Below are 57671 nucleotides of genomic sequence, written 5' to 3'. Positions count from 1 at the left end.
ATATCGTCGCGACCAACCAGAACGGCTATAAGCCGGGCGATCTGGTGAGCTATCAGATCAATGATGACGGCACCGTAGTGGGTAACTATTCCAACGAACAAACGCAGGTTCTGGGGCAGATCGTGCTGGCTAACTTCGCCAACAATGAAGGTCTGGCTTCTCAGGGCGATAACGTCTGGGCGGCGACGCAGGCTTCAGGCGTTGCGCTGCTTGGTACGGCGGGTACGGGTAACTTCGGTAAGTTGACCAACGGCGCGCTGGAATCCTCAAACGTGGATTTGAGTAAAGAGCTGGTGAATATGATCGTCGCGCAGCGTAACTATCAGTCAAACGCGCAGACCATCAAAACCCAGGATCAGATCCTCAACACCCTGGTTAACCTGCGCTAAGCGCCTGACGGGATGGCTTAATGGATCACGCAATATATACCGCCATGGGCGCGGCCAGTCAGACGCTTAATCAACAAGCGGTGACGGCCAGCAACCTGGCGAACGCCTCCACGCCGGGTTTTCGTGCGCAACTTAATGCGTTGCGCGCGGTGCCGGTGGAAGGTCTCTCTTTACCGACGCGTACGCTGGTGGCTGCGTCCACGCCGGGAGCCGATATGACGCCCGGGCAGATGGATTACACCTCGCGCCCGCTGGATGTGGCACTGCAACAGGATGGCTGGCTGGTTGTTCAGACCGCTGATGGTAACGAGGGATACACCCGTAACGGCAGCATTCAGGTGGACCCGACCGGGCAACTGACAATTCAGGGGCATCCAGTTATCGGTGAAGCCGGGCCGATTGCCGTTCCTGAAGGTTCAGAAATCACCATCGCGGCAGACGGGACTATCTCTGCGCTTAACCCTGGCGATCCGGCCAATACCGTCGCACCGGTAGGACGTCTGAAGCTGGTGAAAGCGCTTGGCAGCGAAGTGCAACGCGGCGATGACGGTATGTTCCGTTTAAGCGCGGTGACACAGGCTGCGCGTGGCCCGGTGTTGCAGGCTGACCCGTCCATTCGCGTGATGTCTGGCGTACTGGAGGGCAGTAACGTGAATGCGGTGTCCGCCATGAGCGATATGATCGCTAACGCCCGCCGTTTTGAAATGCAGATGAAGGTTATCAGCAGCGTGGATGACAATGCCGGGCGCGCTAACCAACTGCTGTCGATGAGTTAATACAGGACATTTTATGATCAGTTCATTATGGATCGCCAAAACCGGCCTGGACGCGCAGCAAACCAACATGGATGTGATTGCCAACAACCTGGCAAACGTCAGCACCAATGGTTTTAAGCGTCAACGTGCGGTGTTTGAAGACCTGCTGTACCAGACGATTCGTCAGCCTGGCGCGCAGTCGTCAGAACAGACGACTTTACCTTCTGGTCTGCAAATCGGTACGGGCGTTCGCCCGGTCGCCACCGAGCGTCTGCATAGTCAGGGCAACCTGTCTCAGACCAACAACAGTAAAGATGTCGCCATCAAAGGGCAGGGCTTCTTCCAGGTGATGCTGCCGGATGGCACTTCTGCTTATACCCGTGACGGTTCTTTCCAGGTGGATCAGAACGGTCAACTGGTCACGGCGGGCGGCTTCCAGGTACAGCCAGCGATCACCATTCCGGCGAACTCGCTGAGCATCACCGTGGGTCGCGATGGCGTGGTAAGCGTAACTCAGCAGGGGCAGGCCGCGCCGGTACAGGTGGGGCAGCTTAACCTGACTACGTTCATGAACGATACGGGTCTGGAAAGCATTGGTGAAAACCTGTACACCGAAACGCAATCCTCGGGTGCGCCAAATGAGAGTACGCCAGGGCTTAACGGTGCGGGTCTGCTGTATCAGGGCTATGTCGAAACCTCTAACGTAAACGTGGCGGAAGAACTGGTGAATATGATCCAGGTTCAGCGCGCTTACGAAATTAACAGCAAAGCGGTATCGACTACCGATCAGATGCTGCAAAAACTGACGCAACTCTAAGTGTCGTCCGGTGAGGGAAACCTCACCGGCACACTGATTTTGAAGATGAAGGCAATGCAAAAATACGCTGCGCACCATTACCCGATTATGGCCCTGCTGGTGGTTTCACTGACAGGATGTGCCTGGATACCTTCCACACCGCTCGTGCAGGGCGCGACCACTGCACAGCCCATACCGGGCCCGACTCCGGTGGCGAATGGTTCCATTTTTCAGTCTGCGCAGCCGATCAACTATGGCTATCAGCCGCTGTTTGAAGACCGACGTCCACGCAATATCGGCGATACGCTGACGATTGTATTGCAGGAAAACGTCAGCGCCAGTAAGAGCTCCTCCGCCAATGCCAGCCGTGACGGTAAAACCAACTTCGGCTTTGATACGGTTCCTCGTTATTTGCAGGGATTGTTCGGCAACGCGCGTGCAGATATGGAAGCCTCTGGCGGGAACTCCTTCAATGGTAAAGGTGGCGCGAACGCCAGCAATACCTTTAGCGGCACGCTGACCGTGACCGTCGATCAGGTACTGGCAAATGGCAATTTACACGTCGTGGGTGAAAAACAGATCGCCATTAATCAGGGCACTGAGTTCATCCGCTTCTCCGGGGTCGTGAACCCACGCACCATCAGCGGCAGCAACTCCGTTCCGTCAACACAGGTTGCGGATGCGCGCATTGAATATGTCGGCAACGGCTATATCAACGAGGCGCAAAATATGGGTTGGCTGCAACGTTTCTTCCTTAACTTGTCGCCGATGTAAGCGAGGTCTCCAGTGTTTAAATCTCTTGTTGGAATTGTACTGATACTGGCAACCACCCTGGCGCATGCCGATCGTATTCGGGATCTGACCAGCGTGCAGGGGGTGCGGGAAAACTCGCTGATTGGTTATGGGCTGGTGGTCGGCCTGGACGGGACGGGCGACCAGACGACCCAGACGCCCTTTACCACCCAGACGCTGAATAACATGCTGTCTCAGTTGGGGATCACCGTCCCGACGGGCACCAATATGCAGTTGAAAAACGTTGCGGCGGTAATGGTCACGGCGCAATTTCCGGCATTCGGTCGCCAGGGGCAAACGATCGACGTGGTGGTGTCCTCAATGGGGAACGCGAAAAGTCTGCGCGGCGGTACATTGCTGATGACGCCGCTGAAAGGGGTCGATAGCCAGGTGTATGCCCTGGCGCAGGGAAATATTTTAGTCGGCGGCGCAGGGGCGTCTGCGGGCGGCAGCAGCGTGCAGGTTAACCAACTCAATGGCGGGCGTATCACCAATGGCGCAATTATTGAACGCGAGCTGCCCAGCCAGTTTGGCGGCGGAAATACCCTCAATCTGCAACTGAACAACGAAGACTTCGCAATGGCGCAGCAGATTACTGACACCATCAACCGTGCCCGTGGATATGGCAGTGCGACCGCGCTGGATGCGCGCACGATTCAGGTTCGCGTACCCAGCGGCAACAGCTCGCAGGTCCGTTTCCTGGCGGATATCCAGAATCTGGAGGTGAACGTCACACCACAGGACGCGAAGGTGGTGATTAACTCCCGTACCGGTTCCGTGGTGATGAACCGTGAAGTGACGCTGGACAGCTGCGCCGTCGCGCAAGGCAATTTGTCCGTAACGGTGAATCGCCAGGCGAACGTCAGCCAGCCGGACACGCCGTTTGGCGGGGGGCAGACGGTCGTCACACCACAAACGCAGATTGATTTACGTCAGAGCGGCGGTTCGCTGCAAAGCGTCCGTTCCAGCGCTAACCTGAACAACGTCGTCCGCGCGCTGAATGCGCTGGGCGCCACGCCGATGGATCTGATGTCCATCCTGCAATCCATGCAGAGCGCGGGTTGTCTGCGCGCCAAACTGGAAATTATCTGATGATTGGTGACAGCAAACTGTTGGCCAGCGCAGCCTGGGATGCGCAATCGCTCAATGAGCTGAAAGCCAAAGCGGGGCAAGATCCGGCGGCGAATATCCGCCCGGTCGCTCGTCAGGTTGAAGGGATGTTTGTGCAGATGATGCTGAAAAGCATGCGGGAAGCGCTGCCGAAAGACGGCATATTCAGCAGCGATCAAACGCGACTGTACACCAGCATGTATGACCAGCAGATTGCGCAGCAGATGACCGCCGGTAAAGGGTTGGGACTGGCGGAGATGATGGTCAGGCAGATGACCGAGGGGCAGACGCAGCCTGCGGAAGAAGCGCCGCAGGTACCAATGAAGTTCCCTCTGGAAACGGTGACCAGCTATCAAAATCAGGCGCTGACGCAGCTGGTGCGTAAGGCGATGCCAAAAGCGCCGGAAAATAATGATGAGCCGCTGTCCGGCGACAGCAAAGACTTCCTGGCCCAGCTTTCGCTTCCGGCACGCCTGGCGAGTGAACAAAGCGGCGTGCCGCATCATCTGATTCTGGCGCAGGCGGCGCTGGAGTCGGGATGGGGTCAGCGACAGATCCGCCGTGAAAATGGTGAGCCGAGCTTTAACCTGTTTGGCATTAAGGCCTCGTCCAACTGGAAGGGGCCGGTAACAGAGATCACCACCACCGAATATGAGAACGGCGAAGCGAAGAAGGTAAAAGCGAAATTCCGTGTTTACAGCTCCTATCTGGAGGCGCTATCGGATTATGTGGGGCTGCTGACCCGTAACCCGCGCTATGCCGCGGTGACCGCCGCGTCTACCGCTGAACAGGGCGCACAGGCGTTACAAAATGCCGGTTATGCGACCGATCCTGACTATGCGCGTAAATTAACCAGCATGATTCAACAGCTGAAATCCATGAGCGACAAGGTGAGCAAAACGTACAGCGCGAATCTCGACAATCTCTTTTAAATAGCTCAAGTCCAGGAACCCGCTGCCGATAATAACCAGTATTGAAGGATTACAAGGAACCTCCATGTCCAGCTTAATTAACAACGCCATGAGCGGACTTAGCGCAGCCCAGGCTGCGTTAAATACTGCCAGTAATAACATCTCCAGCTATAACGTTGCCGGGTATACCCGACAGACGACGATTATGGCGCAGGCCAACAGTACGCTGGGAGCGGGCGGTTGGGTCGGTAATGGCGTCTACGTTTCTGGCGTACAGCGTGAGTATGATTCTTTTATTACCAATCAGTTACGCGCGGCGCAGAATCAGAGCAGTGGTTTGACCGTGCGGTATGAGCAAATGTCGAAAATTGATAACCTGCTCTCCAGTACCACCAGCTCGATTTCGACCTCTCTGCAAGGTTTCTTCACCAGCCTGCAAACGCTGGTCAGCAACGCGGAAGACCCGGCAGCGCGTCAGGCGCTTATCGGTAAAGCCGACGGCCTGGTAAACCAGTTTAAAACGACCGATCAGTACCTGCGCGATCAGGATAAGCAGGTCAATATCGCCATTGGCTCCAGCGTTGAACAGATCAACAATTACGCGAAGCAAATCGCCAGCCTGAACGATCAGATTTCCCGTCTGACCGGGGTGGGCGCGGGCGCTTCACCGAACGATCTTCTCGACCAACGCGACCAACTGGTGAGTGAGCTGAACCAGATTGTTGGTGTGGAAGTTAGCGTCCAGGACGGCGGCACCTATAACCTGACGATGGCGAATGGCTATACCCTCGTACAGGGCAGCAGCGCCCGTCAACTGGTCGCGGTGCCGTCCAGCGCCGATCCGTCACGCACCACGGTCGCCTATGTTGATGCGACTGCCGGAAACATTGAAATCCCGGAAAAATTGCTCAATAGCGGCTCGCTTGGCGGGTTGCTGACGTTCCGCTCTCAGGATCTGGATCAGACTCGCAATACCCTCAACCAGCTGGCGCTGGCCTTTGCCGAAGCGTTTAATGCCCAGCATAAACAGGGATATGATGCCAATGGCGATCAGGGCGAGGACTTCTTTTCCATCGGTAAACCGTCCGTATTGAGTAATGCGAAAAATACGGGTAGCGGGACATTGTCTGCGGAAGTCACCGACAGTTCCGCGGTACAGGCTACCAATTATAAGCTGGTATTTGATGGTCAGGACTGGCAGGTCACCCGCTTGTCAGACAACACCAGCTTTAAGGCGGTTGAAACCAACGGGAAACTGACGTTTGACGGGCTGGAAGTGACGGTCGGGGCAGGGGCAAATGCGAATGACAGCTTTACCCTGAAACCGGTCAGCGATGCCATTGTGAACATGAACGTGCTGGTGACCGATGAATCCAAAATTGCGATGGCTTCCGATCCCGATGCGGGTGGGAGCGATAACCGTAACGGTCAGGCGCTGCTGGATTTGCAAACCCAGAAAACGGTAGGGAATAAGTCCTTTAATGATGCTTATGCGACGCTGGTCAGCGATGTGGGGAACAAAACCGCCACGTTGAAAACCAGCAGCACGGCGCAGGGCAATGTCGTGACGCAGTTGTACAACCAGCAGCAATCGATTTCCGGCGTTAACCTTGATGAAGAATACGGCAACCTGCAACGCTATCAGCAGTACTACCTGGCGAACGCCCAGGTGCTGCAAACCGCGAATACGCTGTTTGATGCGCTGTTGGGCATTCGCTAAGGGAGAGGAGGATAAATGCGTATCAGTACCCAGATGATGTACCAGCAGAATATGCGTGGTATCACCAATTCCCAGGCTGAATGGATGAAGTACGGTGAGCAGATGTCCACCGGTAAGCGCGTGATTAATCCGTCTGACGATCCTATTGCCGCTTCTCAGGCTATCGTACTCGCTCAGGCCCAGGCTCAGAACAGTCAGTATGCGCTGGCACGTACCTTTGCCACTCAGAAAGTGTCGCTGGAAGAAAACGTGCTAAGTCAGGTGACAGCTGCAATTCAAACTGCGCAGGAAAAAATCGTTTACGCCGCTAACGGCACCTTAAGCGATGATGACCGCGCCTCGCTGGCGAGCGATCTACAGGGGATTCGCGATCAGTTAATGAACCTGGCCAACAGTACCGACGGCAACGGTCGTTACATTTTCGCAGGCTATAAAACTGAAAAAGCGCCGTTTGATCAGGCAAATGGCGACTATAGCGGCGGCACTGAAAACATCACCCAGCAGGTTGATGCTTCGCGTACGATGGTGATTGGTCATACGGGCGATCAGATTTTTAATCGTATTACCAGTAATGCCGTACCGGAGCCTGATAACAGCGCTTCAGAAACCAGCCTGTTTGCGATGCTGGATACAGCCATTGCAGCGCTGAAAACGCCGGTTGCTGACGATGATGTGAAGAAGGCGGAAGCTGCTGCGGCGATTGATAAAACAAACCGTGGCCTGAAAAACTCCCTTAATAACGTCCTGACCGTTCGTGCGGAACTGGGAACGCAATTGAGTGAGCTGGATTCCCTGGATTCATTGGGAAGTGAGCGCGCGCTGGGTCAGGCACAGCAGATGAGCGATCTGGTCGATGTGGACTGGAACGCGGCCATCTCGTCGTATGTAATGCAACAGGCTGCGTTACAGGCGTCCTATAAAGCGTTTAGCGATATGCAAGGAATGTCTCTGTTTCAGTTGAACAGATAGCACATGTTTTGAAACATATCATGAAACTGGGTATGTTTTGTCTGCCCGCTCCCTTCACCCCGGAGCGGGCATTTTTTTGCCCGGAAAACAGATAACGGGCACCGATTGCAGGTACAAAAAAGCCGACCCGCAGGTCGGCTTTATCTTTAACATCGCGTTCAGCTTATTCTACAGGCTGCGGGCGCGTGGCTGGTGCGGCGGCCTGATGCGTTGCGCTATGACCACCTGCCGCACCTTTACCTTCAAAGATGAAGGCAGGGCGCTGCCAGTCGCTTTGATGTGGCGCTTCCGGGACATATTCCGGCGCAGGCGCGCGGGTCATCGGCGCACTGGCGTGGCTGACGGATTTCTCCCCGGTTGTTACCGCGCTTTCTGACACGGTTTCAGCAACGGCGACGGCGACAGGCGCAGCGACAATCTCTTCCGGTTCAGCGGCAACAACGACAGGTTCAACCGTTTCTGTAACGATCTCTTCCGGTTCGGCGATGACAACGTCAGCGGATTCTTCAGCCGTCGTGGTTTCCTGAACGTCAGCGACAGGTTCCGCTTGCGCAGCGACTTCCTGCGCAACAGGGACGTCAGCCTCTGCAATCACCTGAGGTTGTTCTTCAACCGGGGTGGCAATCACTTCAGGATGCGTTGTTTCCACAGTAGCGGGCTGAGGTTCAGCGACAACGGTTTCAGTTTGAGCCGGTGCGTCTACAACCTGTTCGGCTGCGGCAGCGACGACCTGCGGCTCTACTGCAACCGGCTGAGCTTGTACGGTCTCTTCTTCGCGCTGTGCTTCAACCTGCGTATCCTGAGGACGGGCGACAGGGTAGCGAATCCACACTTTGCCAGACGCCATTTCCGGTGAAGCGCAAGCGACGGTTAACGGCATTGGCGATTGAAGCGGGTAACGCTCATCGCGGTAGCGACGACGACGCTGGCCGCTGACGCGCAGGTGGCGAGGAGAACGACGGGAGCGACGCGGCATTCCTGCGTTATCACGCGCTTCGCCGTTTTCTTCCTGCTCTGCTGGCGCAACATCTGCGATCGCTGGCAGGTCGACTTTCGCCAGTTCAGTACGCTGAGCAGGCGCGCTTTGCGTAGCAGGCTGGGCGGCGACAGCGTCTTCGACGACTGGCGTTGCGACAGCTTCTGCTTCAGAGGTTGCAGAGTCTGTGTAACGAACTTTCTGGCTCAGCTGACGCTGTTTGCGGCGAGGCTGCGCCTGACGAACGCGTTCTTCCTGTTCCGTCTCCTGAGCCGGTTGCTCATCCAGATTCAGCGCCTTGACTTCTTGCTGTGCCTGACGTTTTTCATCGTTGCGACGACGGTTGCGTTCACGACGCGGCGTCTGCTGCTCGTCACCGGACTTCGCCTTATCGGCAACGTCGTTAGACTGCTGGCGGTTGTCACGCGCTTCTGCGTTCTGCTGCTGCGCCTGACGACGGTTACGACGGTTGTCATCACGGTTTTCACCGCCTTCAGCGCGGTTGTCGCGATTATCACGGTTGTCACGGCGATCGTTACGGTCGCGGCGATTATTCTGGCGAGACTTACGACGATCCTGCTGACGCTCCGGTTTTTCCTCTGCTTTCGGTGCAGGTTGTTCAACCGGCTTAGCGACTTCGCTGCCGCTGAACATGTTTTTCAGCGCGCCGAAGAAGCGAGTAAGCAGACCTGGTTGTGCAGGCGCAGTGGCAACGGCTTTCGGTGCTGCCGTCGCTGCTTTCACCGCAGGTTCTGCTGGCGTCGGCGCAGGCGGCACTTCCGGCATCGCGAAGGTCGCCAGTGCTGGCTGTTCAGGGCGTTTACGCTCGGCGTACTCTTCTTCAGAAGGCAACGCCATCGCTTCTTCATGCAGTTTCGGCAGCATGTAGCTCAGGGTTGGCGTTTCTTCCCCTTTACGTACGCGCAAAACGGAGTAGTGCGGCGTTTCCATCTGATCGTTTGGTACGATCACGCAGCGCACGCCATCCTGGCGAGTCTCAATAGCATTAACCGCGGTGCGCTTTTCGTTAAGCAGGTAAGAGGCGATCGGAACCGGAACAATGGCGTGAACTTCCTGGGTATTCTCTTTCAGCGCTTCTTCTTCAATCAGACGCAGAATAGACAGGGAGAGCGATTCGTTGTCGCGGACGGTGCCGGTGCCGCTACAGCGTGGGCAGACGTGATGGCTGGACTCGCCCAGAGACGGGCTGAGACGCTGGCGGGACATCTCCAGCAGGCCAAAACGAGAAATATGGCTAATCTGGATACGCGCACGATCCTGACGTACCGCTTCGCGCAGACGGTTTTCCACCGCGCGCTGGTGGCGTACTGGCGTCATGTCGATGAAGTCGATAACGATCAGGCCGCCGAGGTCGCGCAAGCGCAACTGGCGAGCAATTTCATCGGCCGCTTCCAGGTTTGTGTTAAACGCGGTTTCTTCGATATCGCCGCCGCGTGTGGCACGCGCGGAGTTAATATCAATCGCGGTTAACGCTTCGGTTGTGTCAATAACGATAGAGCCGCCGGAAGGCAGACGCACTTCACGCTGGAAGGCGGATTCAATTTGCGACTCGATCTGGTAGTGGCTGAACAGCGGAATTTCGCCGGTGTAAAGCTTAATCTTGCTGCTGAAATCCGGGCGACCCAACGCCGCGATGTGCTGGCGCGCCAGCTCAAGCACTTTCGGATTATCGATAAGAATTTCGCCGATATCCTGACGTAAGTAGTCACGGAATGCGCGGACGATAACGTTGCTTTCCTGATGGATCAGGAATGGAGCAGGGCGGCTTTCAGCGGCTTTCTGAATCGCTTCCCAGTGTTTCAGGCGGAAGCTCAGGTCCCACTGCAACGCTTCGGCGGATTTGCCGACGCCTGCGGTACGCACGATAAGCCCCATGCCGTCAGGCAGTTCGAGGCTTGCCAGCGCTTCTTTTAATTCGGTGCGATCGTCGCCTTCAATGCGACGGGAGATGCCGCCCGCGCGCGGGTTGTTCGGCATTAAAACCAGATAGCTCCCTGCCAGACTGATAAACGTCGTCAGCGCAGCGCCTTTGTTGCCGCGTTCTTCTTTATCAATCTGAACAATCACTTCCTGACCTTCGCGCAACACATCTTTAATGTTTGGACGGCCGTGGGCGTTGTAGTTGGCGGGGAAATATTCGCGGGCAATTTCTTTTAACGGGAGGAAACCGTGACGTTCAGCGCCGTAATCAACAAAAGCCGCTTCCAGACTCGGTTCGATACGGGTAATTTTGCCTTTATAGATGTTCGCTTTTTTCTGCTCGTGTCCTGGACTCTCAATGTCCAGGTCGTACAGGCGCTGCCCATCTACAAGGGCAACACGCAACTCTTCCTGCTGAGTTGCGTTGATTAACATTCTTTTCATCGTAACTTACTCATTATTCTTACATTGACGACTAAGCTGCGGGCATAGTAATGCCTTTCCGGGTGTGAACCGATGGCCTCGTGTCTATTCGCGTCGCCAACCTCACGGTTATCGTCTGCTCAAAGAGGCGCAGAGTGTCGGTTGCCTGTATTTCATACGGAAATACAGCGCAATTATCAGGGGAACAGCCTGGGAGTTACTCTCCAGAGAAGATTCCATTATGTTCATCGTCTTTCACGCCGCAGATGCGTTGGCTTCATCTGCTCACCCGGGCATAAGCTCCTGGGGATTCCCAGATTTGCCGCCTTTCTGCAACGCGTAGTACATAGAACATATACCGGTAAGGACTGCAACCCGCAGCCCGCTAACTGCCTGAAAAATCAATACGTCTTACGCCATTGCTGCGTTGATGATCTGTCTGGCAAAATGGGTCATTCCGTAAAATTTCTTGTTTTAACAAGGTTCGACACGGAAACGGTTACATTATTCCACTGCTAACCTTGTTATAGCAAGATGACTTTTACCATTTATCACCCGGTTACTCACAGTTTTTTCACTTCCTCATGGCGATTGGTTTAATAACCAGCAAATTGGTCATGTTGAACGTGAGTAACAGGATATAGAAGTAAATATAAGCATAGAAAAATGAGTGGCGCTAATCCTTATGGCTATTTAGAATCGGCCCCCATGAAAACTGAGACTCCATCCGTAAAAATAGTTGCCATTACTGCCGACGAAGCGGGGCAACGCATCGATAACTTTTTGCGCACGCAACTCAAAGGCGTACCGAAAAGCATGATTTACCGCATTTTGCGTAAAGGCGAAGTGCGGGTGAACAAAAAACGCATCAAACCGGAATATAAGCTCGAAGCCGGGGATGAAGTGCGTATTCCGCCGGTGCGCGTCGCCGAACGCGAAGAAGAGGTCGTTTCGCCGCATTTGCAAAAAGTGGCGGCGCTGGCCGATGTCATTTTGTATGAAGATGACCATATCCTGGTGCTGAACAAACCTTCCGGCACGGCGGTGCATGGCGGAAGCGGGTTGAGCTTCGGCGTTATCGAGGGGCTGCGCGCGTTGCGGCCAGAAGCGCGTTTCCTGGAACTGGTGCATCGTCTTGACCGCGATACCTCTGGCGTACTGCTGGTTGCGAAAAAACGCTCAGCGCTGCGTTCTTTGCATGAGCAACTGCGTGAGAAGGGGATGCAGAAAGATTATCTGGCGCTGGTTCGCGGCCAGTGGCAGTCGCATGTTAAATCGGTACAGGCACCTTTATTAAAGAATATTCTGCAAAGCGGCGAACGTATTGTGCGTGTGAGTCAGGAAGGAAAACCCTCCGAAACGCGCTTTAAGGTTGAAGAGCGCTATGCGTTTGCGACGCTGGTGCGCTGTAGCCCGGTGACGGGACGTACGCATCAGATTCGTGTGCATACGCTGCATGCGGGCCATCCGATCGCGTTTGACGATCGTTACGGCGATCGCGAATTTGATAAGCAGCTTGCGGGAACGGGGCTGTCACGGCTTTTTCTGCACGCGGCAGCGCTGAAGTTTACCCATCCGGGGACTGGCGAGGTGATGCGTATCGAAGCGCCGATGGATAACCAACTCAAGCATTGCCTTCAGGTGTTACGTAACAAAGCCTGATGCGCGTTGCGATATTATCGCGCTAAACCTGTAGGTCGGATAAGACGTTTACGTCGCCATCCGGCATCTTTACTGATGGCGCTGTGCTTATCAGGCCTACGGGCATTGCTCCGCTGTGGGCCTGATAAGATGTTTTAGCGTCGCCATCAGACGCATCCACTATGCCATCAGCGGGTTCATCTCTTCCCGGCGCAGCATCTGGCACAGCGCAATCAGCGGTAGCCCAATAAGCGTATTGGGATCTCGCCCCTCCAGTCGCTCGAAAAGGGCAATGCCAAGACCTTCGCTTTTAAAACTTCCGGCACAATGCAATGGACGCTCTTTGCGGACATAGTCCTCTATTTCCGTTTCGCTTAAATGGCGGAAATGCACATCAAACGGTTCGACTTCCGTTTGTAAATGTCCGGTTGCAGAATTATAAAGCGCCAGTCCGGTATAAAACGTCACAATATTACCGCTGGCTTTGGTTAATTGCTGGCGCGCTTTTTCTTCGGTTAACGGTTTGCCGGTAATTTCGCCATCCAGAACGCAAATTTGATCGGAGCCAATAATCAGATGATCGGGGAAACGGTGGGCGAGCGATTGCGCTTTCGCCTGTGCGAGGCGAGAGACCAAATGGCGCGGCGCTTCGCCAGACATGGGCGTTTCGTCAACCTCGGGAGCCGCGCACTCGAAAGGGATCGCCAGTTTTTCGAGCAGCGCGCGACGCCAGGGAGAGGTAGAAGCAAGGATGAGACGGGGCATATTTTTTTCCCTCAGATATAGCGTATTAATGAGAGCCATCTTAAACTATGCTCTTCGTCCTTCAAGCATGACATACAGTCACGGTTTGAGCGAAAATAAGTCTGTAACCCGCAATGTGTGCGAATTATTGGCAAAAGGCAACCGCAGGCTGCCTTTTTCTTTGACTCTATGACGTTACAAAGTTAATATGCGCGCCCTATGCAAAAGGTAAAATTACCCCTGACTCTTGATCCGGTTCGTACGGCTCAAAAACGCCTCGATTATGAAGGTATCTATACTTCTGATCTGGTAGAGCGCGTCGCCGATTCTGTAGTCAGTGTGGACAGTGATGTGGAATGCTCCATGTCGTTCGCTATCGATAACCAACGTCTCGCCGTTATTACGGGTGATGCGAAGGTGACGGTATCGCTCGAATGCCAGCGTTGCGGGAAGCCGTTTACCCATCAGGTTCACACAACGTATTGTTTTAGTCCGGTTCGTTCTGACGAACAGGCTGAAGCACTCCCGGAAGCGTATGAGCCGATTGAGGTTAACGAATTCGGTGAAATCGATCTGCTTGCAATGGTTGAAGATGAAATCATCCTCTCCTTGCCGGTAGTTCCGGTGCATGATTCTGAACACTGTGAAGTGTCCGAGGCGGACATGGTCTTTGGTGAACTGCCTGATGAAGCGCAAAAACCAAACCCATTTGCCGTATTAGCCAGCTTAAAGCGTAAGTAATTGAGGAGTAAGGTCCATGGCCGTACAACAGAATAAACCAACCCGTTCCAAACGTGGCATGCGTCGTTCTCATGACGCTCTGACCGCAGTCACCAGCCTGTCTGTAGACAAAACTTCTGGTGAAAAACACCTGCGTCACCACATCACTGCCGACGGTTACTACCGCGGCCGTAAGGTCATCGCTAAGTAATCACGCGCAAGCGTGATGAAGCTTAGTGAGGATTTCCCCGCGTAAGCGGGGAAACACCAAACCAGGCAGCGACGATACCTTGACACGTCTAACCCTGGCGTTAGATGTCATGGGGGGAGATTTCGGCCCTTCCGTGACAGTGCCTGCAGCACTGCAGGCACTGAATTCTAATTCGCAACTCACACTTCTTTTAGTCGGGGATCCCGATACCATCACGCCATTACTTGCCAAAGCTGACTTTGAACAACGTTCGCGTCTGCAGATTATCCCTGCACAGTCAGTTATTGCCAGTGATGCCCGGCCTTCGCAGGCTATCCGCGCCAGTCGCGGCAGCTCAATGCGTGTGGCCCTGGAGCTCGTGAAAGAAGGCCGAGCCGAAGCCTGTGTGAGCGCCGGTAATACGGGCGCGCTCATGGGACTTGCGAAATTATTGCTCAAACCCCTTGAGGGCATTGAGCGTCCTGCGTTGATGACGGTTTTACCGCATCAGCAGAAAGGAAAAACGGTGGTGCTGGATTTAGGCGCCAACGTCGATTGTGACAGTACCATGTTGGTGCAGTTTGCCGTGATGGGGTCCGTGATGGCGGAAGAGGTGATTGGGATAACCAATCCCCGCGTGGCGTTGCTCAATATTGGTGAAGAAGAAACCAAAGGTCTCGACAGTATTCGTGATGCCTCTGCGTTGCTCAAAACAGTCCCTTCCATCAATTACATTGGTTATCTTGAAGCCAATGAATTATTGACGGGAAAAACTGATGTGCTGGTATGTGACGGATTTACAGGTAATGTCACATTAAAGACAATGGAAGGGGTTGTCAGGATGTTCCTTTCACTGCTGAAATCTCAGGGTGAGAGTAAAAAACGGTCGTGGTGGCTGCTGTTATTAAAACGTTGGTTACAAAAAAGCCTGACGAGGCGATTCAGTCACCTCAACCCCGACCAGTATAATGGCGCCTGTCTGTTAGGATTGCGTGGCACGGTGATTAAAAGTCATGGTGCGGCCAATCAGCGAGCATTTGCCGTCGCGATTGAACAGGCAGTGCAGGCGGTGCAGCGACAAGTTCCTCAGCGAATTGCCGCTCGCCTGGAATCTGTATACCCAGCCGGATTCGAACTGTTGGAAGGTGGCAAAAACGGACACTCACGGGTGCACAATTAACGGTGTAACCTGAGCGCAACCAACATACCAGCAGTTTGCACGCGGTGGTATATAACCGAAAAGTGACTGAGCGTACATGTATACAAAGATTATTGGTACTGGCAGCTACCTGCCTGAACAAGTGCGTACTAACGCCGATTTGGAAAAGATGGTAGAGACGTCTGACGAGTGGATTGTCACGCGTACAGGCATCCGTGAACGCCATATTGCAGCGCCAAACGAAACAGTCGCGACGATGGGCTATACAGCCGCAAACCGCGCGCTTGAAATGGCGGGCATCGATAAAGACCAGATTGGCTTGATTGTGGTTGCGACCACGTCAGCAACACATGCTTTCCCAAGCGCAGCATGCCAGATTCAGAGTATGCTGGGCATTAAAGGCTGCCCGGCGTTTGACGTTGCAGCGGCCTGCGCCGGTTTTACCTACGCGTTAAGCGTTGCCGATCAGTATGTAAAATCAGGCGCCGTTAAATATGCGCTGGTCATCGGTTCCGATGTCCTGGCGCGCACCTGCGATCCCACCGATCGCGGGACGATCATTATCTTTGGTGACGGCGCGGGCGCAGCGGTTCTGAGCGCATCCGAAGAACCAGGCATTATTTCGACGCATCTTCATGCAGACGGCAGCTATGGTGAGTTGCTGACGCTGCCAAACGCCGATCGCGTCAATCCAGAAAATCCGATTTATCTGACGATGGCGGGCAACGAGGTGTTTAAAGTGGCGGTAACTGAACTGGCACACATCGTTGACGAGACGCTGGCGGCGAATAATCTGGATCGTTCCGCTCTGGACTGGCTGGTTCCGCACCAGGCTAACCTGCGCATCATCAGCGCGACAGCGAAAAAGCTGGGTATGTCGATGGATAATGTGGTGGTTACGCTGGACAGACACGGCAACACCTCTGCGGCCTCTGTGCCGTGCGCGCTGGACGAAGCTGTGCGCGACGGGCGGATTAAAGCCGGGCAGTTGGTATTGCTTGAGGCCTTCGGGGGTGGATTCACCTGGGGCTCCGCGCTGGTTCGTTTCTAGTATAAGGATTTAAACATGACGCAATTTGCTTTTGTGTTCCCGGGGCAGGGTTCCCAGACGGTTGGGATGTTGTCTGAAATGGCAGCCAGCTACCCGATCGTAGAAGAAACCTTTGCTGAAGCTTCTGCGGCGCTGGGTTATGATCTGTGGGCTCTGACGCAGCAAGGGCCTGCGGAAGAACTGAATAAGACCTGGCAGACTCAGCCAGCATTGCTGGCCGCTTCCGTTGCGCTGTATCGCGTATGGCAGCAGCAGGGCGGTAAAGCGCCTGCGCTGATGGCGGGACACAGCCTGGGGGAATACTCCGCGCTGGTATGTGCTGGCGTCATCGATTTCGCCGACGCGGTTCGTCTGGTTGAACTGCGCGGCAAGTTCATGCAGGAAGCTGTGCCGGAAGGCACCGGCGCAATGGCGGCGATCATCGGTCTGGATGATGCATCCATCGCCAAAGCGTGTGAAGAGGCGGCTGAAGGCCAGGTGGTTTCTCCGGTGAACTTTAACTCTCCGGGCCAGGTGGTTATCGCCGGGCATAAAGACGCGGTTGAACGTGCGGGCGCAGCCTGTAAAGCCGCTGGCGCAAAACGTGCGCTGCCGCTGCCGGTAAGCGTGCCGTCACACTGTGCGCTGATGAAACCTGCGGCGGATAAGCTGGCGGTTGAATTAGCGAAAATCACCTTCAATGCCCCAACCGTACCGGTTGTGAATAACGTTGACGTGAAGTGTGAAACCGACGCTAACGCTATCCGTGATGCGCTGGTACGCCAGCTGTACAACCCGGTGCAGTGGACGAAGAGTGTAGAATTTATCGCAGCACAAGGTGTTGAACACCTTTATGAAGTGGGTCCAGGTAAAGTCCTCACTGGTCTGACTAAACGTATTGTTGACACCCTGACGGCCTCGGCGCTAAACGAACCGACGGCACTGTCAGCGGCGCTTGAGCAATAAAAGAGGAAAACCATGAGTTTTGAAGGAAAAGTCGCGCTGGTTACCGGTGCAAGCCGTGGCATTGGCCGCGCAATTGCTGAGACGCTCGTTGCCCGTGGCGCGAAAGTCATCGGTACTGCTACCAGCGAAAATGGCGCTCAGGCCATTAGCGAATACTTAGGTGCGAACGGTAAAGGTCTGATGTTGAATGTGACCGATCCGGCATCTATTGAATCTGTTCTGGAAAATATTCGCGCAGAATTTGGTGAAGTTGATATCCTGGTCAATAATGCCGGTATCACTCGCGATAATCTGCTGATGCGAATGAAAGATGATGAGTGGAACGATATTCTCGAAACCAATCTGTCATCTGTTTTCCGTCTGTCAAAAGCGGTAATGCGCGCTATGATGAAAAAACGTCATGGACGTATTATCACTATCGGTTCTGTGGTTGGTACCATGGGAAATGCGGGTCAGGCCAACTACGCTGCGGCGAAAGCGGGTCTGATTGGCTTCAGTAAATCACTGGCGCGTGAAGTTGCGTCGCGTGGGATTACTGTCAATGTTGTGGCTCCGGGCTTTATTGAAACGGACATGACGCGTGCGCTGTCTGATGATCAGCGTGCGGGTATTCTGGCGCAGGTTCCTGCGGGTCGCCTCGGCGGCGCTCAGGAAATCGCCAGTGCGGTTGCATTTTTAGCCTCTGACGAAGCAAGTTACATCACTGGTGAGACTCTGCACGTCAACGGCGGAATGTATATGGTTTAACCACGAAAAATATTTGCGTTATTGTAGGTCTTGGCCTCAAAATAACGTAAAATCGTGGTAAGAACTGCCGGGATTTAGTTGCAAATTTTTCAACATTTTATACACTACGAAAACCATCGCGAAAGCGAGTTTTGATAGGAAATTTAAGAGTATGAGCACTATCGAAGAACGCGTTAAGAAAATTATCGGCGAGCAGCTGGGCGTTAAGCAGGAAGAAGTTACCAACAATGCTTCTTTCGTTGAAGACCTGGGCGCAGATTCTCTTGACACCGTTGAGCTGGTAATGGCTCTGGAAGAAGAGTTTGATACTGAGATTCCGGACGAAGAAGCTGAGAAAATCACCACCGTTCAGGCTGCCATTGATTATATCAACGGCCACCAGGCGTAAGTGAACATCTCCAGGCGGTCATTCGACCGCCTGAGTTTTATCTTTTTGTCCCACTAGAATCATTTTCCCTCCCTGGAGGACAAACGTGTCTAAGCGTCGTGTAGTTGTGACCGGACTGGGCATGTTGTCTCCTGTCGGCAATACCGTAGAGTCTACCTGGAAAGCTCTCCTTGCCGGTCAGAGTGGCATCAGCCTGATCGACCATTTCGATACTAGCGCCTATGCAACGAAATTTGCTGGCTTAGTAAAGGATTTTAACTGTGACGACATCATCTCGCGCAAAGAACAGCGCAAGATGGATGCCTTCATTCAATATGGAATTGTCGCTGGCGTTCAGGCCATGCAGGATTCTGGCCTTGAAGTAACGGAAGAGAACGCAGCCCGTATTGGCGCCGCTATCGGCTCTGGTATCGGCGGTCTCGGACTGATCGAAGAAAACCACAGTTCCCTGGTGAACGGTGGGCCGCGTAAGATCAGCCCGTTCTTTGTTCCGTCGACGATTGTTAACATGGTGGCGGGTCACCTGACCATCATGTACGGCCTGCGTGGGCCAAGCATCTCTATCGCTACCGCCTGCACCTCAGGCGTACATAACATCGGTCATGCCGCGCGTATCATTGCATACGGCGATGCGGACGCGATGGTAGCGGGTGGTGCGGAAAAAGCCAGTACGCCGCTGGGTGTCGGTGGCTTTGGCGCAGCGCGTGCGCTGTCTACACGTAATGATAACCCGCAAGCGGCCAGCCGCCCGTGGGATAAAGAGCGTGACGGTTTTGTTCTCGGCGATGGCGCGGGCATGGTGGTACTGGAAGAGTACGAACATGCAAAAGCGCGCGGCGCGAAAATTTATGCCGAAATCGTTGGCTTCGGGATGAGCAGCGATGCTTATCACATGACGTCACCGCCGGAAAACGGCGCGGGCGCCGCGCTGGCGATGGTCAATGCGCTGCGTGATGCGGCCATTGAGCCGGGTCAGATTGGTTACGTCAACGCTCACGGTACGTCTACGCCGGCAGGCGATAAAGCGGAAACTCAGGCGGTAAAATCTGTCTTTGGCGATGCGGCAAGCCGTGTGCTGGTCAGCTCGACGAAATCCATGACGGGTCACCTGCTGGGTGCTGCGGGCGCGGTAGAGTCCATTTTCTCTATTCTGGCGCTGCGCGACCAGGCTGTTCCGCCAACCATCAACCTGGATAACCCGGATGAAGGTTGCGACCTGGACTTTGTGCCTCACGAAGCTCGTCAGGTTAACGGAATGGAGTATACGCTGTGTAACTCCTTCGGCTTTGGCGGTACTAACGGCTCGTTGATCTTCAAAAAGGTCTAAGTCGTTCCACCAGAGAGTAAAAAGGTCCGCTTGTCGGGCCTTTTTTATTCAGCTTTCTTCCCTTGTCCTGTGTTAACCATCCTGCCACACTAATCGACCACGAATAAGGAGCCACTATGTTCTTAATTAATGGCCGTGAACAGGATTCTCTTGCCGCCAGCGATCGCGCGACGCAGTTTGGCGATGGCTGTTTCACTACTGCGCGAATCCGTGACGGTAGAATTTGCCTCCTGCCCGCACACCTTCGCCGTTTGCAGGATGCCTGCGAAAAACTGCTGCTTCCCTTCAGTCAATGGACGGAACTGCAACACGAAATGACGGCGATGGCAGCAGGCCAGAACAGTGGCGTACTGAAAGTTATTCTGAGTCGTGGCAGCGGCGGCAGGGGCTACAGCCCGTCAAACTGTCGTGCGGCCACGCGAATTTTATCCGTTTCTCCTTATCCCACTCATTATGAACGCTGGCGTACGGAAGGTATTACGCTGGCGCTAAGCCCCGTACGGCTGGGGCGTAACCCTATGCTTGCGGGTATAAAACACCTTAACCGACTGGAACAGGTACTGATCCGGTCTCATCTTGAGCAGACAAACGCCGATGAAGCGCTGGTTCTTGACAGCGAGGGATGGGTTACGGAATGCTGTGCGGCTAATTTGTTCTGGCGTAAAGAGAATGTGGTGTATACGCCGCGCCTGGATCAGGCGGGGGTAAACGGCATTATGCGACAATTTTGTTTACAGTCGCTGGCACAATCGCCTTTTCAGGTTGTCGAAGTGTATGCCGGGGAGGACGCGCTTATGCAGGCCGATGAGATGGTTATCTGCAATGCGTTGATGCCCGTGATTCCCGTGCGCGCCTGTGGCGATAAACTGATGTTTGCACGTTCATTGTTCGATTTTTTAGCCCCACTTTGTGAGCACCCGAATTAGTCATGAAAAGAATGTTACGCTTTTTCCTTCTGCTGGTCGTTGTGTTGGGCATTGCCGCTGGCGCAGGAATGTGGAAAGTGCGCCAACTGGCCGACAGTCCCTTGTTAATAAAAGAAGAGACGATCTTTACCCTGAAGGCCGGAACCGGGCGTCTGGCATTAGGCGATCAACTCTACGCCGACAAAATTATCAATCGGCCGCGCGTGTTTCAGTGGTTGTTGCGCGTTGAACCTGAATTATCAAACTTTAAAGCGGGCGCCTATCGTTTAACGCCTGATATGACCGTACGGGAGATGCTGAAACTGCTGGAAAGCGGTAAAGAAGCACAGTTCCCGCTACGTCTGGTCGAAGGGATGCGCCTGAGCGATTACCTGAATCAGTTGCGAAATGCGCCTTATATTCAGCATACGCTTAGCGATGACCGTTACGAAACCGTCGCGCAGGCGCTGAAGCTGGAGAACCCGGAGTGGCTTGAAGGCTGGTTCTGGCCGGACACCTGGATGTATACCGCCAACACCACCGACGTCGCGCTTCTGAAGCGTGCGCATCAAAAGATGGTTAAAGCGGTAGATGACGTCTGGGAAGGGCGCGCGGAAGGGTTGCCTTATAAAGATAAGAATCAACTGGTGACGATGGCGTCTATTATCGAGAAAGAGACGGCCGTCGCCAGCGAACGCGATCAGGTGGCATCGGTCTTTATTAACCGTCTGCGTATTGGTATGCGTTTGCAGACCGATCCGACCGTGATTTACGGCATGGGGGCGAGTTATAATGGTAAGCTGTCGCGCGCGGCGCTGGAAACGCCGACGGCGTATAACACCTATACCATCACCGGGTTGCCGCCAGGTCCTATCGCCATGCCTGGCGAAGCCTCTTTGAAAGCCGCCGCGCATCCGGCGAAAACGCCGTACCTCTATTTTGTGGCTGACGGAAAGGGCGGTCACACGTTTAACACCAATCTTGCCAGCCATAACCGGTCAGTGCAGGACTACCTGAAAGTGCTTAAGGAAAAAAATGGGCAGTAACTATATCGTCATCGAAGGCCTGGAAGGCGCCGGAAAAACCACCGCGCGTAACGTGGTGGTGGAGACACTTGAGCAACTGGGTATTCACGACATGATTTTTACGCGTGAGCCGGGCGGCACCCAGCTTGCAGAGAAATTAAGAAGTCTGGTGCTGGACATCAAATCGGTGGGTGATGAAACGATCACGGATAAAGCTGAAGTGCTGATGTTTTATGCCGCGCGAGTGCAACTGGTGGAAACCGTTATCAAGCCTGCGCTGGCGAAAGGAACGTGGGTCATTGGCGATCGCCATGACCTGTCCACCCAGGCCTACCAGGGCGGCGGCCGAGGGATCGACCAGACGATGCTGGCGACGCTGCGTGATGCGGTATTGGGCGACTTCCGTCCTGACCTGACCCTGTATCTGGATGTGACGCCGGAGGTTGGCTTAAAACGCGCGCGCGCGCGCGGCGAGCTTGACCGCATTGAGCAGGAGTCTCTGGATTTCTTCAATCGCACGCGTGCCCGCTACCTTGAGCTGGCCGCCAGCGATGCCAGCATTCGCACCATTGATGCGACTCAGCCGCTGGAGGCTGTGATGAACGATATTCGCACAACCGTAACGGCCTGGATCAAGGAGCAGGGTGCATGAAATGGTATCCGTGGTTACGGCCAGACTTTGAAAAACTGGTAGCAAGCTATCAGGCGGGTCGGGGCCACCATGCGTTACTGATTCAGGCGTTGCCCGGAATGGGGGATGATGCGCTGATTTATGCCCTCAGTCGTTATTTGCTGTGCCAGCAACCGGAAGGGCATAAAAGCTGCGGGCGCTGTCGTGGCTGCCAGTTAATGCAGGCGGGTACGCATCCTGACTATTACTCGCTGTTGCCGGAAAAGGGAAAAAGCACCCTTGGCGTGGACGCGGTACGCGACGTGGGCGAGAAGCTGTACGAACACTCTCGACTTGGCGGCGCGAAAGTCGTGTTGATCCCGGATGCGGCCCTGCTGACTGATGCCGCGGCGAATGCCTTATTAAAGACGCTCGAAGAGCCGCCGGAGCAAACCTGGTTCTTTCTTGCCAGCCGTGAACCGGCACGCCTGCTGGCGACTTTACGCAGCCGCTGTCGTCTGCATCATCTTGCGCCGCCATCTGAACAATACGCTGTTTCCTGGCTTTCTCGTGAAGTGACAATGTCACAAGAGACGTTGCTGGCGGCGCTGCGCCTGAGCGCAGGGGCTCCCGGCGCCGCTCTGGCGTTGTTGCAGGCCGACAGCTGGGCGCATCGTAACGCGCTTTGCGAAGCGCTGGCGAATACGCTGCAATCCGGCGACTGGTATATCCTTCTGTCGGTGTTGAATCACGAACAGGCCGCCGTACGTTTACACTGGCTGGCGACGCTGCTTATGGATGCCCTTAAATACCGGTATGGCGCTTCCAGCCTGACAAATCAGGATGCCGGAACGCTGGTGGCGTCGATAGCTGAACGGTTATCCGTCGCACGCATCCAGGCCATACTCAGCGATGTCTGCCATTGTCGCGAACAGCTGATTAACGTGACCGGATTAAACCGCGAACTGGTATTAACCGATCTTATTCTCCGCATAGAGCATTACCTGCAACCAGGCGCCATGTTGCCTGTTTCCCATCTTTGAGAGAGACATTATGTTTTTAGTCGACTCACACTGCCATCTTGATGGCCTGGATTATCAATCTCTGCATAAGGACGTGGATGACGTGCTGGCAAAAGCCGCCGCGCGCGATGTGAAGTTCTGCCTGGCGGTGGCGACAACCCTGCCCGGATACAAGAGTATGCGCGAACTGGTTGGCGAGCGGGATAATGTTGTGTTTTCCTGCGGCGTACACCCGTTAAACCAGGATGAATCATACGATGCGGAAGACCTGCGTCGCTTTGCCGCTGAAGAAGGCGTGGTGGCCATGGGAGAGACCGGGCTGGATTATTTTTATACGCCGGAAACAAAAGTTCGCCAGCAAGAATCCTTCATTAACCATATTCAGATTGGCCGTGAATTAAATAAACCCGTGATTGTGCATACCCGTGACGCACGCGCCGATACGCTGGCGATTTTGCGCGAAGAAAAAGTGACGGATTGCGGTGGCGTACTACACTGTTTTACAGAGGACAGGGAGACAGCGGGTAAATTATTGGATCTTGGGTTTTATATCTCTTTTTCCGGGATCGTGACCTTCCGCAACGCGGAGCAGTTACGTGATGCCGCCCGCTATGTTCCTCTGGATCGTCTGCTGGTTGAGACGGACTCTCCTTATCTTGCTCCGGTGCCGCATCGTGGTAAAGAGAACCAGCCTGCAATGGTTCGCGATGTCGCAGAGTATATGGCCGTATTGAAGGGTGTTGCCGTTGAAGAACTGGCGCAGGCAACCACTGAAAACTTTGCCTGCCTGTTCCACATCAACGCTTCTCGCCTGCAATCAACCCGTTAACTGAGTTTTTTTAAAGCTCGTAATTAATATTCAAAGCGAGTAAAGTTCACCGCCACAAAATGGGCGGTGAATGAGCGAATTGTAACATTCAGACACTCATTTTGTCAGAATGTGATGGTTTTATGGCTGTCAGGAGCTGAAACGTGATAGCCGTCAAACAAAACCGAGCTTATTTATTTTACTCTGTGTAATAAATAAAGGGCGCTTAGATGCCCTGTCCACGGCGAGGTTCTCCCCCCTCGCCAATGCGTGAAAACGTAGAATACACAAAATCATTCAGGCTGCATCAGGGCGGCAAGTGAGTGAATTGCAGGAGCTTACTTGAGTAAGTGACTGGGATGAACGAACGCAGCCAACGCTGAGGCGGTTTGAAGGATGAAGTGTATAAGCACAAATACTCAGGAGCACTCCTAATTATGTTTAAGAATGCATTTGCTAACCTGCAAAAGGTCGGTAAATCGCTGATGCTACCGGTATCCGTACTGCCTATCGCAGGTATCCTGCTGGGCGTCGGTTCCGCTAACTTCAGCTGGCTGCCAGCCGTTGTGTCGCACGTTATGGCAGAAGCAGGCGGTTCTGTTTTTGCAAATATGCCGCTGATTTTCGCCATTGGTGTCGCACTGGGCTTCACCAACAACGACGGCGTTTCGGCTCTGGCCTCGGTTGTCGCTTACGGCATCATGGTCAAAACCATGGCCGTGGTTGCGCCGCTGGTTCTGCATTTACCTGCTGAAGAAATCGCAGCAAAACACCTGGCGGATACCGGTGTTCTCGGGGGGATTATCTCCGGTGCGATTGCAGCGTACATGTTCAACCGCTTCTACCGTATCAAATTGCCTGAGTATCTGGGCTTCTTTGCGGGTAAACGCTTTGTGCCGATCATTTCTGGTCTGGCTGCCATCTTCACCGGCGTGATCCTGTCCTTCATTTGGCCGCCGATCGGGACGGCTATCCAGACGTTCTCTCAGTGGGCTGCTTACCAGAACCCGGTTGTGGCGTTCGGTATCTATGGCTTCATTGAGCGCTGCCTGGTGCCGTTTGGTCTGCACCATATCTGGAACGTTCCTTTCCAGATGCAGATCGGTGAATACACCAACGCAGCAGGTCAGGTGTTCCACGGCGACATTCCTCGCTATATGGCGGGCGACCCGACTGCGGGCAAACTGTCCGGCGGCTTCCTGTTCAAAATGTACGGTCTGCCTGCTGCGGCTATCGCGATCTGGCACTCTGCTAAACCGGAAAACCGCGCGAAAGTGGGCGGTATCATGATCTCCGCAGCGTTGACCTCGTTCCTGACCGGTATCACCGAGCCGATCGAGTTCTCCTTCATGTTCGTTGCGCCGATCCTGTACGTTATCCACGCGATTCTGGCAGGTCTGGCATTCCCGATCTGTATCCTGCTGGGTATGCGTGACGGTACATCGTTCTCGCACGGTCTGATAGACTTCATCGTTCTGTCTGGCAACAGCAGCAAACTGTGGCTGTTCCCGATTGTTGGTGCAGGTTATGCGATTATTTACTACACCGTCTTCCGTGTGCTGATTAAAGCGCTGGATCTGAAAACGCCGGGTCGTGAAGACGCGAGCGAAGACAGCAAAGTGGGCGCAACCAGTGAAATGGCTCCGGCCCTGATCGCCGCGTTTGGTGGTAAAGAGAACATCACTAACCTCGACGCATGTATCACCCGTCTGCGCGTTAGCGTTGCTGACGTTGCTAAAGTGGATCAGGCTGGCCTGAAGACGCTTGGCGCAGCTGGTGTCGTCGTCGCAGGTTCCGGCGTTCAGGCTATTTTCGGTACGAAATCCGATAACCTGAAAACGGAAATGGATGAATACATCCGCAATAGCTAAGCAGTAAGACGTTGGGGAGAACTAAGGCAGCCAAATGGCTGCCTTTTTTACGCTGTGTTGCCGGATGGCGCGTGGCTTATCCGGCCTACGGTTATAGCACAGTTGTAGGCCTGATAAGGCGTTAGCCGCCATCAGGCTTGCGAGAACGTAAAAAAGGGAGCCAGATGGCTCCCTTTTCGTCAGTAACGTTATCAGAACTGATAGCTTGCAGTAATGCTGACGTTACGTGGTTCGCCGTAGACAATAGAACCATCAATATTGGTGTCGTAGGTTTTGTCTAACAGGTTGTTAATGTTGCCCTGTACGGCGAAGTTTTTGGTTACCTGGTAGCGAGTGAACAGATCCACTAACGCATAGCTGCCTTGTTCCGCGCGCCATGTGCCGTATGGTGTGACAGTGTCGCTGCCGTGAACACGGTTCTGCCAGTTAACGCCACCGCCGACGGTCAACTCAGGCATGACTGGCAGACGGTAGCTGGTAAACAACTTCACGGTTGTACGTGGCAAGTTCGGATTCACCGCATTTCCCTCGTTATCTTCCGCGATAAAGCGCGTTGCCCCGAAAGTCATCTGCCAGTTGTCGGTGATAGCGCCGTTAATTTCGAATTCAACGCCTTTGCTGACGGTTCCATCTACCGCTTTATAAGCGGTGTCGCCGTTACTACCTGAAATCGGTCTACCGGTCGATTGGCCGACGTTATCCTGCTCAATACGGAAGACCGACAATGTGGTGGTCAGGCGGCTGTTCATCCAGTCAGATTTCAAGCCCACTTCATAGTTGTTACCCGTAATAGGGGCGAGATATTTACCCGAGCTATCACGATAGTTCTGTGGCTGGAAGATGGAAGTATAGCTGGCGTAGGCAGACCAGTTATCATCAATGTCATACACCAGTCCGGCATATGGCGTGGTATGGTTTTTCTCCATCCGGTAGGTCAGCGTGTCGATACTCCAGTTGGTGTAGCGAGCGCCGATGATCAGATGCAGCGGATCGGCCAGCGAAATGCGGGTCGCTGCATAGAGCGATTTCATGTGCGTGGTATCATCCTGGGCAACGGTTTGTTGACCCCAGTTTGTTTCCGGGAAGTTACCGTCGTAGTTGTAGAAATTGCCCAGTTCATCCGGGAATACGTTCGCCCAGGTATTCATATAGCGGTTATTCTGTTTGCTGTAGCTTCCGCCGATCATCAGGTTATGCTGACGGCCAAACAGGTCGTAGCCTCCATCGGCGAAAAGATCGACAGCATCGACTTTACGTTTGCCGCTGTTCCAGCCCGTACCGCCAATGTAACCGTACTCTGGCCCATAGTTGGCGTAAGGGCCAACCAGCATACCAGTGTCTTTATTGACATAGGCATCCAGGTACATCATTTTACTGTCGAATTTGATTTCAGAATGCGTGGCGTTGAGCGTTGCCTGCCAGGTATCCGCAAAACGCTGCTTCAGCGTGACAAAGACTTTATTAAACTCTTTATCGTTGTAGGCCCAGTCTGGAGCGGTACTGCGCGAGCGGTCATATTTGTTGGTGCTGCCATCCGTATTCCAGCGAGGTAAACCGCCCCAGGTCGGGCTGTTAACGTCGATGCGTTGATATTCATACCCGGCGGAAAGGCTGGTTGTGCTCCCCAGATCGGCATCGATAATGCCGGAGAAGAATGTTTTCTCGCTGTTATAACGATCCAGCCATGAGTCATTGTTCTGATAACCCGCAACAATCCGCGCACGTACGTTACCGTCTTCTGTCAGCGGGCTTTGTAAATCGGTTACGTAACGCTGTTTGTTCCAGCTTCCATATTCCGCAGACACATTACCTTTGAATTCACGGCTGGTGGCATGTTTGCGGATCATATTGATAGACGCGGAAGGGTTGCCGGTTCCGGTCATTAATCCATTTGCGCCGCGTACGACTTCCACACGTTCAAACAGGGCCGTGTCAGAAAGGGCATCGCCAAGATTCCAGCGTGATTCAAAATAGGTGGGGATGCCATCGACCATGTAGTTGTCGATGAGGAAACCGCGTGAGTAGTAGAGGTTGCGGTCGGAGTCTGACTGGCTTCTGCTGATACCCAGCGTGCTGTCCATCACATCGCCAAGGGTTTGTAATTGCTGATCAGCCATGCGTTGCTGGCTGATGATACTGACAGACTGAGGAATATCGCGCTGCGCCATCTGCATTTTAGTGCCAGCGGTTGTCGTTTTAACGTTGTAGTCCTGTTCTTCATCGCTGGACGTGTCGGCTTGTGATGCGCTATCAACAACGATTGTTTCTTCTGTTGTGGTAGCGGCGAAGCTGGTGGAAGGCATCAATGCCATAGCGATGCAGGCTGCCAGCAGTGTGGGAACTGCGGCAGGCTGACGCTGCTCATCCTGGGTGTGTGTTGTGAAAGACATCGAAAAACCCCTAATAATGATGAACGTTAAGTTCAAACCATGAAATGGCATGGCGAACCCTTTTAATTTTCTAACCATCAAATGCGCATGAAAATGCAAATGCGAAATATACGCACTTGCATTAATGCTGTAAACAGATGTTACGGGTGAAAATGAAATCTTGTTTCAGTGCTATGAGGTGCAAAGAGAAGAGGGAAATGAGTATAAGCGCAGCAACTGACAGATTTTTTGCTTAATAAATCGTGGGTTAAAGTTGAAAGAGCGTGAGTAACTCGCTCATACTCTATACTCGCAGTGTGGCTCGGCGTAGCATGGCGCAACGTTATGGCTAATTTTGAAAAAAGGAAAAATGTCGTGGCAGAAGAAACTATATTCAGCAAAATTATCCGTCGTGAAATCCCCTCGGATATCGTTTACCAGGATGAACTGGTTACCGCATTTCGCGATATTTCGCCGCAGGCGCCCACGCACATTCTGATCATCCCGAATACCCTGATCCCAACGGTTAATGATGTCACGGCGGAGCACGAACAGGCGCTGGGCCGTATGATCACCGTCGCGGCAAAAATTGCCGGGCAGGAAGGCATTGCCGAAGACGGCTACCGCCTGATCATGAATACTAACCGTCATGGCGGGCAGGAGGTTTATCACATTCATATGCACCTGCTGGGCGGGCGTGCGCTGGGGCCGATGCTGGCGCATAAAGGCCTCTGACAATGACCAGAGGATGCCTTGCGATATCACTGGCCTTACTGTTGCTTGCGGGTTGTCGCTCACACCCTGAAATTCCGGTCAGTGATGAACAGACACTGGTGATGGAATCAACGCTGCTGGCGGCCGGTATCACGGCAGAAGCGCCTGCGTTGACGACGTCCGATATTCAGCCTTCTGCATCCTCACGCCTCTATAACGAAAGGCAAGAACCCGTTACCGTGCATTATCGGTTTTACTGGTATGACGCCAGAGGGCTGGAAATGCATCCTCTGGAAGCGCCACGCAGTGTGACTATTCCGGCGCGTTCGTCGGTCACGCTGTATGGCAGCGCCAATTATCTGGGGGCGCATAAGGTTAGACTTTATCTTTATTTGTAAGGGGTGAATTTTGATGACGAAAATGAGTCGCTACGCACTGGTGGCCGCGCTGGCGATATTTCTCTCCGGTTGTGTGGGGCAACGTGAACCCGCACCGGTTGATGAAGTCAAACCGGCGCCGGAACAGCCAGCTGAGCCGCAGCAGCCTGTGCCGGTCGTGCCATCGGTGCCGACGATCCCGCAGCAGCCGGGCCCGATTGAACACGAAGACCAGACCGCACAGCCTGCGCCGCGCGTGCGCCATTATGACTGGAACAGCGCGATGCAGCCGATGGTCGGAAAAATGCTCCAGGCTGATGGCGTAACGGCGGGTAATGTACTGCTGGTCGATAGCGTAAATAACCGCACCAACGGTTCGCTCAACGCGGGCGAGGCCACAGAGACTTTACGTAATGCGCTGGCGAATAACGGTAAATTTACGCTGGTTTCCGCGCAGCAACTGGCGATGGCGAAGCAGCAACTGGGTTTATCACCGCAGGACAGCCTCGGTACGCGCAGTAAAGCGATTGGCATCGCCCGTAACGTAGGGGCGCAATATGTGCTCTATTCCAGCGCGGCGGGTAACGTCAATGCGCCATCGCTGCAAATGCAGTTAATGCTGGTACAAACTGGCGAGATAATCTGGTCAGGTAAAGGTGCAGTCCAGCAACAATAATCTACTGACGCGCGACGACGTTTTGTCGCGCTACTTCCCGCAATATCATCCCGTCGCCGCCTGCCACAACGGATTAAGCGGCGGGAGTTGCATCATTGAACATGACGCCCGCCGTCTGGTGCTCCGTTGCCATCATGATCCCTTCGCGCCTGAATCTGATTTTTTGCGTCAGTATCACGCGTTGTCACGTTTACCGGAAACCCTTGCCCCCAGACCGCGTTTTTATATTCCCGGCTGGATGGCGGTGGACTATTTGCAGGGAGAGGTAAAATCTGGATTACCGGATACCGACGAACTGGCGGGCTTACTGTATCATCTGCACCAACAACCGCGTTTTGGCTGGCGTATTTCGCTGTTACCGCTGCTTATGCGCTACTGGCAGGGGAGCGATCCGGCACGCAGGACGCCGTACTGGCTACGGATGCTAAAACGGCTGCGAGCGGTGCGGGAACCTCGTCCGCTGCGTCTGGCGCCTTTGCATATGGATGTCCACGGCGATAACCTGGTACAGACGGCATCGGGGCTACGGTTGATTGACTGGGAATACGCCGGGGACGGCGATATCGCTCTGGAGCTGGCCGCTGTATGGGTAGAGGATGAGCGGCAGCATCAACGGCTGGTGAGATCCTATGCCGCCGTTGCGCATATCTGTCCGCAAACGCTATGGCGGCAGGTCAGGTTATGGCGCCCCTGGGTAATGATGCTGAAAGCCGGATGGTTTGAATACCGCTGGCAGCAAACCGGCGAACAACAATTTATCAGGCTGGCCGACGACGACTGGCGGCAGCTGAAAAAGAAAGGATAAGGAGAGCAGTGTGGGTCCAGTAATGTTGGATGTCGAAGGGTTTGAGCTGGACGCAGAAGAGCGCGAGATTCTGGCCCATCCGCTGGTGGGGGGGCTGATCCTCTTTACGCGTAATTATCATGACCCGGAGCAGCTGCGCGAGTTAGTCCGCCAGATTCGGGCGGCTTCGCGCAATCATCTGGTGGTGGCGGTTGACCAGGAAGGCGGACGCGTACAGCGTTTTCGTGAAGGTTTTACCCGCCTGCCAGCCGCACAATCTTTTGCTGCGCTGCACGGGCTGGAAGAAGGGGGCAAACTGGCGCAGGATGCCGGGTGGCTAATGGCCAGCGAGATGATCGCGATGGACATTGATATCAGTTTCGCGCCGGTGCTGGATGTCGGGCATATCAGCGCAGCAATTGGCGAGCGTTCTTACCATGCCGATCCGCTTAAAGCTCTGGCAATGGCGACGCGTTTTATTGACGGGATGCATGCTGCCGGAATGAAAACCACCGGTAAGCACTTCCCCGGACACGGGGCAGTCACTGCCGATTCGCACAAAGAAACGCCAACCGATCCGCGTCCTGAGGCGGAAATTCGCGCCAGGGATATGTCGGTGTTCCGTTCGCTAATCACCGGGAACAAACTTGATGCGATTATGCCGGCGCACGTCATATACAGCGATGTCGATCCGCGTCCGGCAAGTGGTTCACCGCACTGGCTGAAAACGGTGCTGCGTGAGGAACTTGGTTTTGATGGCGTGATTTTCTCCGATGACCTGTCGATGGAGGGGGCGGCGATTATGGGGAGCTACGCAGAGCGCGGGCAGGCGTCGCTGGATGCGGGTTGCGATATGATCCTGGTCTGTAATAATCGTAAAGGAGCGGTCAGCGTGTTAGATAATCTGTCGCCGATCAATGCAGAACGTGTTACGCGTTTGTATCATAAAGGTTCATTTTCGCGTCAGGAGTTGATGGACTCCGCACGCTGGAAAACGGTCAGCGCCCAGCTTAACCAGTTGCATGAACGCTGGCAGGAAGAAAAAGCAGGTCATTAACCCGAGTTTTGTGTGAGGATGCGATGATTATCTATTTACACGGTTTTGACTCCAACAGTCCGGGTAACCACGAGAAAGTGTTGCAGCTACAGTTTATTGATTCGGATGTCAGACTGATCAGCTATAGCACACGGCATCCCAAACATGACATGCAGCATCTGCTGAAAGAAGTAGACAAAATGTTGCAACTGAATGTGGACGATCGGCCATTAATTTGTGGCGTAGGACTGGGTGGGTATTGGGCGGAGCGGATTGGCTTCCTGTGCGACATACGCCAGGTGGTATTCAACCCTAATCTGTTCCCCTATGAGAACATGGAAGGCAAAATCGACCGCCCGGAAGAGTATGCCGATATCGCAACGAAATGCGTCACCAATTTCCGCGAAAAAAACCGCGATCGCTGCCTGGTGATCCTGTCCCGGCATGATGAAGCGCTGGACAGCCATCGTTCGGCAAAAGAGCTGCATCATTTCTATGAAATTGTCTGGGACGAAGAGCAGACCCATAAATTTAAGAATATCTCTCCTCATTTACAGCGGATAAAAGCGTTTAAAACGTTAGGTTAAGCCGTTGTAACCCGATAACCCCCCTCAGAAACCAGCCTTCGGGCTGGTTTTTTTATGAGCATTCAGGCAGGGTTGTCTATCTTTTCAGCGAGAAAACTTGATGTACATCAATTTTGGTATGACCAATGCACCGTTCGTGTTATTCTCACTAGCGAAGTCACTTTGCATTACCGTAACTTGTTGTTAATTAAAGGCTATATTTATAACTTTTACTTAACAATTGGTTAATAAATTTAAGGGGGGGTCACGTTGACTACACCATTGAAAAAGATCGTGATTGTCGGCGGCGGTGCTGGCGGGCTTGAAATGGCGACTCAGTTGGGTAAAAAACTGGGTCGTAAGAAAAAGGCAAAAATCACGCTGGTGGACAGAAACCACAGCCATCTGTGGAAGCCGTTGCTGCATGAAGTGGCGACCGGTTCACTGGACGAAGGCGTGGACGCTCTGAGCTACCTGGCGCATGCGCGTAATCATGGTTTCCAGTTCCAGTTGGGTTCGGTTATGGATATCGATCGTGAAGCGAAAACGATCACCATTGCGGAACTGCGTGACGAGAAAGGGGAACTGCTGGTTCCTGAGCGTAAAATCGCGTACGACACCCTGGTGATGGCGCTGGGCAGCACCTCTAACGACTTCAACACCCCTGGCGTTAAAGAACACTGTATTTTCCTGGACAACCCGCATCAGGCGCGTCGCTTCCATCAGGAAATGCTGAACCTGTTCCTGAAATACTCTTCCAGCATGGGTGTTAGCGGTAAGGTCAACATTGCGATTGTCGGTGGCGGCGCAACGGGTGTGGAGCTTTCTGCGGAACTGCATAACGCTGTGAAACAGCTGCACAGCTACGGCTACAAAGGCCTGACTAACGAAGCGCTGAACGTGACGCTGGTTGAAGCCGGTGAGCGCATTCTGCCTGCGCTGCCGCCGCGTATTTCCGCTGCGGCGCATAGCGAACTGACCAAACTGGGCGTACGCGTACTGACTCAGACGATGGTGACCAGCGCAGACGAAGGCGGCCTGCATACGAAAGATGGCGAACACATCAAAGCTGACCTGATGGTGTGGGCGGCAGGGATTAAAGCGCCTGATTTCCTGAAAGATATTGGCGGGCTGGAAACTAACCGCATCAACCAGTTAGTGGTTGAACCGACGCTGCAAACCACCCGTGACCCGGATGTTTATGCCACCGGCGACTGTGCTTCCTGCGCACGTCCTGAAGGGGGCTTTGTGCCGCCGCGCGCTCAGGCCGCGCATCAGATGGCAAGCTGCGCACTGAATAATATTCTGGCGCAGATGAAAGGCAAACCGATGAAAGACTACGTTTATAAAGATCACGGTTCGCTGGTATCGCTCTCTAATTTCTCGACTGTCGGCAGCCTGATGGGGAACCTGATGCGCGGTTCAATGATGGTGGAAGGGCGTATCGCGCGTTTTGTTTACATTTCGCTTTACCGTATGCACCAGATTGCGCTGCACGGTTACTTTAAAACCGGGTTAATGATGTTAGTAGGCAGCATTAACCGTGTGATTCGCCCGCGTCTGAAACTGCATTAATCCTTACCGTATCGCCTGATGGCGCTTCGCTTATCAGGCCTACGGCTCGCACTGCATGTAGGTCGGATAAGGCCACCGGGCATCATCCCTCACCGTTTGTAGGCCGGATAAGGCCATCGGCCGCCATCCGGCAATTTAATCGCGCCATCTGCTTCAGAGTTCTCTGAATCGTGTCTGTTTGCCGCATAACCCCGCACTTTTCATCCTCTTTCTGATTTGCTTAACCCCACTGCTGGTTGCAAAATTGTTACTAATAGCAAAAAAGGAGGAATTCCCGTGAATAAATCAATGTTGGCGGGTATAGGGATTGGCGTAGCTGCTGCGCTGGGTGTGGCGGCGGTGGCCAGTCTGAACGTTTTTGACCGTAGCCCGAAATATGCGCAAGTCGTATCAGCCACACCCATAAAAGAAACCGTCAAAATACCGCGTCAGGAATGCCGCAACGTGACGGTCACGCACCGCAAACCTGTTCAGGACGAAAACCGCATTGCCGGTTCGGTGCTTGGCGCGGTTGCTGGCGGCGTGATTGGTCATCAGTTCGGCGGTGGTCGTGGTAAAGATGTGGCGACCGTCGTCGGGGCGCTGGGCGGAGGGTACGCCGGTAACCAAATCCAGGGATCAATGCAGGAAAATGACACCTACACCTCTACGCAGCAGCGCTGTAAAACGGTGTATGACAAGTCAGAGAAAATGCTGGGCTATGACGTCACTTACAAGATTGGCGATCAGCAGGGGAAAATCCGCATGGATAAAGATCCCGGAACGCAAATCCCGCTGGATAATAACGGTCAATTGATTCTGAATAACGACGCGTAAAAAAAGCTGTACTCTGCACGTTAGCCCCTCATTCGCTCAGGCTGAGGGGCTTTTTTTATCAGACGGTCAGGCGCTAAGCCTTCAGCATCTCCGGCCACAGCCGTAGGGTGGTGCGGGTTATCTGCATCAGCTTGTCAAACGTCGCGCCTTCACGCGCGCTGATCGACATTCCTTGTAAAATACAGTTCAGATATTCCGCCAGCGTTTGTGGATTACAGTGCGCCGGAATTTCCCCGCGCTCCTGCCGCTGGCGCAAAAACTGGGTCAGCGTCTGCTCCTGCATCGCGTGGCGGGATTTCACCGTATGGGCGATTTCACGGGAGGAGGCGGCCAGTGTGGCGGACGTGTTGATCATAAAGCACCCGGCAGGGGTGTCTTTACTGGTGAAGCATGTCGCGACGGCGGTGAAATAGTCTTCCAGCGCGGACTCAACGCTTTTTTCTTCACAAAAGAGCTGGGCCTCATGCTTTGCCGCAAAGCGGCTGATATAGCGGTCCAGCACTGCGCGGAACAACCCTTCCTTGTTCGTAAATTCTGCGTACAGCGTGGGCGCTTTTGCGCCGGTCGCTTCCACGAGGTCGGCGAGCGATGTTGCTTCATAGCCGTGCTGCCAGAAGAGTGTCATGGCCTTATCAAGCGCGGCTTCCCTGTCGAACACTTTTGGTCGGCCACGGCTTTTTTTTACGCAACCTGTCGAGTCAGTTGTCATGATGCCGTTGTACCTTGTTGGGTTTGTTGAACAACCATTATAAAAATAATCCCGCTCAGTCTCCAGCGCATTCAGAAGAAAAATAATTCACCTGTATTGATATGAAAAATAAGTCCTTTTTAATTTATATAATGATCGTTATAAAAAAATGTTGACGTGTGACCTGGATCACATCTATGATTTACCTATCGATCGTTAAGTAAATATTTCGACACCGTTCATCTGCTAAAGGTCACTATCATGAAAAACGTAAAAACCCTCATTGCTGCTGCTGTACTGAGTTCACTCTCTTTCGCAAGTTTCGCTGCTGTTGAAGTTCAGGCGACGCCAGTAGATCAACAGAAAGTAGGCACCATTTCCGCAACCGCCGGGACTAACCTGGGATCTCTGGAAGATCAACTGGCGCAAAAAGCGGATGAAATGGGCGCGAAATCTTTCCGCATTACTTCGGTAACCGGTCCTAACACCCTCCACGGGACTGCGGTTATCTACAAATAAGCATTAACCCTCATTAATGCCACTGCTACTGCCACAAAAAAGCCCCGCTGTCTGAGCGGGGCTTTTTTATTATCCGACGTTACATCGACTGCTGCGTTATCCCGGGATGGCGGGTGACATCGACCGGCATTCCTGAACGCACTTCCATAACATGCTCCATAACGGCGGCATCGGTCTGTGCGGCATCTTTGAAAGCCTGCATTTGACCGTTCAATACGATCGGCAATATTTGCGGATCGTCATCAATATTCTTCGATAACGGCTGGTGGACTTCTACCAGGCGCATGCCGCCAGGTTCAACGGACGCTTTGATCGGCGTATTAATAATGTTGACCTTCGTACCCGGCGTGACCTGACGGAACAGCGTCTCAATATCACTGTCACGCAGGCGAATACAGCCGGAACTGACGCGCATCCCGATACCGAAATCAGCATTCGTGCCGTGCAGCAAATAGACGCCGCCATAAGCCGCTAAGCGGATCGCATGATGGCCCATTGGGTTATCCGGTCCGGCGGGAACCACGGCAGGGAGGTCTATCCCCTGAGCTTTGTAACGGGCGCGGATATTCGCCGTAGGCGTCCAGGTTGGATTCGCGCGCTTATCCGAAACGGTAGTGACCATCGTTGGCGTCAACGTATCGCCACCCAGTTGACCGATACCGATTGGATACACGGTCACCGAATTTTTTCCGGGAGGATAGTAATACAGACGCAATTCGGCGAGGTTAATCACAATACCTTCGCGCGGCGCATCCGGTAGTAAGGTTTGCAGAGGGATGGTCAGAACGCTGCCCGCGCGGGGAACGTAAGGATCAACGCCCGGATTTGCCTGTAGCAACGCTAAAAAACCGACATTGTATTTTTTAGCAATCGCCTCCAGCGAGCCGCCGTTGTTTTCGACAACGTGAAATGTATTTTCGCCCACCAGTTTGCTGCCGGGAGGAGGAAGCGGCCAGGTGTTTGCCTGCGCCGGTATCGCCAGCGCTACGGACGCGGCGAGCGTAAAAAACGCCAGCCAGCGGGAAAGTCGCATGTTATTCATTATCATCACAAATCAAAGGGTTATTGTAATAAATTGAGTCAATGATCATTATGGCGGGTTGTCATGTCTTGAAGTGCAAGAGAAGTGCAAAGTGTTGTAAATGTGGGCGAAAACGCGGGGGATGGCAGAGGGCATTACGCCCGGTGGCGCTGCGCTTACCGGGCCTACAGGGTATGCTTCCCGTAGGCCGGATAAGGCGATGTACCCGGTGGCGCTGCGCTTACCGGGCCTACAGGGTATGCTTCTCGTAGGCCGGATAAGGCGATGTGCCCGGTGGCGCTGCGCTTACCGGGCCTACAGGGTATGCTTCCCGTAGGCCGGATAAGGCGATGTGCCCGGTGGCGCTGCGCTTACCGGGCCTACAGGATATGCTTTCCGTAGGCCGGATAAGGCGCTTGCGCCGCCATCCGGCGTCGTAGGGCGTTACGCCGCCGCGTTTTCTTCCAGTTGCGCCATAAACTGGCGCACCCAGTCCATACGCGTTTTACGCTCCGCCAGATCCTGAATAAACTTCAGGCGTGTCGGGCCGTCGAGGCGGAAGTGCTGTGGTTGTTTTTGCAACAGACCAATCAGCCAGGTTGGGTTAACGTGATTTTTCTCGGCAAACTCGATCGTACCGCCTTTCTCGTTGCCTTCCAGTTTTCGAATGCCCAGCTTCTGTGCCTGTTGGCGCAGACGCGCGATATCCAGCAGATTGCGCGCCGGGTCAGGCAGCAGGCCGAAACGGTCGATCAGCTCTACCTTGAGCTCCTCCAGCTCGTTTTCGTTTTTCGCACTGGCAATGCGTTTATAGAACGACAGACGCGTATTCACATCCGGGATAAAATCATCCGGCAGCAGCGACGGCATACGCAGTTCGACTTCCGTCTGCTGGCTGGTGAGGTCTTCCAGCGACGGCTCACGTCCGGCTTTCAGCGCATCCACAGCGTTTTCCAGCAGCTCCATATACAGCGAGAAGCCGATAGTCTCCATCTGCCCGCTCTGATCTTCGCCAAGCAGCTCGCCAGCGCCGCGAATTTCGAGGTCGTGAGTCGCCAGCGCAAAACCGGCACCCAAATCTTCCAGCGAGGCAATGGCTTCCAGACGTTTTTGCGCGTCGGTCGTCATCGCTTTTGGATGCGGCGTCAGCAGCCAGGCATACGCCTGATGGTGCGAACGTCCAACGCGGCCACGTAGCTGGTGTAGCTGCGCCAGGCCGAAATGGTCGGCGCGCTCAATGATGATCGTGTTCGCGGTTGGAATATCAATACCGGTTTCGATAATGGTGGTACACACCAGAACGTTAAAGCGCTGGTGGTGGAAGTCGTTCATAACGCGCTCAAGTTCGCGCTCGCGCATCTGCCCGTGACCAATCGCGATGCGGGCTTCCGGCACCAGTTCCGCCAGTCGGTCCGCGGCTTTCTGGATATTCTCCACGTCGTTATACAGATAATACACCTGGCCGCCGCGCAGAACTTCACGCAGGATAGCCTCGCGCACCACCAGGTTGTCATATTCGCGGACGAAGGTTTTTACCGCCAGACGACGGGCGGGCGGTGTGGCAATGATCGACAGATCGCGCATACCGCTCATCGCCATGTTGAGCGTACGGGGGATTGGCGTTGCCGTCAGCGTCAGAATATCAACGTCGGCGCGCATTGCCTTGATGCGCTCTTTATGCCGTACGCCGAAACGGTGCTCTTCATCGACAATCAGCAAGCCCAAATCTTTTAATTTCACATCGCTTTGCAGCAGCTTATGAGTGCCGATCAGAATGTCGATTTTCCCCTCAGCGACCTGCTCAAGGATCTGCGCTTGCTCTTTGGCGCTACGGAAACGGGAGAGCATTTCGATGCGCACCGGCCAGTTGGCGAAGCGGTCGCGGAAGTTATCGAAATGCTGTTGCGCCAGCAGGGTGGTAGGCACCAGCACCGCGACCTGTTTGTGGTTTTCCACCGCCAGGAACGCGGCGCGCATCGCCACTTCGGTTTTCCCGAAGCCGACGTCGCCGCACACCAGACGATCCATTGCCAGCGGTTGGCACATGTCGCTCAGGACGGCGTTAATGGCCTGCGCCTGGTCTGGCGTGGTCTCGAACGGGAAGCTGTCGCAGAACAGTTGATACTGCTCGCGATCGTGCTTAAAGGCGAAACCTTCTTTCGCCGCGCGCTGGGCGTAAATATCCAGTAGCTCTGCCGCCACGTCGCGCACTTTCTCCGCGGCTTTCTGTCGGGCGCGAGACCAGGCGTCGCCGCCCAGTTTATGCAGCGGCGCGTTCTCTTCGGCGCCTCCGGCATAGCGGCTGATGAGATGCAAAGATGACACCGGTACGTACAATCTGGCGTCGTTGGCGTAGGTGAGCATCAGGTACTCGCCCTTGATGCCGCCGGCTTCCAGCGTCGTCATACCCGCATAACGCCCCACACCATGCTCAAGGTGTACCACCGGCTGGCCAGGATGCAGTTCCGCCAGGTTGCGGATCAGCGTGTCGGGGTTAATCGTGCGGCGTGAGTCCTGACGGCGACGCGCAACGCGTTCACCCAGCAAATCGCTCTCGCAAATAAGCGCCAGATTACGCTGCGTATCAATGAAGCCATGCTCCGCAGCGCCAATCATCAGGTAACGTCCGGCGTCGAGCGCCTCATCCAGGCGCAAAATTCGTTTGGGTGAAATTTTAATACGGGCGAGCAGTTCCCCGAGCGCTTCGCGGCGGCCTTCGCTTTCTACGGAGAAAATGACCGGCCCGTTGAAGGATTCAAGAAACCTACGCAGCGCGTCCAGCGGCGCTTTTTGCTGCGCCTGTACCGCCAGATCCGGCAGTTTCTGGAAACCCAGATTGGTATTCGCCGCCTTACCTGGCAGATGTTCGGTTTTTAACTGTACGCGGGGCCAGCGTTTGAGTTCAGAGAACAGCTCATCGACCCGCAGCCACAGAGATTCCGGCGGCAAAAGCGGGCGCATAGGATCGACGCCACGGTTTTCAAAACGCGCCAGGGTATCGGCCTGGAAGCGTTCAGCGCTGTTTTCCAGCGCGCCGGTATTCACCAGCAGCGTGTTCGCCGGGAAGTAGCTGAACAGAGGCGGCAGCGTCTCGTTGAAGAACAGCGGCTGCCAGTATTCGATCCCGGCAGGCAGCGTGCCTTTACTGACCTGCTGGTAAATATGCTCGGCGTCGCGTTTAACTTCAAATGTGTCACGCCACTGGCTGCGGAACAGCTCGATGGCCGTTTTATCGGTCGGAAATTCATGCGCGGGCAGCAAATTGATGGCGTCGACTTCTTCCAGCGTACGCTGGGTATCGGCATCAAACAGGCGCAAACTGTCGATTTCATCATCAAAAAAATCAAGACGATAGGGCTGTTCGCTGCCCATCGGAAACAGATCCAGCAGCGCGCCGCGAGTGGCGTATTCACCGTGTTCCATGACCTGATCAACATGACGATAGCCCGCGCTATCCAGCTGTGCGCGCAGGGCGTCGCGCGACAAACGCTGACCCTTTTTCATCACCAGGGCGTGGCCGTGCAAATAACTGTGCGGGCAAACGCGCTGCATCAGCGTATTTACCGGAACAATCAATACGCCGCGCTGCATTGACGGCAACTGGTAAAGCGTGGACAGGCGTGAAGAGATGATTTCCTGGTGTGGGGAAAAGCTGTCGTAAGGGAGCGTTTCCCAGTCCGCCAGATTCATCACCAGTTGGTCGGTGAACTGGCGAACTTCGTCATGCAGGCGCAGGGCGTTTTGCATGTCAGGTGCAATAAGTACGATTGGGCCAGCATGGCGCTCGGCAATCTCCGCCACCAGCGTGGCGCAGGCGGCGCCGGTAAGCTCGCCCAACTGGCGCTGATCGCCGGGTTTGGTTGGCAGAGTATAACGTTGTTGTTCAGGCATAGTGGTTGCAGGATCTCTATTGGGTATACACCACACTATGGGGGCATATCACTGATAAGCAATGCTCTTTATTATCCGTGATCGTTTCTCTTTAGCAAATTGATTCGCCCCCGGGAGGGGGCGAAAAGATTAACGCGAATAGCTGGTAACGGCGGGGAGAGAAGGCGGAGAGAAGAAGAGATCGGCAAACAGGCGTTGCGAAATTTTTCGGACGGTAAGGCCCGTCAGCGTGCAAATCAGCAGACTGGCAAAGGGGTAAACCAACAGCAGAGCAAACTCAAGCTGCGGCGACCATGCCGCGCCGTTGATTTTCGGAATCAACGTTAAGCTGAACGCTTCGACCAGGATACGGTGGGTTGTATAGATAGCAATAGTGTTTGAGCCGATGACATTCAGCAGACTGGAAGAACGCATGCCGAAGCGCTGCTCATACTGATAGAAAAGCTTCATGATCAGCACAATCGACACCAGTGAGAGCAGCAGGGATACATTAGCCAGCCAGGCGATGACGGCGAGCAGCGCAATGCCCGCAAACGCGATAGCATAACGACGCAGTGGGACATGCTTAATCCACTCCATCAGCGTGGCGCCAAACCAGGCGCCGAGGCTGTAGTAAGGCAGGTTGCGGATCACGCTGTTCATTCCCCACCACGGCGTCGGCACGAAGTTTATCGTCACGCTCAGCAGTACAAACAGTACGAACAGTGGTTTTGCCCATTGGCTGAAAACTTTACACAGCACAAAATAGACAACCAGCGCATACAGATACCAGAGGCTGGTGCTGGCCGTCAGCATTCCGTGAATAAACTCGCCGACGGACCCGGCATAAGCGGCGTTGGAGGCATTGTTGATGTCGCGTTCGGGCGCCAGCCAGTGGTTGAGCCAGCTAAGCGCCAGCCATTGCGCCACTCCCCAGAGCGCCAGTACCCAGACAATGCTCCAGATCCGTTTATCAATACAGGTTCCCCAGGGCACGCTGTCAATATAGCGGCGGATCAGATACCCGGAAATAAAGAAAAACACCGGCATGCGAAACGGCGCCAGATAGAGGTTAAAGTAGATCCAGCATTTCGTCAGGATCTCCGATAACGGATACTGGAAAGCGGTCAGGTGGGGATAGAACGTAATCACAGAGTGATAAATGACCACCAGGCAGATGCATAACCCTTTGATTTGGTTGATCCACAATTCTTTTTGTTTCATCAGGACGGCGTACTCGTGTTATTCAACATAGCCTGTGATCCTGCGGGCGGGGATCGGTGTTGTAATGCGTAACATTCTGTATTTTATTTTTTTAAGATAAAGATCAGGGTCAAGGGTGAGTATCAAAGCAGGTATCTTCAGGAAGTTGATTTCTTGATACTTTTCAGAATTACGCTGACGAACACTTACGGTTCAGTCATTTACCCATTCCGCTTTCGCTTATATACTCAGGGCTTTGCTAACAGCAACCAGACGGATTTCATGTACCAACCTGTCGCTCTATTTATTGGCCTGCGTTATATGCGTGGGCGTGCAGCAGATCGTTTCGGTCGTTTCGTCTCCTGGCTTTCCACCATTGGCATTACTCTCGGGGTGATGGCGCTGGTCACGGTATTGTCGGTGATGAATGGTTTTGAACGTGAACTGCAAAACAACATCCTTGGCCTGATGCCGCAGGCAATTCTCTCGTCTGAGCAGGGCTCCCTTAATCCACAGCTGATACCCGAAAAAGCGGTTACGTTGAATGGCGTCAATCGTATCGCGCCGCTTACCACGGGAGATGTCGTGCTGCAAAGCGCGCGTAGCGTCGCCGTGGGCGTGATGCTGGGTATCGACCCGGCGCAAAAAGATCCCTTAACGCCGTATCTGGTCAATGTGAAGCAAACCTCTCTTGAAGCGGGCAAGTATAATGTCATCCTCGGCGAGCAGCTTGCCGGGCAGTTGGGCGTCAATCGCGGCGATCAAATTCGCGTGATGGTGCCTTCCGCCAGCCAGTTCACGCCAATGGGACGCCTGCCGAGCCAGCGCCTGTTTACGGTGATTGGCACCTTCGCGGCGAACAGCGAAGTGGATGGCTACCAGATGCTGACCAATATTCAGGATGCGTCGCGCCTGATGCGCTACCCGGCGGGCAATATCACCGGCTGGCGCTTGTGGCTTAATGAGCCGCTGAAGGTGGATACCCTCAGCCAGCAGACGCTGCCGGAGGGGACGAAATGGCAGGACTGGCGTGAGCGAAAAGGCGAGCTGTTCCAGGCCGTGCGCATGGAAAAAAACATGATGGGTTTGCTGTTAAGCCTGATTGTCGCCGTGGCGGCGTTTAATATTATTACTTCGTTAGGTTTAATGGTGATGGAGAAGCAGGGCGAAGTGGCTATTTTACAAACCCAGGGGCTGACGCCGCGCCAGATCATGATGGTGTTTATGGTTCAGGGCGCCAGCGCCGGGATTATCGGCGCGCTGCTGGGGGCAGTGCTGGGCGCATTGCTGGCCAGCCAACTGAATAACCTGATGCCGATCATTGGCGCATTCCTGGATGGCGCTGCGCTGCCGGTGGCGATTGAACCGCTACAGGTTGTTGTTATTGCGCTGGTGGCGATGGCCATCGCGTTATTGTCCACGCTGTATCCTTCCTGGCGCGCTGCCGCCACCCAACCCGCTGAGGCTTTACGTTATGAATAAGATCCTGTTGCAATGCGACAACCTGTGCAAACGCTATCAGGAAGGCTCCGTGCAAACCGACGTGCTGCACGATGTCAGCTTCAGCATTGGCGAAGGCGAAATGATGGCGATTGTCGGCAGCTCCGGCTCCGGGAAAAGTACGCTCCTGCACCTGCTGGGCGGCCTGGATACGCCGACGTCGGGCGATGTCATTTTTAGCGGCCAGCCGATGAGCAAACTCTCGTCGGCGGCGAAAGCGGAACTGCGCAACCAGAAGCTTGGCTTTATTTATCAGTTCCATCACCTGCTACCGGATTTCACCGCGCTGGAAAACGTCGCGATGCCGCTGCTGATCGGCAAGAAAAAAACGGCTGAAATTACCGAGCGGGCGCGTGAAATGTTGCAGGCGGTGGGGCTGGATCACCGAGCTAACCATCGTCCATCCGAACTTTCCGGCGGCGAGCGTCAGCGTGTCGCCATCGCCCGAGCGCTGGTCAACAATCCGCGCCTGGTGCTGGCGGATGAACCGACCGGCAACCTGGATGCGCGCAATGCTGACAGTATTTTCCAGCTTCTGGGCGAACTCAATCGCGCTCAGGGAACGGCGTTTCTGGTGGTGACTCACGATTTGCAGCTGGCGAAGCGAATGAGCCGTCAGCTTGAAATGCGCGACGGTCTGCTGACGGCAGAACTGAGCCTGATGGGAGCTGAGTAATGGCTTCGCCTTTATCGTTATTGATCGGCTTGCGCTTTAGTCGCGGTCGTCGACGCGGCGGTATGGTGTCGCTGATTTCCGTTATCTCGACTATCGGCATCGCGCTGGGCGTGGCGGTACTGATTGTCGGTTTAAGCGCGATGAACGGTTTCGAGCGCGAGCTGAACAACCGTATTCTGGCCGTGGTGCCGCATGGTGAAATTGAAGCTGTGAATCAGCCGTGGACTCACTGGCGCGAAGCGCTGGAAAAAGTGCAGCACGTACAGGGGATTGCAGCGGCAGCGCCCTATATCAACTTTACCGGGCTGGTGGAGAGCGGGGCGAATCTGCGCGCAATCCAGGTGAAGGGCGTGGACCCGAAACAGGAACAGCGCTTGAGCGCGCTGCCGTCGTTTGTGCAAAACCATGCCTGGGATAACTTCAGGGCGGGCGAGCAGCAGATCATCATTGGCAAGGGCGTTGCCGATGCGCTGAAAGTGAAGCAGGGCGACTGGGTGTCGATCATGATCCCCAATGCCAGCGCCGATCATAAATTGCAGCAGCCTAAGCGAGTGCGTCTGCATGTGACGGGGATTCTGCAACTGAGCGGTCAGCTCGATCACAGCTTTGCCATGATCCCTATGGAAGACGCGCAGCAGTACCTGGATATGGGGGCCAGCGTGTCCGGCATCGCGATTAAGGTCAACGATGTCTTTAACGCCAATAAATTGGTACGGGACGCTGGCGAAGTGACCGACAGTTACGTTTACATTAAGAGCTGGATCGGTACTTACGGCTATATGTACCATGATATTCAGATGATCCGCGCCATCATGTATCTGGCGATGGTGCTGGTGATCGGCGTGGCCTGCTTCAATATCGTTTCGACGCTGGTGATGGCGGTAAAAGATAAGAGCGGCGATATCGCGGTATTAAGAACCTTAGGGGCGAAAGATGGCCTAATCCGCGCCATTTTCGTCTGGTATGGGCTGCTGGCGGGTCTGCTCGGCAGTCTGTGCGGCGTGGCGATTGGCGTGGTCGTCTCGTTGCAACTGACCCCTATTATCGAAGGCATCGAAAAGCTGATAGGGCATCAGTTCCTTTCTGGAGACATCTATTTTATCGACTTCCTGCCATCCGAATTACACTGGCTGGACGTTATTTACGTACTGGTTACGGCATTGTTGCTGAGCTTGTTGGCGAGCTGGTATCCGGCGCGACGCGCCAGCAATATTGACCCCGCGAGAGTGTTAAGCGGCCAGTAGTCGCAGTACATAAGAACAAGGAGCGGTGCGTGATGCATTACGGGTTTGACATTGGCGGGACAAAAATTGCCTTAGGCGTGTTTGATAACGAGCGACGTTTGCGCTGGGAAAAACGCGTACCGACGCCACGCGAAGGCTATGAGGCTTTTTTAACCGCGGTCTGCGATCTGGTGGCGGAAGCCGACCAGCGGTTTGACGTAAAAGGTTCCGTGGGCATTGGTATTCCCGGGATGCCGGAAACGGAAGACGGAACGCTGTATGCCGCCAATGTTCCGGCCGCCAGCGGTAAACCGCTCCGCGCCGATCTCAGCGCCCGGCTGGATCGTGATGTTCGCCTGGATAACGACGCGAACTGCTTTGCACTGTCGGAAGCCTGGGATGATGAGTTCACGCAGTATCCGCTGGTCATGGGGCTTATCCTCGGGACGGGCGTAGGCGGCGGACTGGTGCTCAACGGTAAGCCGATCACCGGTCGCAGCTATATTACCGGCGAGTTTGGTCATATGCGTTTGCCTGTCGATGCGCTCACCCTGATGGGGTTCGATTTTCCTCTGCGTCGCTGCGGCTGCGGTCAACTGGGCTGCATCGAAAATTATCTTTCCGGCCGCGGGTTTGCGTGGCTGTATCAGCATTACTATCATCAACCTCTACAGGCGCCGGAGATTATTGCTTTGTGGGAGCAAGGTGATGAACGCGCGCGTGCGCATGTTGAACGTTACCAGGATTTACTGGCGGTCTGCCTGGGGAATATCCTCACGATCGTCGATCCCGATCTGGTGGTGATTGGGGGAGGATTATCAAACTTCACTGCTATAACAACGCAACTGGCAGACAGGTTGCCACGTCATCTCCTTCCTGTTGCTCGTGTACCGCGTATTGAACGGGCGCGACACGGTGATGCGGGCGGGATGCGCGGCGCTGCCTTCTTACATCTTACCGATTAATCAAAAGAGGTTGTTATGCAGTCGCGTCGGGCTCATCGATTAAGCCGTTTTCGTAAAAACAAACGCCATTTGCGTGAACGCCTGCGTCAGCGAATCTTTTTCAGAGACAGAGTGGTGCCGGAAATGATGGAAAAACCAAGAGTATTAGTTCTTACTGGAGCGGGAATCTCTGCCGAATCCGGCATTCGTACATTTCGCGCCGCTGATGGTCTCTGGGAAGAGCATCGGGTTGAGGATGTGGCGACCCCGGAAGGGTTTGCCCGCGATCCAGAACTGGTTCAGTCATTTTACAACGCCCGCCGTCAGCAGTTGCAGCGGCCTGAGATTCAGCCCAACCCGGCGCATGTCGCGCTGGCAAAACTGGAAGAGGTGCTGGGCGATCGTTTCCTGCTGGTGACGCAAAATATCGATAATCTGCATGAACGCGCGGGCAACAAGAATATCATCCACATGCACGGCGAGCTGTTGAAAGTGCGCTGCTCCCAGAGCGGGCAAATTCTGGACTGGACGGGCGATGTGACTTCAGACGATAAGTGCCATTGCTGCCAGTTCCCGGCTTCGCTTCGCCCGCACGTCGTGTGGTTTGGTGAAATGCCGCTTGGCATGGATGAGATCTATATGGCGCTGGCGATGGCGGATGTGTTTATCGCTATCGGAACATCCGGGCATGTTTATCCGGCGGCCGGGTTTGTGCATGAGGCCCGCCTGCACGGCGCGCATACGGTCGAGCTAAATCTTGAACCAAGCCAGGTCGGCAGCGAGTTTGAAGAGAAATATTATGGCCCGGCAAGCCAGGTTGTACCGGCGTTTATTGAGAAATTATTGAAAGGACTGTGATTTTTTTGCCGGATGGCGGCGAATGCCTTATCCGGCCTACGGTTTGCATTTATCCAGGCCCGATAAGCGCAGCGCCATCGGGCATTCTTTACAACGCTGAATTAGCGTCCCGCTTTCAGCTTCTGATAATACTCTTCATAGATAGCACTGGCGGAACCCACGTCGTTCTGCCATTCCCCTTTATTGATGGTGTCGGCATCAGGGTAGAGTGATTTATCATTTGCCACTTCAGGACTTAACAGCTTACGTGCGGCCAGGTTCGGCGTCGGATAACCGATGGTTTCCGCCACTTCTTTCGCCACATCCGGGCGCAACAGGAAGTTGATCAGCTTCAGCGCGCCTTCTTTGTTTTTGGCGTTCGCCGGAATAGAAAGGCTGTCCATCCAGAAAATACCGCCTTCTTTCGGCCAGATAACCTCAAGCGGCGTCCCTGCCTGACGTGCAACGTACGCAGAACCGTTCCACACCATCCCCAGGTTGACTTCGCCTTCCATATACGGGTTAGCCGGGTTGTCGGAGTTGAACGCCGCCACGTTTGGCATCAGTTTTTTCAGTTCGTTATACGCCGCTTCAATCTCTTTAGGATCGGTGGTGTTGCCGGAGTAACCCAGCTTACGCAGCGCCATCTGGAACACTTCACGCGCATCGTCAGTCAGCAGCAGGCCGCCTTTATACTCAGGCTTCCACAGGTCAGCCCAACTGGTGACGGTTTTCGGGTCAATTTCGTCGCTGTTAACGCCAATTGCCGTTGCGCCCCAGATATACGGGATGGAGTAGTCGTTATTCGGGTCAAACGGTTTGTTGAGCATTTCAGGATCGAGGTTGTGGAAGTTGGTTAACTTCGTTTTGTCGATCTTCTGGATCATGCCCTCTTTACGCATTTTATCGACGTAATAGGTGGAAGGCACCACCAGGTCGTAGGCGCCGTCTTTATACGTTTTCAGCTTGGCATACATGGTTTCATTCGACTCGTAGGTCGAATAGATAACCTTAATGCCCGTCTCTTTAGTGAACTGTTCCAGCAGTCCTGGTGGAACATACTCGGTCCAGTTGTAGAAATAGAGCGTGTTGTTGTCATCAGCGTGAGCGGCGCTCATGCCCAGTGCCAGAGCACCCGCCGCGAGCAGGTGGCGTGACCATTTTTTCATTTAACGTCCCCTGAATAGTGGGCCTCAACGGCCCTTGGTTTTATCACGAGCAATAAGCTGGCTGGCGATGACCATAACCAGCGACAGAACCAACAAAATCGTTGCCAGCGCATTAACTTCCGGTGAAACGCCGACTTTTACCATTGAGTAAATTTTCAATGGCAGAATCTCATAGCCAGGCCCGGTGACGAATGACGAAACCACCACGTCATCCATCGACAGGGTGAAACTGAGCAACCAGCCAGCCGCGACCGCAGGCATTGCCAGCGGCAGAATGATCTTACGCAAAATCGTGACTTCACTGGCTCCAAGGTCTTTTGCCGCTTCCAGCATCCGCACGTCAAACCCTTTCAGGCGCGAGTAAACGGTAACGACCACGAAGGGCAGGCAAAAGGTGATATGCGAAAACAGCAACGACCAGAAGCCCAACTGGATGCCGAGCAGCATAAACAGCACCAGCAGTGAAATCGCCATTACAATATCCGGCGACATCATGACGACGAACAGCATGCCGCTGACAAACGGTTTACCGCGAAAACGATAGCGATACAGCGCCACTGCCGTTAGCGAGCCGATGATCGTGGCAAAGGTGGCCGAGAACACCGCCATCGTCAGCGAGTGCTGTGCCGCCTGCAACAGGCTGTCGTTATTCATCAGCAGGCTGTACCAGTTGGTGGTAAAGCCCTGCCAGTTGATGCCAAAGCGCGAACTGTTAAAGGAATTCACAATCAAGATGATGATTGGAATATACAGGTACGCGTAGATAGCGGTCATAAAACCGCCACGAAGCAGTCGACCGATCATTCGAGTTCCACCTTCTTATTCAGCAGCCGCGATGCGCGCCAGTAAACCAGCAGCATCAGGCCCATCACAATCGTCAGCGTAATGCTGGTGGCTGCGCCAAACGGCCAGTCGCGAATGTTCAGGAACTGAACCTTAATAACGTTACCAATCAGCAGGTTCTTTGCTCCACCCATCAGGTCAGAGACATAGAACAGCCCCATCGCCGGCAGCATCACCAGTAGACACCCGGCGATGATCCCCGGCATGGTCAGTGGAATAATAATGCGAATAAAGGTCTGCAATTTACTGGCGCCCAGATCGCGGGCGGCCTCCAGCAGCGGCTTATCCAGTTTTTCAATGCTGGAGTAGAGCGGCATCACCATAAACGGCAGCAGGATATAGACCAGACCGATAATGACCGCGCCCGGCGTGAACATGATGCGGATCGGGGCGTCAATCACACCCAGCCACAGCAGGAACTCGTTGAGATAGCCCTTGGTGCTGAGAAAAATTTTCAGGCCGTAAATACGGATCAGCGAGTTGGTCCAGAACGGCACGATCAGCAAAAACAGCAGCAGCGGACGCACTTTTTCCGGCAGTTTCGCCAGAAACCAGGCAAAGGGATAGCCGAGCACCAGGCAGGCGAAGGTGGCAATGAGCGCCATATTGAGGGAATGCAGCAATACCTCAAAATAGAGCGGATCGAGCAAACGAGCGTAGTTATCCAGCGTAAAGACCATTTTGACGAAGTTCGCGTCATCACGGGTCAAAAAGCTGGTACCAATAATCATCAGGTTGGGCAGAAAGACAAACAACACAAGCCAACCAACGACAGTGACAATCACCACATTCTGGAATTTACTTGTGTTCTTCATCAGCCAGTACGACCTCCCAGCTTTCTACCCAATTAATGGCCATTTTTTGGTCGAGAGAGTGGTCGAAGTCAGGATCGTCTTCATTGAAGAATTCGCTGACCATCACCATTTTGCCATTTTCCAGTTCGACGACGGACTCCAGCGTCATACCTTTGTAGTTGCGCTCGCGCACGTAGCCGATGAGACCTTCAATGTGGTTATCATCGTTAATTTCATCAACGCGCAGATCTTCCGGGCGTAACAGTACGTTCAGTTTCTGACCAGGAACGACGGCAAAGTTAACATAAATATTGCACTCGCGTCCTTCTACATTGGCGCGTACGCGTTGTTCGTCCAGACGTTCAATTACCGTGGCGTTAAACATGTTGATTTCGCCAATGAATCCGGCGACGAACAGGTTTTTCGGCTCCTCATAGATTTCTCGCGGCGTGCCGTCCTGCTCAATAATGCCGTCGCGCATCACCACGATACGGTCAGACATGGTCAGCGCTTCTTCCTGATCGTGCGTAACGAACACAAAAGTGATGCCCAGCTTACGCTGCAACGCTTTCAGTTCGTTCTGCATCTGCTTTCGCAGCTTGTAATCCAGCGCGGAGAGGGATTCATCCAGCAGCAATAAACGCGGTTTATTGACGACGGCGCGGGCGATGGCCACACGCTGCTGCTGCCCGCCGGAAAGCTGATGCGGCTTTCGCTGCGCAAACTCTTCCAGTTGCACCATGCGCAGAGCGTCGGTGACGCGAGGGGTAATCTCGGCGGCGGGGGTTTTCTGCATGCGTAAACCGAAAGCCACATTTTCAAATACGGTCATGTGGGGGAATAACGCATAGCTTTGAAAGACGGTGTTCACATAGCGGTGTTCCGCTGGAACGTCGGTGATGTCCTGGTTATCCAACATGATATGACCGGCATCAACATTTTCCAGACCGGCAATCAGGCGCAGAACGGTTGTTTTACCGCAGCCAGAGGGGCCAAGCAGCGTGAGGAATTCGCCGTTATTGATGGTCAGATTCAGATTAGAAATGACCTCTTTTCCGTCGAAGCTTTTGCGAATTCCCGCCAGTTGTACCAGCGGTGAAAGCGAACGCGGTTGTTTATTCAATTTTTTACTCTGTCCCATGTAGACGCAACGGATGGCTGACCGATGCGGGGTTTGTGGTTAACCACCTTGGTGACTCTTAATGAGGGCGGTCATTCTACGGCAAACCGCTAAAATCGCCAATCCTTGTTGCGAATTACTGGCTTAGCTTTATAGTCAGAAAAAGTGTCTACGCGAAATATTCTCGTTTGCAGGGATAAAAGTGACCTGACGCAATATTTGTCTTTTCTTGCTTATTAATAATGTTGTCACGAAAAGTGAGGGTGACTGCATGGATAAACTACTTGAGCGTTTTTTACACTACGTGTCGCTGGATACCCAATCAAAGGCGGGCGTACGGCAAGTGCCCAGCACTGAGGGCCAGTGGAAATTATTACATTTGCTCAAACAACAGCTCGAAGAAATGGGGCTGGTGAACGTCACGTTAAGTGACAAAGGGACCGTCATGGCGACGCTGCCAGCCAACGTTGCTGGCGATATCCCCGCGATTGGTTTTATCTCTCATGTGGATACCTCACCTGATTTCAGCGGTAAGAATGTGAATCCGCAGATTGTGGAAAACTACCGTGGTGGCGATATTGCGCTAGGGATCGGCGATGAGGTGCTGTCGCCGGTGATGTTCCCGGTTCTGCATCAACTGCTGGGGCAGACGCTGATCACCACTGACGGGAAAACGCTGCTGGGCGCTGATGACAAAGCGGGCGTGGCGGAAATCATGACCGCGCTGGCGGTACTGAAACAGAAAGACATTCCGCACGGTGATATTCGCGTGGCCTTTACGCCGGATGAAGAGGTCGGTAAAGGGGCGAAACATTTTGACGTTGAGGCTTTCGGCGCGCAGTGGGCTTATACCGTTGATGGCGGCGGCGTAGGGGAACTGGAGTTTGAAAACTTCAATGCGGCCTCCGTGAATATCAAAATCGTGGGCAATAACGTACACCCCGGTACGGCGAAGGGCGTGATGGTGAATGCGCTGTCGCTGGCGGCGCGTATTCATGCCGAGGTTCCGGCGGATGAGAGCCCGGAGACGACCGAAGGCTATGAAGGCTTCTACCATCTGGCGAGTATGAAAGGCACCGTTGATCGTGCGGATATGCACTACATCATTCGTGATTTCGACCGCAAACAGTTTGAAGCCCGCAAGCGCAAAATGATGGAGATCGCTAAAAAGGTCGGGAAGGGGCTGCACCCGGACTGCTACATCGAGCTGGTGATCGAAGACAGCTATTACAATATGCGCGAGAAAGTGGTCGAACACCCACATATTCTCGATATTGCACAGCAGGCAATGCGTGACTGCGATATTGTGCCGGATATGAAGCCGATTCGTGGCGGCACTGACGGCGCCCAGCTTTCGTTTATGGGCTTACCGTGCCCGAACCTCTTTACCGGCGGCTATAACTATCATGGCAAGCATGAGTTTGTGACGCTGGAAGGGATGGAGAAAGCGGTGCAGGTGATTGTGCGTATTGCGGAGCTAACTGCGAAGCAGCAGTAATGGTGTCGTGGTGTGATGGCGCCGGATGGCGCTTCGCTTATCAGGCCTACCGTGCGTAGGCCTGATAAAATGCGTTCGCGTTGCCATCAGGCTCAATCGCAATAACTTATTACCCTTCGAAGAACCAGTACCCGCTGTTGACCAGCGCGGCCAGCATTGCGAGGAACGACGGGTCTTCCAGCGCATCGCCAAAATTCTCGGCGGTTAGCACGATGTGACTGGAGAGCGCCTCCAGCGCCGGGCGGTGCGGAGAATCAATCTTCTCACCGTTGGCGTAGACCTCATCGCCAATGCGCAGGACGCGTAAGCCGCCCAGACGCACCAGCACATCGCCTTGTTTCAGCGCATCATAGATCTCATCCGGCTGATACGGCGGTTCCGGCGGCGCGATGTCCAGTTCGTGACGAGACTGGGAGATAAATTCGCCAAACCACTGTTTAAAGTGTTCAGGCTGATTGATCAGGTCGAGCATCATTTCACGCAGCTTGTCCATCTCCTGCGGCAGAACGTCGGCAGGATGCTCGCGCGGCGGGATATCCGGGTCGCTGTAATAGGTGCTGCCCAGCTCGCGTTGCAGAACGTAGTCGGCAAAACCGCTGATCAGTTCACGCGTATTCGGCGCGCGGAAACCAACCGAGTAGTTCATCGCGTTTTCCAGCGCGTAGCCTTCGTGCGGGAATCCCGGTGGGATATACAGAATATCGCCGGGCTCCAGCTCTTCATCAATGATGGCTTCAAAAGGATCGACCTGGAGTAGATCCGGGTGAGGGCAATGCTGCTTCAGTTGCAGCTTCTCGCCTACGCGCCAGCGGCGGCGACCGGTTCCCTGAATGATAAAGACATCGTACTGATCCAGATGCGGACCCACGCCGCCGCCAGGGACGGAAAAGGAGATCATCAGATCGTCAATACGCCAGTCTGGCAACGCGCGGAAAGGGCGTATCAGCGCAGCGGTAGGTTCATGCCAGTGGTTTACGGCCTGAACCAGCAGCGACCAGTTGTTCTCGCCGAGATGGTCGTAACTCTCGAACGGGCCGTGGCTGACCTGCCATTTACCATCCTGATGGCTGACCAGACGGCTATCGACTTCGCTTTCCATCGCCAGTCCCGCCAGTTCGTCAGGGGAGAGCGGATCAATGAAGTTGTTGAACCCGCGTTTTAACACCACCGGGCGTTTTTGCCAGTGGCGTTCAAGAAATTCGGGCCAGTTAAGTGTTAATTGATATTCCATGTTGATTATCCGCAGGCTGGTATCTGACACCGATTATAACGGATGCTTAACGACATGCGGTGAAGAACATACATAAATATTACACGCCAGCGTCATTCATCGCGCTGAATCGGGTGCTGGCGACCAAAAATCACCTCCATCCGCGCTCCGCCGAGCAAACTGTCACCGGCGACGATCTTCCCGTCATATTGCTCAGTGATCTCACGGGCGACCGCCAGCCCCACGCCTTGCCCTGGTCGCAGGGTGTCAATGCGCTGACCGCGATCGAAAACCACATCACGCTTGCTTTGCGGAATGCCCGGGCCGTCGTCTTCTACCAGAATATGCAGATGCTCATCGGTCTGCCGGGCTGAAATTTCAACAAACTCCAGGCAGTATTTACAGGCGTTATCCAGCACGTTGCCCATCACTTCAACAAAGTCATTCTGCTCGCCGACGAAGCTGATTTCCGGCGAAATATCGAGGCTAATGTTGACCCCTTTACGCTGATACACCTTATTGAGCGCGCAGGTGAGATTGTCCAGTAACGGCGCTACGGGGTGCAGCTCGCGACTGAGTAACACGCCGCTTCCGCGCATGCTGGCGCGATGCAGGTAATAACCGATCTGCTGGGAGATACGGCTGATCTGTTCCAGCATGACCGGTTCGGCGTCGCTGACGCTCATTTTTTCGCTGCGCATTGAACGCAGGGTGCTCTGCAATACCGCCAGCGGCGTTTTCAGACTATGGGTGAGATCGGTTAACGTGGTGCGGTATTTATCATAACGTTCACGTTCGCTCTTTAGCAGCCGGTTGAGGTTGCGCACCAGGCTGGTCAGTTCCCGCGTGGTTTCCGGGTTGAGCATTTCTCGGTGGTGTTCTTCCAGCTCGCGCACTTCACGCGCCAGCGCTTCGATAGGGCGTAAACTCCACCACGCGGCGACCCAGAGCAACGGGATAACTAACAGCAGGTTTGCCGCCAGCACATAAATAAACCAGCTCCAGACCATATACGAGCGTTTCAGCTCGATGGGGATGGTATCGACAACCACTATCGTCAGTTGCGGCATCCGCGCGGTAGCCGGATAGACATTCACCGCCACGGAGTGGGTCATTTCCGCATCGTCGTCATCTTCCCGCACCTCTTTGAGCTGCTGTTGGGCGGAATGATCTTCACTTAGCAACGTGCTGGTGGCATTGACATCGGCTTCAATTTCATGAAAACCGTTGGCTTTCAGCCATTCCGGCTGGATACGTTTCTCCAGCCAGGGAACGTTGCGCTGCGCCCATAACAACTTGCCGTTCTCATCATAGATCAGTGTCATCGTGGGGCTTTGCATATCGAGATTTTCCGGGATCTCGATATTGATTTTATTGTTTTGCCATGACGCGAGGGTGTAGAAAAGGTTGCTCTCACCGCGTAACAGGCGAAAGGTTGTCTTATCAAAACTGACGCTATAGCCAACCAGCGCGACCATGCCGTAGGCCAGAGAGAGCACCAGCACAACGCCTGCCGTCGCCAGCAGAAAGCGCAGGCGCAGCGATAAAGGAAAAAGATGACGTAGTAATTTATTCATTAGCGCAGTTCGAACAGGTATCCCTGACCACGGACGGTGGTAATCACATCATCAGGATATCGCGCCTGAATTTTTTTGCGTAAGCGCCCCATCAATACATCAATGGTATGGCTTTCACGCAGTTCCGCATCCGGGTAGAGCTGTAGCATCAACGAATCTTTGCTGACGACTTTGCCATTATTGCGGATCAGCGTTTCCATAATGGTGTATTCAAACGCCGTCAGTTTTATCACTTCATCATTTACGGACAATTCACGGCGGGAGAGATCCACCTGAAAAGGCGGAATAGAGATAACCTGCGAGGCCAGACCGCTGTTGCGGCGCATTAACGCCTGCATACGCGCGACCACTTCTTCAATATGAAACGGTTTTGTCACGTAGTCGTCGGCGCCGGCGCTCAGCACTTCCACTTTATCCTGCCAGCCCTCACGGGCGGTTAATACCAGAACAGGAAGGGAAACGTCATTGCTGCGCCAGCGGCGGATCAGCGAAAGCCCGTCTTCATCCGGGAGGCCTAAATCGACGATGGCGATGTCCGGCAGATGCTCGTTAAGATAATAATCGGCTTCCTTTGCATCTTCTGCGTCATCAACCTGGTGCCCCAAATCCTGTAATTGAACCTTCAGGTGGTGGCGTAATAAGGCATTATCTTCGACAACCAGTACGCGCATCATCTTTTCTCCCTAAATTAACGGTATTAGTAGTTTAACGCTGATTGTGTGGATTGAAACCAGCGCTATGAAATTAAATGACTTTTTTCATACTCCCTCGCCCGTGGGGGCGTCCTGGGGGCAGTGCTGTCGGCATCTGATTGTTCAGCATGTTGACCTGTTCCTGGTTCATATCACCAATCCACTTGGAGTAAACCTCGTATACCATCCGCGCATCTTCATGCCCCATCTGACTGGCTATGAATGACGGGTTCGCTCCGGCCATCAGCGTCCAGCAGGCATATGTGTGACGCGACTGATATGGATTGCGCTCACGTATACCTGAAAGTTTAGTCCCACGCCTCCAGCCATACGAAATCGAGTCCTTGGAAAAGTAACCGCCTTTCGTTGACGAGTATGTTGTCGGTGAAAAAACGAAGCGAAGATATTGCTGCTCAGTTTTTCCGATCTCACGATGATGAAACTGAATTTCCTGTTTTGGACTGTTACCGGTGATTTCGTATTGCTCCAGCAGAGCATCATGAGCAGGTTTCAGCAACGTTATCGTCCTTATCCCGGCATCTGTTTTAGGGGGTACAAATACTCGCTTGTTCGTCAAATTTCTGGATACGTGGATTTCACCTTTTACCAAATCAATATCTTCCCATGCCAGTGCGCATATCTCGCCCGGCCTCATCCCTGTATGTACCGCAATAATGATGATTAATGCCTGGCTACGGGGAAGGGCGGCTATCAGTGCCTGGTACTCATGAAGTAAAAGTGGGTCGGGATCATTTTTAGATAACTTGAGTCTCGACACTCCTTCATAAGGAGCATGCAATATAAACTGGCTTCGGTTTGCAAGCTTCAGCATTTCTGATAAAACAGCCATCTGTTTATTGACTGTTGAGGGCGCGCGCCCATTTTTGATGCGGTTTGGCATTGAAGGGTTGAAAACTTCCCCGGTCAGGAGTTCTTTGCGGTAATTCAGAATATCTGCGTGCTGAATATCAACCAGGCGTGTGTTCTCACCCACTACTCGTTTCAGGGTGTTAACGACTGATGTGATGGATAGCAAAGTGGCTTCAGATACCTCCAGTGACTTTGTATCTGTAAAAAAATCACTCAGTTCTTTGAATGTGGAGATCCGTTTTGTGGACGAAAATTTCTTAAGAGCCTTTGATTCCGGGAAACGATCTGCGTAGTCGAACTTACCGAGTTGTATCTCACTCACAATTGCCGCGCGCAGATTGCCCGCTTTTTTAATGTTGCTACTGTTGACAACCCAACCCTGGAGAACTTCGCGGCAACGAATGCCGCGATAGATAAATGTGATCCTGATTTTTCCGTTATGCAGTTCAACACCAGTCGGGTATTTCATTAAGCATCCTGAACTAACTGATTAATCTTCGGGTAGTTGTACCAAAGCAGACCTTTAGAGTTGTCAGTCTGTCCAAGCGCAGTAAGGCGCTTGAAGTGAA

The 57671-nt window shown here is 53.9% G+C and carries 54 protein-coding genes (2 of these 54 cut by a window edge); 38 read left to right on the top strand and 16 right to left on the bottom strand.

The features are described from left to right. The 8 genes from flgE to flgL all read left to right on the top strand — a co-directional run. On the top strand, window positions 1-389 hold the 3' portion of the coding sequence (gene flgE / locus OGX81_RS16475) for a flagellar hook protein FlgE (protein WP_012132845.1). Its footprint begins 817 nt before the window's first position; 389 of the gene's 1206 nt are visible here — the last part of the coding sequence; the start codon falls outside the window, past its left edge; the stop codon is at window positions 387-389. Window positions 390-409: 20 nt separating this feature from the next. After that, the gene (gene flgF / locus OGX81_RS16470) at window positions 410-1165 is read left to right on the top strand and encodes a flagellar basal-body rod protein FlgF (protein WP_104868802.1); all 756 of its coding nucleotides are present in this window, start codon (window positions 410-412) and stop codon (window positions 1163-1165) included. 13 nt (window positions 1166-1178) lie between these two features. Next, the gene (gene flgG / locus OGX81_RS16465; RefSeq protein WP_012132843.1) at window positions 1179-1961 is read left to right on the top strand and encodes a flagellar basal-body rod protein FlgG; all 783 of its coding nucleotides are present in this window, start codon (window positions 1179-1181) and stop codon (window positions 1959-1961) included. Between the two features lie 54 nt (window positions 1962-2015). Then, complete coding sequence (flgH, locus tag OGX81_RS16460; protein ID WP_024130441.1) at window positions 2016-2714, top strand: flagellar basal body L-ring protein FlgH; 699 nt, start codon at window positions 2016-2018, stop codon at window positions 2712-2714. A gap of 12 nt (window positions 2715-2726) precedes the next feature. After that, complete coding sequence (locus OGX81_RS16455) at window positions 2727-3824, top strand: flagellar basal body P-ring protein FlgI (protein WP_012132841.1); 1098 nt, start codon at window positions 2727-2729, stop codon at window positions 3822-3824. Then, complete coding sequence (gene flgJ / locus OGX81_RS16450; protein ID WP_047457531.1) at window positions 3824-4774, top strand: flagellar assembly peptidoglycan hydrolase FlgJ; 951 nt, start codon at window positions 3824-3826, stop codon at window positions 4772-4774. Before OGX81_RS16455 ends, flgJ begins: the two co-directional genes overlap by 1 nt. A gap of 64 nt (window positions 4775-4838) precedes the next feature. After that, a complete protein-coding gene (gene flgK / locus OGX81_RS16445; protein ID WP_104868801.1) occupies window positions 4839-6473 on the top strand; it encodes a flagellar hook-associated protein FlgK in 1635 nt (544 codons plus the stop codon). Window positions 6474-6488: 15 nt separating this feature from the next. Continuing rightward, on the top strand, window positions 6489-7442 hold the full coding sequence (gene flgL, locus OGX81_RS16440) for a flagellar hook-associated protein FlgL (RefSeq protein ID WP_012132838.1): 954 nt from the start codon (window positions 6489-6491) through the stop codon (window positions 7440-7442). A gap of 163 nt (window positions 7443-7605) precedes the next feature. Here the strand turns inward: flgL and rne are convergent, their stop codons facing one another. Next, a complete protein-coding gene (gene rne / locus OGX81_RS16435; RefSeq protein WP_012132837.1) occupies window positions 7606-10803 on the bottom strand; it encodes a ribonuclease E in 3198 nt (1065 codons plus the stop codon). A gap of 687 nt (window positions 10804-11490) precedes the next feature. Between rne and rluC the strand changes: the two genes are divergently transcribed. Beyond that, a complete protein-coding gene (rluC, locus tag OGX81_RS16430) occupies window positions 11491-12444 on the top strand; it encodes a 23S rRNA pseudouridine(955/2504/2580) synthase RluC (protein WP_104869146.1) in 954 nt (317 codons plus the stop codon). A gap of 159 nt (window positions 12445-12603) precedes the next feature. Here rluC and OGX81_RS16425 read toward each other — a convergent pair whose 3' ends face one another. Then, entirely contained in the window at window positions 12604-13188 is a 585-nt protein-coding gene (locus tag OGX81_RS16425; protein ID WP_012132833.1) for a Maf family protein, read from the bottom strand. 198 nt (window positions 13189-13386) lie between these two features. On the opposite strand from OGX81_RS16425, the gene yceD reads away from it, so the two are divergent. The 14 genes from yceD to ptsG all read left to right on the top strand — a co-directional run bounded on the left by yceD (window position 13387) and on the right by ptsG (window position 25935). Beyond that, complete coding sequence (gene yceD / locus OGX81_RS16420; RefSeq protein WP_012132832.1) at window positions 13387-13908, top strand: 23S rRNA accumulation protein YceD; 522 nt, start codon at window positions 13387-13389, stop codon at window positions 13906-13908. A gap of 16 nt (window positions 13909-13924) precedes the next feature. Continuing rightward, window positions 13925-14098 carry a 50S ribosomal protein L32 gene (gene rpmF, locus OGX81_RS16415; protein WP_000290727.1) on the top strand — a complete coding sequence of 58 codons (174 nt, stop codon included), beginning with the start codon at window positions 13925-13927 and terminating at the stop codon, window positions 14096-14098. A gap of 79 nt (window positions 14099-14177) precedes the next feature. Next, complete coding sequence (gene plsX, locus OGX81_RS16410) at window positions 14178-15257, top strand: phosphate acyltransferase PlsX (protein ID WP_071818860.1); 1080 nt, start codon at window positions 14178-14180, stop codon at window positions 15255-15257. A gap of 76 nt (window positions 15258-15333) precedes the next feature. Beyond that, window positions 15334-16287, top strand: coding sequence for a beta-ketoacyl-ACP synthase III (fabH, locus tag OGX81_RS16405; protein ID WP_012132830.1), 954 nt, complete (start codon window positions 15334-15336; stop codon window positions 16285-16287). A gap of 15 nt (window positions 16288-16302) precedes the next feature. Further along, window positions 16303-17232, top strand: coding sequence for an ACP S-malonyltransferase (fabD, locus tag OGX81_RS16400; protein ID WP_047457521.1), 930 nt, complete (start codon window positions 16303-16305; stop codon window positions 17230-17232). A gap of 12 nt (window positions 17233-17244) precedes the next feature. Next, a complete protein-coding gene (gene fabG / locus OGX81_RS16395) occupies window positions 17245-17979 on the top strand; it encodes a 3-oxoacyl-ACP reductase FabG (RefSeq protein WP_012132828.1) in 735 nt (244 codons plus the stop codon). Between the two features lie 151 nt (window positions 17980-18130). Then, window positions 18131-18367, top strand: coding sequence for an acyl carrier protein (gene acpP, locus OGX81_RS16390; RefSeq protein WP_000103754.1), 237 nt, complete (start codon window positions 18131-18133; stop codon window positions 18365-18367). An 85-nt stretch (window positions 18368-18452) separates the two neighbouring features. Continuing rightward, the gene (gene fabF, locus OGX81_RS16385; protein WP_058669004.1) at window positions 18453-19694 is read left to right on the top strand and encodes a beta-ketoacyl-ACP synthase II; all 1242 of its coding nucleotides are present in this window, start codon (window positions 18453-18455) and stop codon (window positions 19692-19694) included. A 116-nt stretch (window positions 19695-19810) separates the two neighbouring features. After that, complete coding sequence (gene pabC, locus OGX81_RS16380) at window positions 19811-20620, top strand: aminodeoxychorismate lyase (RefSeq protein WP_047457518.1); 810 nt, start codon at window positions 19811-19813, stop codon at window positions 20618-20620. A 2-nt stretch (window positions 20621-20622) separates the two neighbouring features. Continuing rightward, entirely contained in the window at window positions 20623-21645 is a 1023-nt protein-coding gene (gene yceG / locus OGX81_RS16375; RefSeq protein ID WP_104868799.1) for a cell division protein YceG, read from the top strand. Continuing rightward, window positions 21635-22276: a dTMP kinase gene (tmk, locus tag OGX81_RS16370; protein WP_012132824.1), complete on the top strand. Its 642-nt coding sequence runs from the start codon at window positions 21635-21637 to the stop codon at window positions 22274-22276. Before yceG ends, tmk begins: the two co-directional genes overlap by 11 nt. Continuing rightward, window positions 22273-23277, top strand: a complete 1005-nt coding sequence (gene holB, locus OGX81_RS16365; protein WP_071258231.1) for a DNA polymerase III subunit delta' — start codon at window positions 22273-22275, stop codon at window positions 23275-23277. The genes tmk and holB overlap by 4 nt, the downstream gene beginning before the upstream one ends. Before the next feature lie 10 nt (window positions 23278-23287). Continuing rightward, complete coding sequence (locus OGX81_RS16360; RefSeq protein ID WP_104868797.1) at window positions 23288-24085, top strand: metal-dependent hydrolase; 798 nt, start codon at window positions 23288-23290, stop codon at window positions 24083-24085. Between the two features lie 416 nt (window positions 24086-24501). Beyond that, a complete protein-coding gene (gene ptsG, locus OGX81_RS16355) occupies window positions 24502-25935 on the top strand; it encodes a PTS glucose transporter subunit IIBC (protein ID WP_024130440.1) in 1434 nt (477 codons plus the stop codon). A 191-nt stretch (window positions 25936-26126) separates the two neighbouring features. On the opposite strand, the gene fhuE is transcribed toward ptsG, so the two are convergent. After that, complete coding sequence (fhuE, locus tag OGX81_RS16350) at window positions 26127-28325, bottom strand: ferric-rhodotorulic acid/ferric-coprogen receptor FhuE (protein ID WP_104869145.1); 2199 nt, start codon at window positions 28323-28325, stop codon at window positions 26127-26129. 354 nt (window positions 28326-28679) lie between these two features. Here fhuE and hinT point away from each other — a divergent pair, with 354 nt between their 5' ends. From hinT to OGX81_RS16310, 8 genes are all read left to right on the top strand, one after another. Next, on the top strand, window positions 28680-29039 hold the full coding sequence (hinT, locus tag OGX81_RS16345; RefSeq protein ID WP_047463701.1) for a purine nucleoside phosphoramidase: 360 nt from the start codon (window positions 28680-28682) through the stop codon (window positions 29037-29039). A 2-nt stretch (window positions 29040-29041) separates the two neighbouring features. Next, entirely contained in the window at window positions 29042-29416 is a 375-nt protein-coding gene (locus tag OGX81_RS16340) for a YcfL family putative periplasmic lipoprotein (RefSeq protein WP_071258229.1), read from the top strand. A 13-nt stretch (window positions 29417-29429) separates the two neighbouring features. Next, window positions 29430-30071 carry a penicillin-binding protein activator LpoB gene (gene lpoB / locus OGX81_RS16335; protein ID WP_104868796.1) on the top strand — a complete coding sequence of 214 codons (642 nt, stop codon included), beginning with the start codon at window positions 29430-29432 and terminating at the stop codon, window positions 30069-30071. Next, window positions 30052-30876 (top strand): thiamine kinase, encoded by an 825-nt coding sequence (thiK, locus tag OGX81_RS16330; protein ID WP_024130436.1) that lies wholly within the window; start codon window positions 30052-30054, stop codon window positions 30874-30876. Before lpoB ends, thiK begins: the two co-directional genes overlap by 20 nt. A 10-nt stretch (window positions 30877-30886) precedes the next feature. Then, window positions 30887-31912: a beta-N-acetylhexosaminidase gene (gene nagZ, locus OGX81_RS16325; RefSeq protein WP_024130435.1), complete on the top strand. Its 1026-nt coding sequence runs from the start codon at window positions 30887-30889 to the stop codon at window positions 31910-31912. A gap of 23 nt (window positions 31913-31935) precedes the next feature. After that, window positions 31936-32478, top strand: coding sequence for an alpha/beta hydrolase YcfP (gene ycfP / locus OGX81_RS16320; RefSeq protein ID WP_012132812.1), 543 nt, complete (start codon window positions 31936-31938; stop codon window positions 32476-32478). Window positions 32479-32727: 249 nt separating this feature from the next. Beyond that, entirely contained in the window at window positions 32728-34032 is a 1305-nt protein-coding gene (gene ndh / locus OGX81_RS16315) for an NADH-quinone dehydrogenase (RefSeq protein ID WP_286487617.1), read from the top strand. Between the two features lie 276 nt (window positions 34033-34308). Continuing rightward, window positions 34309-34848 (top strand): glycine zipper 2TM domain-containing protein, encoded by a 540-nt coding sequence (locus OGX81_RS16310; protein WP_104868795.1) that lies wholly within the window; start codon window positions 34309-34311, stop codon window positions 34846-34848. Window positions 34849-34921: 73 nt separating this feature from the next. Here the strand turns inward: OGX81_RS16310 and comR are convergent, their stop codons facing one another. Further along, window positions 34922-35557, bottom strand: coding sequence for a TetR family copper-responsive transcriptional repressor ComR (gene comR / locus OGX81_RS16305; protein WP_024130432.1), 636 nt, complete (start codon window positions 35555-35557; stop codon window positions 34922-34924). 240 nt (window positions 35558-35797) lie between these two features. Between comR and bhsA the strand changes: the two genes are divergently transcribed. Continuing rightward, window positions 35798-36055: a multiple stress resistance protein BhsA gene (bhsA, locus tag OGX81_RS16300; protein WP_047457498.1), complete on the top strand. Its 258-nt coding sequence runs from the start codon at window positions 35798-35800 to the stop codon at window positions 36053-36055. Window positions 36056-36134: 79 nt separating this feature from the next. Here bhsA and ldtC read toward each other — a convergent pair whose 3' ends face one another. From ldtC to OGX81_RS16285, 3 genes are all read right to left on the bottom strand, one after another. Then, the gene (gene ldtC / locus OGX81_RS16295; protein WP_104869144.1) at window positions 36135-37100 is read right to left on the bottom strand and encodes a L,D-transpeptidase LdtC; all 966 of its coding nucleotides are present in this window, start codon (window positions 37098-37100) and stop codon (window positions 36135-36137) included. Between the two features lie 420 nt (window positions 37101-37520). Next, on the bottom strand, window positions 37521-40967 hold the full coding sequence (mfd, locus tag OGX81_RS16290; protein WP_104868794.1) for a transcription-repair coupling factor: 3447 nt from the start codon (window positions 40965-40967) through the stop codon (window positions 37521-37523). Window positions 40968-41096: 129 nt separating this feature from the next. Further along, window positions 41097-42170, bottom strand: coding sequence for an acyltransferase family protein (locus OGX81_RS16285; RefSeq protein WP_012132800.1), 1074 nt, complete (start codon window positions 42168-42170; stop codon window positions 41097-41099). 261 nt (window positions 42171-42431) lie between these two features. Here OGX81_RS16285 and lolC point away from each other — a divergent pair, with 261 nt between their 5' ends. The 5 genes from lolC to cobB are packed head-to-tail and all read left to right on the top strand — an operon-like array spanning window position 42432 to window position 47350. After that, complete coding sequence (gene lolC, locus OGX81_RS16280; RefSeq protein ID WP_114647634.1) at window positions 42432-43631, top strand: lipoprotein-releasing ABC transporter permease subunit LolC; 1200 nt, start codon at window positions 42432-42434, stop codon at window positions 43629-43631. Continuing rightward, entirely contained in the window at window positions 43624-44325 is a 702-nt protein-coding gene (gene lolD, locus OGX81_RS16275; RefSeq protein ID WP_071258222.1) for a lipoprotein-releasing ABC transporter ATP-binding protein LolD, read from the top strand. The genes lolC and lolD overlap by 8 nt, the downstream gene beginning before the upstream one ends. Next, entirely contained in the window at window positions 44325-45569 is a 1245-nt protein-coding gene (gene lolE, locus OGX81_RS16270) for a lipoprotein-releasing ABC transporter permease subunit LolE (protein ID WP_024130429.1), read from the top strand. Before lolD ends, lolE begins: the two co-directional genes overlap by 1 nt. Before the next feature lie 32 nt (window positions 45570-45601). Further along, window positions 45602-46513 carry an N-acetylglucosamine kinase gene (gene nagK, locus OGX81_RS16265; protein WP_104868793.1) on the top strand — a complete coding sequence of 304 codons (912 nt, stop codon included), beginning with the start codon at window positions 45602-45604 and terminating at the stop codon, window positions 46511-46513. Window positions 46514-46528: 15 nt separating this feature from the next. Further along, a complete protein-coding gene (gene cobB / locus OGX81_RS16260) occupies window positions 46529-47350 on the top strand; it encodes a Sir2 family NAD+-dependent deacetylase (protein WP_071258218.1) in 822 nt (273 codons plus the stop codon). 101 nt (window positions 47351-47451) lie between these two features. On the opposite strand, the gene potD is transcribed toward cobB, so the two are convergent. From potD to potA, 4 genes are read right to left on the bottom strand one after another with little or no spacing between them, the layout of a single operon-like run. After that, complete coding sequence (gene potD / locus OGX81_RS16255; protein ID WP_071258216.1) at window positions 47452-48498, bottom strand: spermidine/putrescine ABC transporter substrate-binding protein PotD; 1047 nt, start codon at window positions 48496-48498, stop codon at window positions 47452-47454. A 24-nt stretch (window positions 48499-48522) separates the two neighbouring features. Then, window positions 48523-49302 carry a spermidine/putrescine ABC transporter permease PotC gene (gene potC, locus OGX81_RS16250; RefSeq protein WP_012132793.1) on the bottom strand — a complete coding sequence of 260 codons (780 nt, stop codon included), beginning with the start codon at window positions 49300-49302 and terminating at the stop codon, window positions 48523-48525. Continuing rightward, window positions 49299-50156, bottom strand: coding sequence for a spermidine/putrescine ABC transporter permease PotB (gene potB, locus OGX81_RS16245; RefSeq protein ID WP_049011765.1), 858 nt, complete (start codon window positions 50154-50156; stop codon window positions 49299-49301). Before potB ends, potC begins: the two co-directional genes overlap by 4 nt. Beyond that, a complete protein-coding gene (gene potA, locus OGX81_RS16240; protein WP_012132791.1) occupies window positions 50140-51276 on the bottom strand; it encodes a spermidine/putrescine ABC transporter ATP-binding protein PotA in 1137 nt (378 codons plus the stop codon). Before potA ends, potB begins: the two co-directional genes overlap by 17 nt. A 250-nt stretch (window positions 51277-51526) precedes the next feature. On the opposite strand from potA, the gene pepT reads away from it, so the two are divergent. Next, complete coding sequence (pepT, locus tag OGX81_RS16235) at window positions 51527-52753, top strand: peptidase T (RefSeq protein WP_047457474.1); 1227 nt, start codon at window positions 51527-51529, stop codon at window positions 52751-52753. A 109-nt stretch (window positions 52754-52862) separates the two neighbouring features. On the opposite strand, the gene roxA is transcribed toward pepT, so the two are convergent. The 5 genes from roxA to xisR form a co-directional block, all read right to left on the bottom strand. Then, a complete protein-coding gene (roxA, locus tag OGX81_RS16230; RefSeq protein WP_104868792.1) occupies window positions 52863-53984 on the bottom strand; it encodes a [50S ribosomal protein L16]-arginine 3-hydroxylase in 1122 nt (373 codons plus the stop codon). Window positions 53985-54076: 92 nt separating this feature from the next. Beyond that, the gene (gene phoQ, locus OGX81_RS16225; protein ID WP_104868791.1) at window positions 54077-55540 is read right to left on the bottom strand and encodes a two-component system sensor histidine kinase PhoQ; all 1464 of its coding nucleotides are present in this window, start codon (window positions 55538-55540) and stop codon (window positions 54077-54079) included. Further along, window positions 55540-56211 carry a two-component system response regulator PhoP gene (gene phoP / locus OGX81_RS16220; protein WP_024130426.1) on the bottom strand — a complete coding sequence of 224 codons (672 nt, stop codon included), beginning with the start codon at window positions 56209-56211 and terminating at the stop codon, window positions 55540-55542. Before phoP ends, phoQ begins: the two co-directional genes overlap by 1 nt. Before the next feature lie 73 nt (window positions 56212-56284). Beyond that, window positions 56285-57571 carry a site-specific integrase gene (locus OGX81_RS16215; protein WP_286457236.1) on the bottom strand — a complete coding sequence of 429 codons (1287 nt, stop codon included), beginning with the start codon at window positions 57569-57571 and terminating at the stop codon, window positions 56285-56287. Further along, window positions 57571-57671: the end of an excisionase family protein gene (gene xisR / locus OGX81_RS16210; RefSeq protein ID WP_104868789.1), read on the bottom strand. 115 nt of this gene lie beyond the right edge of the window; only the last 101 of its 216 coding nucleotides appear in the window; the start codon falls outside the window, past its right edge; the stop codon is at window positions 57571-57573. Before xisR ends, OGX81_RS16215 begins: the two co-directional genes overlap by 1 nt.

This window comes from Citrobacter sp. CK206, from assembly GCF_030333125.1.
Classification (GTDB): domain Bacteria; phylum Pseudomonadota; class Gammaproteobacteria; order Enterobacterales; family Enterobacteriaceae; genus Citrobacter_B; species Citrobacter_B koseri.
Note: the sequence above shows the minus strand (reverse complement) of the source record. Positions and strands in the feature narration are given on the sequence as shown.

What these genes read in the sequence shown, in the direction of transcription:
- flgJ (WP_047457531.1), top strand. Translation starts at nt 3,824, where the DNA reads ATGATTGGTGACAGCAAACTGTTGGCCAGCGCAGCCTGGGATGCGCAA.
- phoP (WP_024130426.1), bottom strand. Translation starts at nt 56,211, where the DNA reads ATGCGCGTACTGGTTGTCGAAGATAATGCCTTATTACGCCACCACCTG.
- fabD (WP_047457521.1), top strand. Translation starts at nt 16,303, where the DNA reads ATGACGCAATTTGCTTTTGTGTTCCCGGGGCAGGGTTCCCAGACGGTT.
- comR (WP_024130432.1), bottom strand. Translation starts at nt 35,557, where the DNA reads ATGACAACTGACTCGACAGGTTGCGTAAAAAAAAGCCGTGGCCGACCA.
- flgK (WP_104868801.1), top strand. Translation starts at nt 4,839, where the DNA reads ATGTCCAGCTTAATTAACAACGCCATGAGCGGACTTAGCGCAGCCCAG.
- OGX81_RS16215 (WP_286457236.1), bottom strand. Translation starts at nt 57,571, where the DNA reads ATGAAATACCCGACTGGTGTTGAACTGCATAACGGAAAAATCAGGATC.
- potC (WP_012132793.1), bottom strand. Translation starts at nt 49,302, where the DNA reads ATGATCGGTCGACTGCTTCGTGGCGGTTTTATGACCGCTATCTACGCG.
- OGX81_RS16360 (WP_104868797.1), top strand. Translation starts at nt 23,288, where the DNA reads ATGTTTTTAGTCGACTCACACTGCCATCTTGATGGCCTGGATTATCAA.
- phoQ (WP_104868791.1), bottom strand. Translation starts at nt 55,540, where the DNA reads ATGAATAAATTACTACGTCATCTTTTTCCTTTATCGCTGCGCCTGCGC.
- flgF (WP_104868802.1), top strand. Translation starts at nt 410, where the DNA reads ATGGATCACGCAATATATACCGCCATGGGCGCGGCCAGTCAGACGCTT.
- bhsA (WP_047457498.1), top strand. Translation starts at nt 35,798, where the DNA reads ATGAAAAACGTAAAAACCCTCATTGCTGCTGCTGTACTGAGTTCACTC.
- pepT (WP_047457474.1), top strand. Translation starts at nt 51,527, where the DNA reads ATGGATAAACTACTTGAGCGTTTTTTACACTACGTGTCGCTGGATACC.
- acpP (WP_000103754.1), top strand. Translation starts at nt 18,131, where the DNA reads ATGAGCACTATCGAAGAACGCGTTAAGAAAATTATCGGCGAGCAGCTG.
- rluC (WP_104869146.1), top strand. Translation starts at nt 11,491, where the DNA reads ATGAAAACTGAGACTCCATCCGTAAAAATAGTTGCCATTACTGCCGAC.
- pabC (WP_047457518.1), top strand. Translation starts at nt 19,811, where the DNA reads ATGTTCTTAATTAATGGCCGTGAACAGGATTCTCTTGCCGCCAGCGAT.
- yceG (WP_104868799.1), top strand. Translation starts at nt 20,623, where the DNA reads ATGAAAAGAATGTTACGCTTTTTCCTTCTGCTGGTCGTTGTGTTGGGC.
- OGX81_RS16285 (WP_012132800.1), bottom strand. Translation starts at nt 42,170, where the DNA reads ATGAAACAAAAAGAATTGTGGATCAACCAAATCAAAGGGTTATGCATC.
- tmk (WP_012132824.1), top strand. Translation starts at nt 21,635, where the DNA reads ATGGGCAGTAACTATATCGTCATCGAAGGCCTGGAAGGCGCCGGAAAA.
- flgH (WP_024130441.1), top strand. Translation starts at nt 2,016, where the DNA reads ATGCAAAAATACGCTGCGCACCATTACCCGATTATGGCCCTGCTGGTG.
- lolD (WP_071258222.1), top strand. Translation starts at nt 43,624, where the DNA reads ATGAATAAGATCCTGTTGCAATGCGACAACCTGTGCAAACGCTATCAG.
- flgL (WP_012132838.1), top strand. Translation starts at nt 6,489, where the DNA reads ATGCGTATCAGTACCCAGATGATGTACCAGCAGAATATGCGTGGTATC.
- ycfP (WP_012132812.1), top strand. Translation starts at nt 31,936, where the DNA reads ATGATTATCTATTTACACGGTTTTGACTCCAACAGTCCGGGTAACCAC.
- potD (WP_071258216.1), bottom strand. Translation starts at nt 48,498, where the DNA reads ATGAAAAAATGGTCACGCCACCTGCTCGCGGCGGGTGCTCTGGCACTG.
- OGX81_RS16425 (WP_012132833.1), bottom strand. Translation starts at nt 13,188, where the DNA reads ATGCCCCGTCTCATCCTTGCTTCTACCTCTCCCTGGCGTCGCGCGCTG.
- potA (WP_012132791.1), bottom strand. Translation starts at nt 51,276, where the DNA reads ATGGGACAGAGTAAAAAATTGAATAAACAACCGCGTTCGCTTTCACCG.
- ptsG (WP_024130440.1), top strand. Translation starts at nt 24,502, where the DNA reads ATGTTTAAGAATGCATTTGCTAACCTGCAAAAGGTCGGTAAATCGCTG.
- rne (WP_012132837.1), bottom strand. Translation starts at nt 10,803, where the DNA reads ATGAAAAGAATGTTAATCAACGCAACTCAGCAGGAAGAGTTGCGTGTT.
- fhuE (WP_104869145.1), bottom strand. Translation starts at nt 28,325, where the DNA reads ATGTCTTTCACAACACACACCCAGGATGAGCAGCGTCAGCCTGCCGCA.
- lolE (WP_024130429.1), top strand. Translation starts at nt 44,325, where the DNA reads ATGGCTTCGCCTTTATCGTTATTGATCGGCTTGCGCTTTAGTCGCGGT.
- OGX81_RS16340 (WP_071258229.1), top strand. Translation starts at nt 29,042, where the DNA reads ATGACCAGAGGATGCCTTGCGATATCACTGGCCTTACTGTTGCTTGCG.
- fabG (WP_012132828.1), top strand. Translation starts at nt 17,245, where the DNA reads ATGAGTTTTGAAGGAAAAGTCGCGCTGGTTACCGGTGCAAGCCGTGGC.
- flgG (WP_012132843.1), top strand. Translation starts at nt 1,179, where the DNA reads ATGATCAGTTCATTATGGATCGCCAAAACCGGCCTGGACGCGCAGCAA.
- mfd (WP_104868794.1), bottom strand. Translation starts at nt 40,967, where the DNA reads ATGCCTGAACAACAACGTTATACTCTGCCAACCAAACCCGGCGATCAG.
- nagK (WP_104868793.1), top strand. Translation starts at nt 45,602, where the DNA reads ATGCATTACGGGTTTGACATTGGCGGGACAAAAATTGCCTTAGGCGTG.
- holB (WP_071258231.1), top strand. Translation starts at nt 22,273, where the DNA reads ATGAAATGGTATCCGTGGTTACGGCCAGACTTTGAAAAACTGGTAGCA.
- rpmF (WP_000290727.1), top strand. Translation starts at nt 13,925, where the DNA reads ATGGCCGTACAACAGAATAAACCAACCCGTTCCAAACGTGGCATGCGT.
- cobB (WP_071258218.1), top strand. Translation starts at nt 46,529, where the DNA reads ATGCAGTCGCGTCGGGCTCATCGATTAAGCCGTTTTCGTAAAAACAAA.
- lpoB (WP_104868796.1), top strand. Translation starts at nt 29,430, where the DNA reads ATGACGAAAATGAGTCGCTACGCACTGGTGGCCGCGCTGGCGATATTT.
- yceD (WP_012132832.1), top strand. Translation starts at nt 13,387, where the DNA reads ATGCAAAAGGTAAAATTACCCCTGACTCTTGATCCGGTTCGTACGGCT.
- fabH (WP_012132830.1), top strand. Translation starts at nt 15,334, where the DNA reads ATGTATACAAAGATTATTGGTACTGGCAGCTACCTGCCTGAACAAGTG.
- potB (WP_049011765.1), bottom strand. Translation starts at nt 50,156, where the DNA reads ATGAAGAACACAAGTAAATTCCAGAATGTGGTGATTGTCACTGTCGTT.
- lolC (WP_114647634.1), top strand. Translation starts at nt 42,432, where the DNA reads ATGTACCAACCTGTCGCTCTATTTATTGGCCTGCGTTATATGCGTGGG.
- roxA (WP_104868792.1), bottom strand. Translation starts at nt 53,984, where the DNA reads ATGGAATATCAATTAACACTTAACTGGCCCGAATTTCTTGAACGCCAC.